Annotated in this window: 55 protein-coding genes (2 of these 55 only partly in view); 29 read left to right on the top strand and 26 right to left on the bottom strand. The window is 49.6% G+C overall.

The annotated features are described in order from the left end of the window. Window positions 1-1,393, bottom strand: the 5' portion of a protein-coding gene (locus A7K98_RS01220) for a TonB-dependent siderophore receptor (protein WP_087486919.1). It extends 932 nt beyond the left edge of the window; the window shows 1,393 of its 2,325 coding nt (coding positions 1-1,393); it begins with the start codon at window positions 1,391-1,393; its stop codon lies beyond the left edge, outside the window. Between the two features lie 264 nt (window positions 1,394-1,657). Between A7K98_RS01220 and fes the strand changes: the two genes are divergently transcribed. From fes to A7K98_RS01205, 3 genes are read left to right on the top strand one after another with little or no spacing between them, the layout of a single operon-like run. Then, window positions 1,658-2,899 (top strand): enterochelin esterase, encoded by a 1,242-nt coding sequence (fes, locus tag A7K98_RS01215; protein ID WP_087486918.1) that lies wholly within the window; start codon window positions 1,658-1,660, stop codon window positions 2,897-2,899. A 1-nt stretch (window position 2,900) separates the two neighbouring features. Continuing rightward, on the top strand, window positions 2,901-3,122 hold the full coding sequence (locus A7K98_RS01210; protein ID WP_087486917.1) for an MbtH family protein: 222 nt from the start codon (window positions 2,901-2,903) through the stop codon (window positions 3,120-3,122). Beyond that, window positions 3,115-7,038, top strand: a complete 3,924-nt coding sequence (locus A7K98_RS01205; RefSeq protein ID WP_087486916.1) for an enterobactin synthase subunit F — start codon at window positions 3,115-3,117, stop codon at window positions 7,036-7,038. Before A7K98_RS01210 ends, A7K98_RS01205 begins: the two co-directional genes overlap by 8 nt. Before the next feature lie 44 nt (window positions 7,039-7,082). On the opposite strand, the gene A7K98_RS01200 is transcribed toward A7K98_RS01205, so the two are convergent. The 4 genes from A7K98_RS01200 to fepB form a co-directional block, all read right to left on the bottom strand. Next, on the bottom strand, window positions 7,083-7,889 hold the full coding sequence (locus tag A7K98_RS01200; protein WP_087486915.1) for an ATP-binding cassette domain-containing protein: 807 nt from the start codon (window positions 7,887-7,889) through the stop codon (window positions 7,083-7,085). Next, a complete protein-coding gene (gene fepG / locus A7K98_RS01195; RefSeq protein WP_087486914.1) occupies window positions 7,886-8,869 on the bottom strand; it encodes an iron-enterobactin ABC transporter permease in 984 nt (327 codons plus the stop codon). Before fepG ends, A7K98_RS01200 begins: the two co-directional genes overlap by 4 nt. Continuing rightward, the gene (fepD, locus tag A7K98_RS01190) at window positions 8,869-9,891 is read right to left on the bottom strand and encodes a Fe(3+)-siderophore ABC transporter permease (protein ID WP_232461621.1); all 1,023 of its coding nucleotides are present in this window, start codon (window positions 9,889-9,891) and stop codon (window positions 8,869-8,871) included. The genes fepG and fepD overlap by 1 nt, the downstream gene beginning before the upstream one ends. Before the next feature lie 72 nt (window positions 9,892-9,963). After that, window positions 9,964-10,890 carry a Fe2+-enterobactin ABC transporter substrate-binding protein gene (gene fepB, locus A7K98_RS01185; protein WP_232461620.1) on the bottom strand — a complete coding sequence of 309 codons (927 nt, stop codon included), beginning with the start codon at window positions 10,888-10,890 and terminating at the stop codon, window positions 9,964-9,966. A 197-nt stretch (window positions 10,891-11,087) separates the two neighbouring features. Between fepB and A7K98_RS01180 the strand changes: the two genes are divergently transcribed. From A7K98_RS01180 to A7K98_RS01160, 5 genes are read left to right on the top strand one after another with little or no spacing between them, the layout of a single operon-like run. Beyond that, window positions 11,088-12,278, top strand: coding sequence for an isochorismate synthase (locus A7K98_RS01180; protein ID WP_087486911.1), 1,191 nt, complete (start codon window positions 11,088-11,090; stop codon window positions 12,276-12,278). Between the two features lie 6 nt (window positions 12,279-12,284). Then, on the top strand, window positions 12,285-13,895 hold the full coding sequence (locus A7K98_RS01175; RefSeq protein WP_087486910.1) for a (2,3-dihydroxybenzoyl)adenylate synthase: 1,611 nt from the start codon (window positions 12,285-12,287) through the stop codon (window positions 13,893-13,895). A gap of 30 nt (window positions 13,896-13,925) precedes the next feature. Continuing rightward, the gene (locus A7K98_RS01170) at window positions 13,926-14,780 is read left to right on the top strand and encodes an isochorismatase family protein (RefSeq protein ID WP_087486909.1); all 855 of its coding nucleotides are present in this window, start codon (window positions 13,926-13,928) and stop codon (window positions 14,778-14,780) included. Next, a complete protein-coding gene (dhbA, locus tag A7K98_RS01165; RefSeq protein ID WP_087486908.1) occupies window positions 14,777-15,535 on the top strand; it encodes a 2,3-dihydro-2,3-dihydroxybenzoate dehydrogenase in 759 nt (252 codons plus the stop codon). The genes A7K98_RS01170 and dhbA overlap by 4 nt, the downstream gene beginning before the upstream one ends. A 4-nt stretch (window positions 15,536-15,539) precedes the next feature. Next, the gene (locus A7K98_RS01160) at window positions 15,540-15,959 is read left to right on the top strand and encodes a hotdog fold thioesterase (RefSeq protein ID WP_087490314.1); all 420 of its coding nucleotides are present in this window, start codon (window positions 15,540-15,542) and stop codon (window positions 15,957-15,959) included. A gap of 69 nt (window positions 15,960-16,028) precedes the next feature. Here the strand turns inward: A7K98_RS01160 and cgtA are convergent, their stop codons facing one another. From cgtA to rplU, 3 genes are all read right to left on the bottom strand, one after another. Then, window positions 16,029-17,207 carry an Obg family GTPase CgtA gene (cgtA, locus tag A7K98_RS01155; RefSeq protein ID WP_087486907.1) on the bottom strand — a complete coding sequence of 393 codons (1,179 nt, stop codon included), beginning with the start codon at window positions 17,205-17,207 and terminating at the stop codon, window positions 16,029-16,031. 269 nt (window positions 17,208-17,476) lie between these two features. Then, window positions 17,477-17,734, bottom strand: coding sequence for a 50S ribosomal protein L27 (rpmA, locus tag A7K98_RS01150; protein ID WP_087486906.1), 258 nt, complete (start codon window positions 17,732-17,734; stop codon window positions 17,477-17,479). Window positions 17,735-17,749: 15 nt separating this feature from the next. Next, window positions 17,750-18,061, bottom strand: coding sequence for a 50S ribosomal protein L21 (rplU, locus tag A7K98_RS01145; protein WP_038016880.1), 312 nt, complete (start codon window positions 18,059-18,061; stop codon window positions 17,750-17,752). Between the two features lie 342 nt (window positions 18,062-18,403). Here rplU and ispB point away from each other — a divergent pair, with 342 nt between their 5' ends. Together ispB and A7K98_RS01130 are read left to right on the top strand one after the other, a co-directional pair. Beyond that, window positions 18,404-19,375 carry an octaprenyl diphosphate synthase gene (gene ispB, locus A7K98_RS01140; RefSeq protein ID WP_087493494.1) on the top strand — a complete coding sequence of 324 codons (972 nt, stop codon included), beginning with the start codon at window positions 18,404-18,406 and terminating at the stop codon, window positions 19,373-19,375. A gap of 314 nt (window positions 19,376-19,689) precedes the next feature. Continuing rightward, a complete protein-coding gene (locus A7K98_RS01130; RefSeq protein ID WP_087486904.1) occupies window positions 19,690-19,986 on the top strand; it encodes a helix-turn-helix domain-containing protein in 297 nt (98 codons plus the stop codon). 75 nt (window positions 19,987-20,061) lie between these two features. Here A7K98_RS01130 and murA read toward each other — a convergent pair whose 3' ends face one another. The 7 genes from murA to mlaF form a co-directional block, all read right to left on the bottom strand. Beyond that, window positions 20,062-21,339, bottom strand: coding sequence for a UDP-N-acetylglucosamine 1-carboxyvinyltransferase (gene murA, locus A7K98_RS01125; protein WP_087486903.1), 1,278 nt, complete (start codon window positions 21,337-21,339; stop codon window positions 20,062-20,064). Window positions 21,340-21,408: 69 nt separating this feature from the next. Further along, the gene (ibaG, locus tag A7K98_RS01120) at window positions 21,409-21,663 is read right to left on the bottom strand and encodes a BolA family iron metabolism protein IbaG (protein WP_038016965.1); all 255 of its coding nucleotides are present in this window, start codon (window positions 21,661-21,663) and stop codon (window positions 21,409-21,411) included. Window positions 21,664-21,792: 129 nt separating this feature from the next. Next, window positions 21,793-22,083, bottom strand: a complete 291-nt coding sequence (gene mlaB / locus A7K98_RS01115; protein ID WP_087486902.1) for a lipid asymmetry maintenance protein MlaB — start codon at window positions 22,081-22,083, stop codon at window positions 21,793-21,795. Beyond that, window positions 22,083-22,730 (bottom strand): phospholipid-binding protein MlaC, encoded by a 648-nt coding sequence (mlaC, locus tag A7K98_RS01110; protein WP_087486901.1) that lies wholly within the window; start codon window positions 22,728-22,730, stop codon window positions 22,083-22,085. Before mlaC ends, mlaB begins: the two co-directional genes overlap by 1 nt. An 11-nt stretch (window positions 22,731-22,741) precedes the next feature. Then, the gene (mlaD, locus tag A7K98_RS01105) at window positions 22,742-23,278 is read right to left on the bottom strand and encodes an outer membrane lipid asymmetry maintenance protein MlaD (RefSeq protein ID WP_087486900.1); all 537 of its coding nucleotides are present in this window, start codon (window positions 23,276-23,278) and stop codon (window positions 22,742-22,744) included. Window positions 23,279-23,282: 4 nt separating this feature from the next. Continuing rightward, the gene (gene mlaE / locus A7K98_RS01100; RefSeq protein WP_087486899.1) at window positions 23,283-24,065 is read right to left on the bottom strand and encodes a lipid asymmetry maintenance ABC transporter permease subunit MlaE; all 783 of its coding nucleotides are present in this window, start codon (window positions 24,063-24,065) and stop codon (window positions 23,283-23,285) included. 4 nt (window positions 24,066-24,069) lie between these two features. Then, a complete protein-coding gene (gene mlaF / locus A7K98_RS01095) occupies window positions 24,070-24,885 on the bottom strand; it encodes a phospholipid ABC transporter ATP-binding protein MlaF (RefSeq protein WP_087486898.1) in 816 nt (271 codons plus the stop codon). 226 nt (window positions 24,886-25,111) lie between these two features. On the opposite strand from mlaF, the gene A7K98_RS01090 reads away from it, so the two are divergent. From A7K98_RS01090 to npr, 11 genes are all read left to right on the top strand, one after another. Then, the gene (locus A7K98_RS01090; protein WP_087486897.1) at window positions 25,112-26,092 is read left to right on the top strand and encodes a calcium/sodium antiporter; all 981 of its coding nucleotides are present in this window, start codon (window positions 25,112-25,114) and stop codon (window positions 26,090-26,092) included. 14 nt (window positions 26,093-26,106) lie between these two features. Beyond that, window positions 26,107-27,093 (top strand): arabinose-5-phosphate isomerase KdsD, encoded by a 987-nt coding sequence (gene kdsD, locus A7K98_RS01085; protein WP_087486896.1) that lies wholly within the window; start codon window positions 26,107-26,109, stop codon window positions 27,091-27,093. 13 nt (window positions 27,094-27,106) lie between these two features. After that, window positions 27,107-27,670, top strand: coding sequence for a 3-deoxy-manno-octulosonate-8-phosphatase KdsC (kdsC, locus tag A7K98_RS01080; RefSeq protein WP_087486895.1), 564 nt, complete (start codon window positions 27,107-27,109; stop codon window positions 27,668-27,670). After that, on the top strand, window positions 27,667-28,239 hold the full coding sequence (gene lptC / locus A7K98_RS01075) for an LPS export ABC transporter periplasmic protein LptC (protein WP_087486894.1): 573 nt from the start codon (window positions 27,667-27,669) through the stop codon (window positions 28,237-28,239). Before kdsC ends, lptC begins: the two co-directional genes overlap by 4 nt. Continuing rightward, the gene (lptA, locus tag A7K98_RS01070; protein ID WP_087486893.1) at window positions 28,214-28,768 is read left to right on the top strand and encodes a lipopolysaccharide ABC transporter substrate-binding protein LptA; all 555 of its coding nucleotides are present in this window, start codon (window positions 28,214-28,216) and stop codon (window positions 28,766-28,768) included. Before lptC ends, lptA begins: the two co-directional genes overlap by 26 nt. 5 nt (window positions 28,769-28,773) lie before the next feature. Continuing rightward, window positions 28,774-29,499, top strand: a complete 726-nt coding sequence (gene lptB / locus A7K98_RS01065) for an LPS export ABC transporter ATP-binding protein (protein WP_087486892.1) — start codon at window positions 28,774-28,776, stop codon at window positions 29,497-29,499. Between the two features lie 51 nt (window positions 29,500-29,550). Then, complete coding sequence (rpoN, locus tag A7K98_RS01060; protein WP_087486891.1) at window positions 29,551-30,984, top strand: RNA polymerase factor sigma-54; 1,434 nt, start codon at window positions 29,551-29,553, stop codon at window positions 30,982-30,984. A 20-nt stretch (window positions 30,985-31,004) separates the two neighbouring features. Continuing rightward, window positions 31,005-31,292 (top strand): ribosome hibernation promoting factor, encoded by a 288-nt coding sequence (gene hpf / locus A7K98_RS01055; RefSeq protein ID WP_087486890.1) that lies wholly within the window; start codon window positions 31,005-31,007, stop codon window positions 31,290-31,292. A gap of 160 nt (window positions 31,293-31,452) precedes the next feature. Next, window positions 31,453-31,947, top strand: coding sequence for a PTS IIA-like nitrogen regulatory protein PtsN (gene ptsN, locus A7K98_RS01050; RefSeq protein ID WP_087493467.1), 495 nt, complete (start codon window positions 31,453-31,455; stop codon window positions 31,945-31,947). Between the two features lie 39 nt (window positions 31,948-31,986). Further along, the gene (gene rapZ / locus A7K98_RS01045) at window positions 31,987-32,841 is read left to right on the top strand and encodes an RNase adapter RapZ (RefSeq protein WP_087493466.1); all 855 of its coding nucleotides are present in this window, start codon (window positions 31,987-31,989) and stop codon (window positions 32,839-32,841) included. Then, window positions 32,838-33,110 (top strand): PTS phosphocarrier protein NPr, encoded by a 273-nt coding sequence (gene npr / locus A7K98_RS01040; RefSeq protein WP_087486888.1) that lies wholly within the window; start codon window positions 32,838-32,840, stop codon window positions 33,108-33,110. The genes rapZ and npr overlap by 4 nt, the downstream gene beginning before the upstream one ends. Window positions 33,111-33,131: 21 nt before the next feature. On the opposite strand, the gene mtgA is transcribed toward npr, so the two are convergent. Both mtgA and arcB read right to left on the bottom strand, forming a co-directional pair. Next, entirely contained in the window at window positions 33,132-33,854 is a 723-nt protein-coding gene (gene mtgA, locus A7K98_RS01035) for a monofunctional biosynthetic peptidoglycan transglycosylase (RefSeq protein WP_087486887.1), read from the bottom strand. A gap of 889 nt (window positions 33,855-34,743) precedes the next feature. Beyond that, on the bottom strand, window positions 34,744-37,086 hold the full coding sequence (gene arcB, locus A7K98_RS01025; RefSeq protein WP_087486885.1) for an aerobic respiration two-component sensor histidine kinase ArcB: 2,343 nt from the start codon (window positions 37,084-37,086) through the stop codon (window positions 34,744-34,746). A 760-nt stretch (window positions 37,087-37,846) separates the two neighbouring features. Here arcB and gltB point away from each other — a divergent pair. Then, entirely contained in the window at window positions 37,847-42,319 is a 4,473-nt protein-coding gene (gene gltB, locus A7K98_RS01020; protein WP_087486884.1) for a glutamate synthase large subunit, read from the top strand. A 9-nt stretch (window positions 42,320-42,328) separates the two neighbouring features. Then, a complete protein-coding gene (locus tag A7K98_RS01015; RefSeq protein WP_087486883.1) occupies window positions 42,329-43,747 on the top strand; it encodes a glutamate synthase small subunit in 1,419 nt (472 codons plus the stop codon). A gap of 528 nt (window positions 43,748-44,275) precedes the next feature. Here A7K98_RS01015 and sspB read toward each other — a convergent pair. The 5 genes from sspB to zapE all read right to left on the bottom strand — a co-directional run bounded on the left by sspB (window position 44,276) and on the right by zapE (window position 47,939). Continuing rightward, on the bottom strand, window positions 44,276-44,770 hold the full coding sequence (gene sspB, locus A7K98_RS01010) for a ClpXP protease specificity-enhancing factor (RefSeq protein WP_087486882.1): 495 nt from the start codon (window positions 44,768-44,770) through the stop codon (window positions 44,276-44,278). A gap of 2 nt (window positions 44,771-44,772) precedes the next feature. After that, window positions 44,773-45,414 (bottom strand): stringent starvation protein SspA, encoded by a 642-nt coding sequence (sspA, locus tag A7K98_RS01005; protein WP_087486881.1) that lies wholly within the window; start codon window positions 45,412-45,414, stop codon window positions 44,773-44,775. A gap of 309 nt (window positions 45,415-45,723) precedes the next feature. Next, window positions 45,724-46,116: a 30S ribosomal protein S9 gene (rpsI, locus tag A7K98_RS01000; RefSeq protein ID WP_038016832.1), complete on the bottom strand. Its 393-nt coding sequence runs from the start codon at window positions 46,114-46,116 to the stop codon at window positions 45,724-45,726. A gap of 15 nt (window positions 46,117-46,131) precedes the next feature. Continuing rightward, window positions 46,132-46,560, bottom strand: coding sequence for a 50S ribosomal protein L13 (rplM, locus tag A7K98_RS00995; RefSeq protein ID WP_038016830.1), 429 nt, complete (start codon window positions 46,558-46,560; stop codon window positions 46,132-46,134). A gap of 245 nt (window positions 46,561-46,805) precedes the next feature. Beyond that, window positions 46,806-47,939, bottom strand: coding sequence for a cell division protein ZapE (zapE, locus tag A7K98_RS00990; protein ID WP_087486880.1), 1,134 nt, complete (start codon window positions 47,937-47,939; stop codon window positions 46,806-46,808). Window positions 47,940-48,151: 212 nt separating this feature from the next. Here zapE and zapG point away from each other — a divergent pair, with 212 nt between their 5' ends. The 5 genes from zapG (at window position 48,152) to A7K98_RS00965 (ending at window position 52,713) form a co-directional block, all read left to right on the top strand. Next, window positions 48,152-48,553, top strand: a complete 402-nt coding sequence (gene zapG / locus A7K98_RS00985; RefSeq protein ID WP_087486879.1) for a Z-ring associated protein ZapG — start codon at window positions 48,152-48,154, stop codon at window positions 48,551-48,553. Between the two features lie 94 nt (window positions 48,554-48,647). After that, complete coding sequence (locus A7K98_RS00980; RefSeq protein WP_087486878.1) at window positions 48,648-50,024, top strand: Do family serine endopeptidase; 1,377 nt, start codon at window positions 48,648-48,650, stop codon at window positions 50,022-50,024. A gap of 92 nt (window positions 50,025-50,116) precedes the next feature. Further along, complete coding sequence (degS, locus tag A7K98_RS00975) at window positions 50,117-51,211, top strand: outer membrane-stress sensor serine endopeptidase DegS (protein ID WP_087486877.1); 1,095 nt, start codon at window positions 50,117-50,119, stop codon at window positions 51,209-51,211. 365 nt (window positions 51,212-51,576) lie between these two features. Next, complete coding sequence (gene argR, locus A7K98_RS00970; protein WP_038016822.1) at window positions 51,577-52,047, top strand: transcriptional regulator ArgR; 471 nt, start codon at window positions 51,577-51,579, stop codon at window positions 52,045-52,047. Window positions 52,048-52,449: 402 nt separating this feature from the next. Continuing rightward, entirely contained in the window at window positions 52,450-52,713 is a 264-nt protein-coding gene (locus A7K98_RS00965) for a YdgH/BhsA/McbA-like domain containing protein (protein ID WP_087486876.1), read from the top strand. 387 nt (window positions 52,714-53,100) lie between these two features. On the opposite strand, the gene aaeB is transcribed toward A7K98_RS00965, so the two are convergent. The 3 genes from aaeB to aaeX are packed head-to-tail and all read right to left on the bottom strand — an operon-like array spanning window position 53,101 to window position 56,212. Further along, window positions 53,101-55,056 (bottom strand): p-hydroxybenzoic acid efflux pump subunit AaeB, encoded by a 1,956-nt coding sequence (aaeB, locus tag A7K98_RS00960; RefSeq protein ID WP_087486875.1) that lies wholly within the window; start codon window positions 55,054-55,056, stop codon window positions 53,101-53,103. 12 nt (window positions 55,057-55,068) lie between these two features. After that, window positions 55,069-56,001 (bottom strand): p-hydroxybenzoic acid efflux pump subunit AaeA, encoded by a 933-nt coding sequence (gene aaeA, locus A7K98_RS00955; RefSeq protein ID WP_087486874.1) that lies wholly within the window; start codon window positions 55,999-56,001, stop codon window positions 55,069-55,071. A 7-nt stretch (window positions 56,002-56,008) separates the two neighbouring features. Then, on the bottom strand, window positions 56,009-56,212 hold the full coding sequence (gene aaeX, locus A7K98_RS00950) for a p-hydroxybenzoic acid efflux pump operon protein AaeX (protein WP_038016811.1): 204 nt from the start codon (window positions 56,210-56,212) through the stop codon (window positions 56,009-56,011). 242 nt (window positions 56,213-56,454) lie between these two features. Between aaeX and aaeR the strand changes: the two genes are divergently transcribed. Next, window positions 56,455-57,375 (top strand): HTH-type transcriptional activator AaeR, encoded by a 921-nt coding sequence (aaeR, locus tag A7K98_RS00945; protein ID WP_087486873.1) that lies wholly within the window; start codon window positions 56,455-56,457, stop codon window positions 57,373-57,375. A gap of 47 nt (window positions 57,376-57,422) precedes the next feature. Here the strand turns inward: aaeR and tldD are convergent, their stop codons facing one another. Beyond that, window positions 57,423-57,671: the end of a metalloprotease TldD gene (gene tldD, locus A7K98_RS00940; RefSeq protein WP_087490312.1), read on the bottom strand. Its footprint extends 1,197 nt past the window's final position; only the last 249 of its 1,446 coding nucleotides appear in the window; the start codon falls outside the window, past its right edge; the stop codon is at window positions 57,423-57,425.

Genomic DNA, 57,671 nt, shown 5'->3' with positions numbered 1-57,671 from the left:
TAATATCCATATTATCTTCAGCAAACAGCGAGAAGATTTGGGCGCTGGAATATGGATCACGTGTTCCGGTGCTGGTTCCGTCAATCGCACCACCGGTATTAGTACCGGTCAGTGACTGGCTGGTCGATACTCCGTCTTTCATCTTCTGCTGATTCCATTCGGTGCCCAACGTCAGGTTCTGGTTCACCAGCAGATTGAACGGAATACTGACTTCACTGTGCAGCAGTACATCACTCAGATCGATATCAGAGAATCCGGCATCAGTATTAAAAATACCCTCTGTCCCACCAGCCAGTCCTTCGGTGATCCTTGAGTTACGGGTTCTTTCATACTGAGCATAGGTATTGGTGCTGATCCCGTTATCCCAGACCCCGGTCCAGGTCAGTGCATAGTTCTGGCGATAAATACGGTTAGTCTCTTTACCGTACATCGATTTTACATAGGCTGAGGTATTGGTGTTCTGGGTATCACCGGAATACAGGTTGCCCTGACGACTGGTGCCTGCTTCAAATTCCAGATGTTGGTTATGAGCAAATTCCCAGTTCAGTTTTCCATGTAAGTCTTTATCAATAACCCCTTCACGCCCAGCCGGGTAACTGCCAGCATATGAACCTGTGCGTTCGGCTGAATGATCTTTGTTAATGTCATAAGCATCGGCCTGGGTTTTAGACAGATTGCCCCAGATACTGAGTGTCAGGCTGTCAGAAACCGGCCCCATCAGGCTGAAGTTAGTACGTTTGGTAGACCCTTCAGATTTATGCTGAGGTGCATTCAGATAGGTATTCCACGATCCGTGCCACTGGTTAGTCGCCTGTTTGGTGATGATATTAACCACCCCACCCATCGCACCATTGCCGTAACGAGCGGCCGCAGGGCCACGGATAACTTCAATACGTTCGATCATTTCCGGCGGAACCCAGTTGGTATCACCGCGGGTATCACGTTCTCCACGCCAGCCAAAACGGACCGAGTTACGGCTGGAAACCGGTTTGCCATCGATCAGAATCAGGGTGTTTTCCGGCCCCATGCCACGAATATCTATCTGCCGGTTATTGCCGCGCTGACCACTGGTGGAGTTTCCGGTCAGGTTCACACCTGGCATGGTACGGATAATTTCAGAGACATCGCGGGCTGGCGGGTGTTTGCGAATTTCGTCTGCAGTAATCGTCGAAACTCCCGGAGCCTGTAAGTTTTGCTGCCTTGCCGTGACCACAATCGTGCCACTGTCAGTATCAGTTTTGCTGACTGCCGTTTTTTTTGTCGCCTGCTGTTGGCTGGCCGGTGTGCCGTCATTAGTCGCGGTATCCGCCGCCAGCACAGGGTATGAAAAGAGTAATGCTGATGCCCCGAGTTCAAGGCAAATCGCAGTTGAAAGCAGAGATAATTTTTTCATTCGAATGATCCTGGTCTTTCACCATGCGCAGACCAGGCTGGCTGGAGAAGATCCGATTATTTAGCCACGTTTTTCATGAAATATTCAGCCACGACTTTGCGGACAGCTGCTTTTGCATTTAAGAAATACCGGCGGACGGCAGAGATGTGGGCAGCTTTTGTAACAGCAAAGACAGACGCCGCAACACCTTATTGCAAACAGAAATAATTATCAATATTATTATTAATTACTCTATTTTTTTAGCGATCTGAATATATCCCGCGAATGGCTATCCCTGACTGGTTTACCGAGCACCCCGGGAGTGAATCCTGGTGGCAACAACAGCAACAGCAAGGGCTTCCACGTATTTCGCCCCCTGCAGAGGGCGAATGTGAAGTCACTTTTCTGTGGCGAGACCCACAGGGTGATGAAGAGACCTCTGATTATCGCCATGTCTGGATTAATATCACCGGCATCACTGACCACCACCAGAAAACCCCCCCGCGCTCGCTGCAACGCGTTGCTGGCACGGATGTCTGGTACTGGCAAACGACTCTGCCTTCCTGCTGGCGTGGCAGCTACTGTCTGATTCCGGATACCACCTCTGAACAGCCTGGCGACACTGCCGATATCTTTCAGCGGCGGGAATGGTGGCGGGAGAAATTCACACTTGCCGGATATGACCCGCTGAATCCGCTTCGCCACTGGTCAGGTGGCCGGGGAATGTCAGTCTCTCCGTTACATATGCCAGATGCTCCGCCTCAGCCCGAATGGCAGCCGCTGGATCATCATCAGGGAGTGCAACTTTCACTGGAACAGTATCTGTGGGACAGCGCTCTGCTCAGAAATCAACGCAACATTCGGATCTATCAGACGGGTGAACCGGGTAATCCTTTGCGGCCGTTAGTATTGCTACTGGACGGACAATTCTGGGCCGGGGCAATGCCGATCGCCTCCCCCCTGCAGTCACTGACCGATCGGCAATTATTGCCACCCGCCATTTACGTGATGGTCGATATCATCGATCGTCAGCACCGTACCCGTGAACTGACCTGTAACCCGGATTTCTGGCAAGCCGTAGAACAGGAACTCCTACCGGAGATCACCAGATGGACCGGCTGGCATCCTGCAGCTGACAGAACCCTGGTTGCCGGCCAAAGTTTTGGGGGATTGTCTGCGGTATACGCCACATTACACAGGCCGGAAACCTTTGGTATGGCCGTCAGTCTTTCAGGATCCTTCTGGTGGCCGGGCCGCGGACAGCCTACCGGATGGCTGACTGAGCAACTGGAACAACATGCGTTCCCCGTCGCACCACGCCGGATTTATCTGGAAGCGGGTAAACGTGAGCAGGTCATTTGCCAGGCTAACAGTACTATGCACGACGTACTGCGCCAGCAGGAAATCCCTGTCACGCTGAAATTTATTGAGGGAGGTCATGATGCGCTGTGCTGGCGTGGCGGGCTGCTCAATGGATTACAGGCCATTCTTAATAATCATTCTGAGCCAGCCGGGGAAGGAATCTGATATGAACACTCTTCATCTTTTTGATCAGCCGGAAGCCTCTGCCAGTGTGCTGAAGAATCATGCGGGGCAATTCAGCCTGTGGCCGGAGTCTGTGGCTGTCCCTGCTGGCTGGCAGCCAGTCTATGGACCCTGCTCACAGGAACAATGCCTGTTATGGCTGGAAACCCACTGGACGGATATCCGTCCTACAGAACACCTGAGTACCGGAAGTCGTTATGTCTGAACAAACACGCTGGCTGCCACTGGTCGCAGCACAACCCGGGATCTGGCTTGCAGATCAGCTATCGCCTTATACCAATGCCTACGCGGTTGCCCATGTGACAGAATTGCGGGGCGCGATCTCGCTGAACCATCTTACGGCTGCGATCAGCCGTGGTCTGGCTGAGGCCGATACTCTGCATATGGTATTTGAAGAAATTGAGGGTGAAGCGATGCAGTGTCCAGGCCAGGTGCCGGTCATTGCCGCGGAGTATCGCGATCTTCGTGCAGACGCACATCCACGTGATAGTGCAGAACAGCTGATGCAACAAGACTTGCACAGTGATCTGCGACTGGCACCGGGTAAGCCAATGTATCGCAATCTGATTCTACAGATCGCAGATAATCACTGGCTTTGGTACCAGCGTTATCATCATATCGCTATCGACGGTTTTAGCTTCACAGCCCTGACTAAACGTATTGCTGATATCTACACAGCCCTGTGCCAGCAGAGTGATGTCGGGCCTTCTCCTTTCACTCCGTTCAGTGAGGTAGTCACTGAATACCTGGATTATCAGCAGTCTGCCGGCTGGCAACGGGATGCAGGTTACTGGCAGGAGAAGGTTAAAACATTACCTGCGCCGGTGAGCCTTTCTGAACAGCCACTGGGTGGGCAGACCCCTTCGACTAAGCTTATCCGCCTGCATCTGAATCTGGCAGCTACCGATCTGCAACCACTTAGTCACCAACTGTCGGCCGAACAACTGACTCTGACCGATGGCGCTATTGCACTGGTTGCGGTCTGGCTGGCACGGTTGACCGGTCAGCAAGCCTTCAGCAGTGGTTTTATCTTTATGCGCAGACTTGGCTCAGCAGCCCTGTGCGCTACTGGTCCGGTCATCAATGTATTACCAATGGCGATTGACTATCAGCCCGATCTGACACTGACTCAACTGGCCGCCCGGCTGGGTAAAGAAGTGAAGAAAAACCGCCGCCACCAGCGTTTTGACTCTGAACAGGTAATGCGGGATGCTGGGCGACACGGCGACAGTGATCCGCTTTATGGTCCGGTTATCAACGTTAAAATGTTTGATTACCAGCTCAGTTTTAACGGACTGCCAGCAGAAACCCGCCATCTCGCTTCCGGCCCGGTCCGTGATATGGAAATTGCTATTTACCCTGGTGAGTCTGGTGATTTAACCATTGAAATACTGGCCAATGCCGGGCGTTATGATGCCAGCCTGCTTCAGGAACATCTGAACCGTCTGCCACTACTTGCAGAACAGTTTGGTCAGTCGGCCAGCCTGAAATGTTCCGAAGCGACCATTCTGAATGCTAAAGAACAACAACAGCTTGCTGATATAGGTCAGGCTGAGCACCCTGTTCCGGCAACCACTTTATCCGCTCTGCTGGAACAACAGGCTCTGTCCACGCCTCAGACGATTGCTCTGGCCGATGTGCACCAGCAAATGACTTATCATGAAATGCACCAGCAGACACTGGCACTGGCGCAGCAACTGCAGCAGGCCGGGGTTAGTCGCGGAGATATTGTGGCTGTCGCTTTGCCGCGCTCAGTATTTTTGTCGCTGGCATTACAGGCCATTGTGCGGCTTGGGGCCATCTGGCTGCCTCTGGATACCGGTTATCCCGACGACCGCCTGCAGATGATGCTGGAAGATGCCGCTCCGAAACTGCTGATTACCGGACCTGAACTGGCCTCCCGTTTCGGTGCTGTCAGCAAAGTTGCTCAGTACCATTATGATACTTTGTTACCAGCGCTTTGCGGGCCATTGTCCGGTCCGGGACCGCTTCCGGGTGACGGCGCTTATCTGATTTATACATCAGGTTCCACCGGCCGGCCTAAAGGGGTACTGGTTGGTCATCAGGCTATCGTCAACCGACTGTTATGGATGCAGAATCACTATCCGCTCAATGATTCTGATGTGGTATTGCAAAAGACCCCGGCCAGTTTTGATGTCTCGGTATGGGAGTTTTTCTGGCCGCTGATCACCGGGGCCCGGCTAATGATGGCCCCCCCGGAAGCACACCGCGATCCGGAGGCATTACTCAGGCTGATCCTCGATTATCATGTCACCACGCTCCACTTTGTGCCTTCGATGTTGTCTGCTTTTATCTCATCGTTACACCTGGAAAGTGCATCGCTGGCTGCCCGCGAGTTGCGTCGGGTATTCTGTAGCGGCGAAGCTCTGCCTGCTGCTCTCGCCCGCCAGTGGCAGCAGTTATGCGGAACTGAACTGCACAATTTATATGGCCCGACCGAGGCTGCCGTCGATGTCAGCTGGTATCCGGCTTTTGGCCCTGAGCTGGCAGCAGTCACCGGCAGCAGCGTGCCAATCGGCTTCCCGGTATGGAACACCGGATTGCATATTCTCGATCAACAATTACAACCCGTACCGCAAGGTATTGCCGGGGAGTTATGGCTGAGTGGTATTCAGCTGGCACAAGGCTATCTGGGTCGTCCTGGCCTGACCGCCTCACGGTTTGTTGCTCTGCCCGGAGCCGAAGGTGAACGGATGTACCGTACCGGCGACGTGGTAAGACGACTGGCCAACGGCGCGATTGAGTATCTGGGCCGGAATGATGATCAGCTGAAAATTCGTGGGCAGCGTATTGAGTTAACTGAAATTGATCATGTTCTGCTTGAACTTCCTGGCATACAGCAGGCGGTGACACTGGCGAGGGTTCTGCAGGAAAACCAGAGTAATGACCAGCGTTGGGAAGATGCCCGCCAGCTAATTTCTTATGTAATAAGCGATCAGCCGGTAGACACAGAGCAACTGCGATCTCAGTTGGCAGCACACTTGCCAGCGCATATGGTGCCTGTCGCGATTATGCAGGTTGATGCTTTCCCCCTGAGCAATAACGGAAAACTGGATCGCAAAGCGTTACCATTGCCGGCCCTGCGTACCGATAAACCACAACGGGAGCCAGCTATCGGGCTGGAAAGTGATCTGGCCGGGGAATTTGCCGCTATTCTTGGTTGCGAGACGCTGTTTGCTACAGATGACTTTTTCGCTCTTGGCGGGCACTCACTACTGGCAATGCGCCTGGCGGCACGGTTACGTAAAAAATTACATCAGCACATCACCGTTGGGCAGATTATGGTCGCGCCGAGCGTCGAAAAGCTGGCTCAGTTACTGACAGCACCACAACAGGATAAGGCTGATGAAGCCGGACATTCTCCGCTTCTGCCATTACGGGAAAGCAATGGTCCGCGGCTATTCTGCTTCCATCCGGCATCCGGATTTGCCTGGCAGTTCAGTGTTCTGCGCCGCTATCTGGCGGCCCACTGGTCGGTCACCGGCATCCAGTCGCCAACCGCAGACGGTATTCTGCAACACAGCCAGCATATCGATGATGTCTGTGATGCGCATTTGCAACTGATTCGCCAGCAGCAACCTCATGGACCGTATTACCTGATCGGCTATTCTTTGGGCGGGACACTCGCTCAGGGCGTGGCAGCCCGGCTGGAAGCTGCCGAGGAACAGGTCGCTTTCCTTGGGTTGCTGGATACCTGGCCACCGGAAACTCAGAACTGGGATGAGCGTCAGGGCAAAAATGTACTGGATCCTGAAGTACTGGCTGAAGTTGACCGCGAGCGTGAGCAATTTATGCAGAGCCAGCGGAAAATGGCCGGTGAAGATATGGCCGGGATGTTTGAGGTGATTAGTGCCAACTATGCCAGCGCGGTCAGATTACTTACCACTGCAGTCAGTGCCAGGTTCGGGGGGAAGGCGACCATGTTCCTGGCCGAAAAAACCCGCCAACAGGGAATTGATGCACAGCAATGCTGGGCACCTTATATCCACCAGCTGGAAGTCGTCCCTGTTAACTGCGCCCATTCAGAAATATTTTCCGAGGCGGTTTTCGCGATGATAGGTCCGGAAATCAACGTTCGGCTGGAAAGTCTGCTGAAATAACCCTGCATTGCCGGAAGCAGCAATGCTTCCGGCTGAGGGCAAGGTTACAGCGTTTGCTGCTCTCTTCCCAATGGCACAATCATCGGCGTTCCTGCCACCGGATCGCTGATGATCACACACTTCAGCCCGTACACCTGCTCAATCAGCTCCGGCGTGACAATATCTGAAGGTTTTCCCCGGGCAATAATCTTTCCGTCACGCATGGCTATCAGATGGGTAGCATACCGGCAGGCATGATTCAGCTCATGCAGTACCACCACCAGGGTTCTGCCATGCTGGCGGTTAAGGGAGCGCATCAGCTCCATTAGCTCTATCTGATGAGTGATATCCAGCCAGGTGGTGGGTTCATCGAGTAACAACAGCGGGGTTTGCTGTGCCAGTACCATTGCGATCCACACCCGCTGGCGCTGACCACCAGACAAGGTGTCCACCGTCTGTTCTGCCAGATGATCAACACTGGTGGCCTGCATTGCCTGTTCTACGGCCTGTGCATCCTCACTACGCCAACGACCAAACAACTGCTGATGCGGATACCTGCCGCGTGAGACTAATTCACGTACCGTGATACCGGCAGGCGAATTGGGAGATTGGGGTAATAGTCCCAGACGCCGCGCAATTTCTTTGGTCGGATAGCTGCTAATCGCCTCACCATCCAACACCACCTGCCCTTCCAGCGGGGTGAGTAAACGACTTAGCGTGCGCAGCAGAGTAGATTTCCCGCAGGCATTCGGGCCAATAATTACTGTCAATTCTCCCTGCGGAATTTCCACAGACAAATCCCGGGCAATGATTTTCTTATCATAACCGAGAGTCAGATGGTTCCCCAGCAAGGGTGATTGTTTGTCGGTCATTTGCGGCGGGCCTCTCTGACCAGTAAGCTCATTAAGTACAACCCGCCCAGACTGACCGTGACGACACCGACCGGCAGCTGATACGGAACAAAAACATGGGTGGCAATGTAGTCTGCCGCCAGTAGCAGGGCAGCACCACTGAATGCACTAACGATTAGTTGATAGCGTCCATGACGACACAGGCGGCTGGCAATTTGTGGTGCGACCAGCGCGACAAACGACACCGGGCCTATCAACGCAGTTGAGACAGCCGTCAGTACCACACCTACCAGCATCAATAACATACGGCTACGCTCTACCGGAATACCTAAGGCAGCGGCCATATCATCGCCCATTTCCAGCAAACGCATACACTTTGCCAGCAACGCAGTGGCAACCGTTGCCAGCAGTAAAATCAGAGCTACCGGTGGCAGGCTGTTCCAGCTGATACCGTTTAGTGAACCGGCACTCCATAATCCGGCGGACAATGCGGTATCCAGTGAAGCCGTTGTGATAAGCCAGCTGTTAAGAGACATCAGCAACGCGCGAATACCAATCCCGACGATGATCAACCTGAAGGTTGCTACCCCATGACGCCAGGAAAAAAGATACACCAGTGCTGCAGTCACCAAACCTCCTGCCAGTGCGGCCAGTGCTAATATCGCAGGCTGACCTGGCAGAAATACCATCGCCAACAATACCGCCGAAAATGCCCCTGTATTAAATCCCAGGACATCTGGACTACCCAATGGGTTTCGCAGTAATGACTGGAAAATGGCACCACTAAGTGCCAGTGCAGCGCCGGTAATCAGTGCGGCCACAACTCTCGGAAGCCGCCAGTCGACAACCACCATAGTAATGCCCCGGGGCGCGTCCCCTTTCAGTACCTGCCACAGTTGGTCGCTGCTGACCGGTAAAGTGCCCCGGGTCAGCGACATAAAACTGAGTATCAGCAGTACCAACAGCAAAGCGGCCAATACTGTCAGGTTACGGGACTTCATCAGACACCTCCCTGAGACTGACGACGTATCAGTAAAATCAGCACCGGCGCACCAATTAACGCGGTGACGATGGAAACCCGCAGTTCTCCCACCGCCAGAAAGCGGCCGGTAATATCAGCGGCCAGAAGCAAACAGGGAGTGAGCAGCAAGGTGACCGGCAATAACCGCCGGTGATCAGCACCGGTCAGGAAACGTCCCAGATGTGGCGCCATCAGGCCGACAAATGCTATTGGCCCGGTCAGAGCTGTTGCGGAACCAGCCAGCAGTGCTACCGCCAGCAGCCCCATAATCTGGGTGCGTAAGACACGGGTACCGAGCGTTACTGCAAGATCCCCCCCCATACTCAGATTATTCAGTGATTTACTCAGCAGCAGCGACAGCAATGCTGCAAGGATAATTGCCGGAGAGATCACCGCCAGCGAAGTAAACTGACGAATATCCAGCGATCCGCTGAGCCAGAACCGCAAATGGTCATAAATTTCAGGGTTCATTAGTGACAGGCCGTTAGTCATGCCCTCCAGCACTGCGGCCAGGGCAACTCCGGCCAAAGTAAGTCGCACCGGGTTTACCCGCCCTCCGGCAGCAGCACCGGTCAGCGCTACGATCAATAAGGCAAGGATCGCCCCGCTGAAAGCAAATCCGAGCCAGGCCAGAGGGGTATCAGCGCCAGTCAGGGCAATGCCCAGAACAATAGCGAAGGATGCACCGGAATTGACCCCGAGAATGCCAGGGTCAGCCAGCGGATTACGGGTGAGCGTCTGCATTAACGCACCGGCCAGCCCGAGAGAGATACCTGCTGCAATCCCAGCCAGTGTTCTGGGCAGCCGGGCAAAGCGGATAATGGTACAGTCCTGAGACAAACAGTGCTCAGGGGAAAACAGTGACTGCCAGGTCTCCGTGACCGGAATCATTTTTGATCCTGCAATCAGGCTCAGTACGGTTAACAGAATAAATAACAGCAACAGCAAGATCAGCAAATACGGTTGACGCATAACCTTCGGAACCTTCAACGAACTGGAAATGCCACCCTTGCAAAGAAATTAAGCGGCCACTGGCCAGAGAAAACGGTACTGTTGTACCGCTTTCTCTCACACTCAATGCGCGAACTGATGCTGCAGGGTAGTCAGCAGATGGCTGGCACTATAATAATCCAGACGGAAATTGTCACTGCCCATTGCGTAGACTTGCTTGTTACGGACAGCATCCGTTTGTGAAAGGAACTGATCATTCAGGACCTGAGGCACAGTAGTGTCAGTACTGGCAAATAGCAGCCAGCTTTTACCTGCCAGCCCGGCAGCCAGATTTTCACCGGACAACTGAATGATATCCTTACGGTGCCCCATGCTGAAATTACCGGTGACAGACGCAGGTGGGGTTGCGAGAGTAAAGCCCAGTTGCTCCAGTAATTTGCCCTGAGCAGACTCACTGGTCCACAGATTCACTTCACGACCACCGCCATTCCAGACCATTGCTGAAACTGGTTGCGGAGGAAGATGCAGTTCTGATTTCAGCGCTTTTTCACGCTGATCAAACTCTGCAACTTTCTGAGCAGCCTGTGCCTCATGGCCTGTCGCCTTGCCCAGTTCAGTGACTAATTGCTGCCAGCTCTTATCATCGTAGTTCACCACCAGCACCGGAGCGATTGCCGATAACTGACTGACCAGTTTAATTGCACTGTCATTTCCGGTGGCGCTGACCAGAATCAAATCCGGAGCTTCACTGGCAATACTTTCAGCATTAGGCTCGCCAATATACAGACGCTTCACCTGCCGTTGTTTCGCAATATCTCCCCACTGGCGGAAGAAGCCCTGGGAATCAGTAAAACGACTGTTCGGCGCGGTCGCACCGCTGCCAATCACAGGAGCATCAATCGCCAGTAATGATCCGGTCAACGTCACACTGGTCGAGACAATGCGCTTAGGCTCATGTTGTAAAGTGATGGTGCCGTTTTCACCTTGAATCTGCCGCGGCCACCCTTCCATGGCACTGATTTGCATACTTAAAGGCAGCAAAAACACCATCAACAACCATTTATAACCTGAGTGTACTGTTTTCATGTTTTTTTCCCGGAATTTCCAGTTGAGACTTTTCGCATAAACTGCGGATTTTTACCTGCAAAGGACGATTTCGTTGACACATTACACGGATCCGGTTAGGTTACACGAAACAATACAAATGATAATCATTATTAGACATTTTATCATTTCAGGATGCAACTATGCTAGAAAAGGAACAGGCTGAAAATCCCTGCTTTAGGGAATTTCCCTCCTTAAAAGGCCGTTTTCTGTTTACGTCAGGCTGGCGAAGCCTGATTACTGATGGCTGTTTTCAACGTCTTACTCTGCCATTGTCCGGTGTAAGCCCTCAGCTTTCTGCCAGCGCGGAAAGTCTTGAAACTGCATTCCGCCATGCTCGTGCCTCCGGTATTTCACGGCCGGTTGTTGTCGGTGCAATTCCGTTTGATACCCGTCAACCGTCAGAATTATTTATTCCGGAAAGCTGCGAGTTTTTCGACCGCCGGCATCTGACTGCTGTCGCAACCGCGCCGCTGGCTTCTCCGGCAGAACAGACATTGCATGTCCGCCAGGTACCGGAAAAAGCCGTATTTACCTCAATGGTTGCCCGTGCAGTAGATGCGATGAAACGTGGTGAACTGGATAAAGTAGTATTATCACGCCTGCTGAACATTCACAGTCCTGAGTCTATGGACCTGCAGACACTAATGTCACAGATTGTGCAGCAAAATCCGGATAACTATCATTTCCACGTTCCGTTATCTTCCGGAGCGACACTGCTGGGTGCAAGCCCGGAATTATTACTGAGAAAACAGGCAGATCATTTTTATTCCTGCCCACTGGCCGGTTCGGCCAGGCGTGACAGTGATCCGCAACTGGATCAACAATCCGGCCAGGCGCTGATGAATTCCACCAAAGACCGCCATGAGCACCGGCTGGTGACTGACGCCATGCGCGATACTCTGCAACCGGTCAGTGAGACTTTATCGGTCCCTGAAGTGCCTGAACTGGTCACGACCGGAACGCTATGGCATCTGGCAACATCTATACAGGGCACCGTTAAGCACGGTCATACAAGTGCTTTGTCACTGGCCGCCTTGTTGCACCCGACACCAGCTCTGAGTGGTTTCCCACACCCGCAGGCACTCTCCTTAATACGCCAGTTGGAACCTTTTGATCGCCACCTGTTTGGCGGCATGGTGGGATGGTGCGATGACCAGGGGAATGGCGAATGGGCCGTCACAATACGTTGTGCCACCGTTGATAAGCAGGATATCACCCTGTTCGCCGGAGCCGGTATTGTCCCGGCATCAGATCCGGAATCCGAATGGCTGGAAACCGGCGTGAAACTTACAACAATGCTGAAAGCTTTCGGGCTTGATCAATCAAGGTAATTTCCCATGACTATCCCTTATACCCGCTGGCCGGATGATCTGGCGAGCCGCTACCGTACCAAAGGGTACTGGCTGGACCTGCCCTTAAGTGATATTGCCGACCGTCAGAAAGACAACGACGCTGTTGCCATTATCGATGACGAGTCACAAGTCAGCTACCGGCAGATGGCTTTAGCCAGTTCCCGTCTGGCCGCCAAACTTCAGCAAGCCGGACTGAAAAAAGGCGATACCGCGCTGGTTCAGCTTGGTAATAACAACGAGTTTTACCTGGTTTTTTTCGCTCTTCTTAAACTGGGTGTCGCCCCGGTAAATGCACTGTTCAGCCATCAGCGTACCGAGCTATTTTCTTATGCGGAGCAGATTAAACCGGCACTACTGATTGCTGATCGCCAGCATAGCCTGTTTGCCGATAACCAGTTTCTTGAACAATTCAGACAGCAGATCCCTTCTCTGACGACAGTACTGATGCATCATGCTGTTGATGGTGACCACAGCCTGGCTGAATGGCTGGCTACACCGGCAGAAGACTTTGTGGCCGACCCCAGCGCTGCAGATGAAGTGGCCTTCTTTCAACTTTCCGGTGGTAGTACTGGCACCCCGAAACTAATCCCACGGACGCATAACGATTACTATTACAGTATTCGTGCCAGTAATAATATTTGCGGTGTTGACGCAGATACCCGTTACCTGTGTGCCCTGCCGGTTGCCCATAACTACCCAATGAGCTCTCCGGGTTGCCTGGGTATTTTCTATGCCGGCGGTCTGGTCGTCATGGCCGCGGACCCCAGTGCGACACAATGTTTCCCACTGATCGCCAGACATCAGATTACCCTGACAGGTCTGGTGCCCCCGGCAGTCAGCCTCTGGCTACAGTTCATCAGTGAACAGGGTAATCACGGTGAACTGAATTCCCTGAAAGTTCTGCAGGTTGGCGGTGCACGTCTGAGCGAAACTCTGGCACGAAGGATAATTTCAGAAATTGGCTGCCAGTTGCAACAGGTGTTCGGAATGGCCGAAGGTCTGGTGAACTACACCCGACTGGATGATCCGCTGGAAATTATTGTCACTACTCAGGGCCGGCCCATCTGTGAAGATGATGAAATCAGAGTTGTGGATGAAGACGGTACGCTGTTGCCAGCAGGCCAGACTGGCCGCCTGATGACGCGTGGCCCTTATACCTTCCGTGGTTATTTTAATAACCCGGCACATAACGCTACCTGCTTTGATAATGAAGGATTTTACAGTTCCGGTGATCTAATCGAGATCACCGCAGAAGGTAATATTAAAGTTCAGGGGCGGGAAAAAGATCAGATCAATCGTGGCGGGGAGAAAATTGCCGCCGAGGAAATTGAAAATCTACTGCAACGCCACCCTGACATTATTGATGCAGCACTGGTGTCGATGAACGATGAACTAATGGGTGAAAAGAGCTGTGCATTCATCGTGGCGACACAACCGATTAAACCAGCACATTTACGTCGCCATCTGCGTGAACAGGGGATCGCTGAATTTAAACTTCCGGATCGCATAATTCAGCAGGACAAACTGCCACTGACTCCGGTGGGCAAAGTCGACAAAAAAGCCCTGCGCCAGTGGCTGACCGAACAACAAAAATAATCCGAATTATCACCGATTGATGGAGTGACCATGAGTATCCCTAAGCTTGAGTCTTACACCCTGCCGGCAGCGGATGAATTGCCGGAGAATAAAGTTCAGTGGGTGTTTGAACCGGCCCGGGCAGCGCTGCTGATCCACGATATGCAGAACTACTTTCTGAATTTCTGGGGGAGTGATAGCCCGCTAATTCACCAGGTTGTAGAGAACATAGCCCGGTTACGTGCCCAGTGTAAGGCGTTGGGGATACCGGTATTTTATACCGCTCAGCCAAATCAGCAGAGTGATGAAGACCGTGCTCTGCTCAATGATATGTGGGGACCGGGGTTAAACCGCCATCCGGACCAACAACAAATTACCGATGCACTGGCCCCTGATGAGCAGGATATTGTCCTGACTAAATGGCGCTACAGTGCTTTTCACCGTTCTGATCTCGAACAACAGCTTCAGAAAATGGGCCGTAACCAGTTACTGATTACCGGGGTATATGCCCATATCGGTTGCCTGACTACAGCTACCGATGCCTTTATGCGCAATATCAAACCTTTTATGGTGGCTGATGCACTGGCAGATTTCAGCCGGGAAGAACATTTGATGGCTCTGACTTATACCGCAGGTCGCAGTGGTAAAGTGGTTACCACCGAAGATTTAATGCTGCTACCTGAAAGCAAAAGTGCCCTGCGAGCTATGGTGCTGCCATTGCTCGAGGATGATGATGAACCGGAAGATGACGAGAATCTGATTGATTACGGTCTGGATTCCGTACGGATGATGGCCCTGGCCGCCCGCTGGCGTATGGCTCATCCTGATATTGATTTTGTTGCCCTGGCAAAAAATGCCTCAATCGATGGCTGGTGGAAACTGTTGTCGGCGGAGGTAAAAGCATGAGCCAGTGGTCAGAGTTTCACGGCAAACAGGTCTGGGTAACCGGCGCCGGTCAGGGAATTGGCTATCAGACTGCGCTGGCATTTCAGAAGGCCGGGGCCGAAGTGACCGGTTTTGATTTAAAATTCGATCAACCGGACTACCCTTTCCGCTGTCAGATTCTCAACGTGGCAGATCCAAAGCAGGTTACTGAGGTCTGTCAGGGGTTACTGGCCAGACAACCCCGTCTGGACGTTCTGATTAATGCCGCCGGGATCCTGCGGATCGGCGCTACGGATGAGCTTTCGTTTGACGACTGGCAACAGTGCCTCAACGTTAATGCCGGTGGCGCTTTCAATCTGTTCCAACAGACATTACCAGTGTTCCGTCGCCAGCAGCGGGGAGCTATCGTTACTGTCGCATCGAATGCCGCCCATGCCCCACGTCTTGGCATGTCTGCTTATGGAGCCTCGAAAGCCGCATTACGCAGTTTATGCCTGACTGTCGGGCTGGAAATGGCCCCGCACGGCGTGCGTTGTAATATTGTCTCGCCGGGATCCACCGATACCGAAATGCAACGCAGTCTGTGGAAGACACCTCAGTCTGAACAGCAGACTATTGACGGTTTTCCGGAACAATTTAAGTTAGGCATTCCACTGAAAAAAATTGCTCAGCCACAGGAAATTGCTAATACCATTTTGTTCCTGGCCTCTGATCAGGCCAGTCATGTGGTATTGCAGGACATTGTTGTTGATGGCGGAGCCACTCTGGGAGCCTGATCGCATGGAAACTGTCTGGAAACGGCCAATTACCCTCGAAGCGTTAAATGCTCTGGGTAAAGAGTGCCTGGTCGGGCATCTGGGTATTGAGTTCACCGCAATTGGCGGGCAGCATCTGGAAGCGACAATGCCAGTGGACGATCGGACACGGCAACCATTCGGATTACTGCACGGCGGAGCTTCTGTGGTGCTGGCTGAATCAATGGGATCTGTTGCCGGTTACCTGGCCTGTGAAGAGGGTAAAAGTGTGGTCGGGATTGAAGTGAATGCCAGCCACCACCGGTCTGTTTCTCAGGGACTGGTTTACGCAACCTGTCAGCCACTGCATATTGGCGGGCAGTTACAGGTCTGGCAGACGGAGATTCGTAACAGTAAGGGCAAACTCTGTTGTACCGCCAGACTAACAGTGTCCGTTCTGGGTTAGCCATATAAAAAGCCGGAGACAAGCTCCGGCTTTTTAACGATCATTTCGCAAATAATGGATCGTGGGGGATCAACGCTGATAGATGATCTCTACACCTTCATCATCATCTTCGTCCCAGTCATCCCAGTCTTCATCATCTTCTTCTTCAACCGCAGCATTGTTTTCCAGAGTTTCGCGGTGATAGTCATCCCACATAAACTCAACTTTCTCCGGTTTCTTCTCTTCTTCTTCCGACTGTTTTGGATTCGCGTTAATAAAGCTCATCACATCCCAGCACAGTGCGTTAACACCGTCGCGGCTGGCAGCAGAGATCAGATAATATTTATCATCCCATCCCAGTGCATCTGCCACTGCTTTAGCGCGGGTTTCCGCTTCTTCTTTGTCCAGCAGGTCAGTTTTATTAAATACCAGCCAGCGGGGTTTCTGGTAAAGCTTGTCGCTGTACTTTTCCAGTTCAGCCAGGATGATCTTTGCATTCTCTACCGGATCTGACTCGTCTATCGGAGCCAGATCGATCAGATGCAACAATACACGGCAACGTTCGAGGTGTTTCAGGAAACGAATCCCCAGGCCTGCACCGTCAGCTGCACCTTCGATAAGTCCGGGAATATCTGCAACCACGAAGCTCTGTTCGTGATCCATACGTACTACCCCGAGACTTGGCACCAGAGTAGTAAACGGATAGTCAGCTACTTTCGGTTTCGCCGCAGAGACAGCGCGGATAAAGGTCGATTTACCGGCATTAGGCAGCCCCAGCATACCGACATCAGCCAGCAGCAACAGCTCCAGTTGCAGGTCACGCTTCTCACCCTCTGTGCCCATCGTTTTCTGGCGCGGAGTACGGTTTACAGAAGATTTAAACCGGGTGTTACCCAGGCCGTGCCAGCCGCCCTTGGCGACCATCAGGCGCTGCTCATGGCGAGTCATATCCCCCATGGTCTCTCCGGTATCCTGATCGATAATCCGGGTGCCCACAGGAACCTTAATCACTACGTCTTTGCCGCGTTTGCCGGTACAGTCACGGCTCTGGCCATTTTGACCACGCTCGGCACGGAAAGCCTTTTCAAAACGGTAATCAATCAGGGTGTTGAGGTTTTCATCCGCTAGCAACCAGACATCGCCACCATCACCGCCATCTCCACCGTCAGGACCACCACGCGGAATATACTTCTCACGGCGGAAGCTCACACAGCCATTGCCGCCATCACCTGCGACAACCAGGATTGTCGCTTCATCAACAAACTTCATTTCTCTTCTCCGTCACTCTTGCGCCCGCAAAGACTCCGGCTTTACAGACGGGCCCGCCAGGGTCGACTCTGCTGACCGGCGGCGGATAATACCGGCATGCTTGCCAGTATCAGTATTCAGTATTTTGTCTGTCCAGTGTACAGCATTCTGCTGAGGTACGCGGGGGTTTACTGAGGATATGGCAGCAGAATGTAAAAAGCCCCGCACAAGCTGCGGGGCTTTAATTCGTTAAGTCGGGCAACGGTTATGCTACCCGGGTCACTCAACCATTACTCAGCAACGATGCTGACGTATTTACGGTTGTTTGGACCTTTAACTTCGAATTTGATCTGACCAGTTGCAGTAGCAAACAGGGTGTGGTCACGACCACAACCTACGTTGGTACCCGCGTGGAATTTGGTTCCGCGCTGACGAACGATGATGCTACCTGCCAGTACAGTTTCTCCGCCAAAGCGTTTTACGCCCAGACGTTTTGCGTTGGAATCGCGACCGTTACGTGTGGAGCCGCCAGCCTTTTTATGAGCCATTTGTCAAATCTCCTGTTAAGCGCTGATGCCAGTGATCTTCACATCAGTAAACCACTGACGGTGACCCTGCTGCTTACGATAGTGTTTACGGCGACGAAACTTAACGATCTTAATTTTCTCACCACGACCATGAGCCACGACTTCAGCTTTGATAACACCACCTGAAACCAGTGGAGCACCAATGGTAACTTCTTCGCCGTTGGCAATCATCAGAACCTGGTCAAACTCAATGGTTTCACCGGTTGCGATATCAAGCTTTTCCAGGCGAACGGTCTGACCTTCGCTAACTCGGTGTTGTTTACCACCACTTTGGAAAACCGCGTACATATAAAACTCCGCTTCTGCGCTAGCCCTTTCTGAGTAAATCAGGCGGCGCTATAAATATTCACAATAGGGCGCGAATTCTACGCAAATATCACGCAGAAGACAAGCCTCCTTTGCAGGGTATTGCAGAAAAAAAACACAGGGCACAGCCGGGTGTTTCCTGTAATCAAATTTCAAGTACAATAGGTCTCATTCATAGGCCGCTGGCGTCTGTTGATACCGCCGGGAGCTGCCGTAACGGCAAACAGGGAAATTTATTCAGATACAGGACGAAACAAACTATCTGAACACTGTTGTTTAAACGGCCCTAATATGGCCAAAACCGAGTCAAAACTGAAAAGACGTATGAACTTAGAACAAATTACAGAAATCACTTCCGCCGATATGTCGGCCGTCAATCAGACCATTCTTGACCAGCTGAACTCCGATGTTGCGCTTATCAGCCAACTGGGTCATTACATTGTCAGCGGCGGAGGCAAACGCATTCGCCCGATGATTGCAGTTCTGGCAGCAAGAGCACTCGGTTACCAGGGCGACCAGCATATCCTCAACGCCGCACTGATCGAATTTATTCATACCGCCACATTGCTGCACGATGATGTGGTTGATGAATCAGATATGCGTCGGGGTAAAGCCACCGCTAATGCTGCCTTTGGTAATGCCGCCAGCGTCCTGGTCGGTGATTTTATTTACACCAGAGCCTTTCAGATGATGACCAGCCTGGGATCGTTAAAGATCCTTGCGCTCATGTCAGAGGCAGTAAACGTGATCTCTGAAGGCGAAGTGCTGCAACTGATGAACTGTAACGATCCGGATATTACTGAAGAAAGTTATATGCGGGTTATCTACAGTAAAACTGCGCGGCTATTTGAAGCGGCTTCTCAGACATCCGCCATTCTGGCCGATGCCAGCGATGAGCAGGAACAGGCGTTGCGGGATTATGGACGTTATATTGGTACCGCTTTCCAGTTGATCGATGATCTGCTGGATTACAGTGCCGATAATATTGCTCTGGGTAAGAACGTCGGTGATGATCTGAGTGAAGGTAAGCCGACGCTACCATTACTACATGCAATGAAACATGGCAATCCTGAACAATCCGCGATGATCCGCCAGGCGATCGAACAAGGTAATGGTCGTCATTTGCTGGAACAGGTTCAGGAAACCATGCAGCAATGCGGTTCTCTGGAATGGACTCGCCAGCGGGCTGAAGATGAAGCAGATAAAGCCATTCTGGCATTACAGGGGCTACCTGATACCCCATGGCGCCAGGCATTAGAGTCTCTGGCACATATGTCTGTTCAGCGCGATCATTAATCTCCCGGCGGATCTGTTGTCAGCAGACAAAGGATCCGCGGCTTTGCTTTAGTGCTATGGGCCGATCGATACAGATCGCCCCGCCTCCACCTCTCCCACTGTTTTTATCTGATCCCTCCAGCAGATTTTCAGATGATTTCAGGCTGGTTTTCTCCGAATTTGCGACAGCGGTAATAAATTCAAGGTTTGCAGATCAATTTTATGAAATTATTGGTCGCTTTTTGATATACCTGTTTCCAGAAACAATGTAATTTTATCGTGTTAAAGGAAACGATGCCCGGAAGACATCGCTGACATCTGAAAAGGAGAATAGGATGAGTATGCTGAAAAAGGACTGGCACACTGCAGATATCATTGCGGCTCTCAGGAAAAAAGGAACTTCTCTGGCAGCAGTATCAAGGAATGCGGGGTTAAGCTCCTCAACTCTGGCGAATGCATTATCCCGCCCCTGGCCAAAGGGCGAGTGGCTGATAGCCAAAGCTATCGACATCCATCCGGCCGAAATCTGGCCCAGCCGCTACTACGATCCCATTACCCATGAATTGCTAGACCGTGAAAAACTCATGCGCCGGCTGCCACGCCATGAACACGCTCAGTCCTCACCGCAGTAGCTGTTTTCGGCCTGAAAAAAACAGGCCCTGGCATCTGCCATGGGCCTGTTGTGCAACGGGATATGTAATTAACAATTAGTCCATCGCGTGTTCGTCTTCGCCCTTCACTCGTTCAATATGAGCTCCCAGGCCACGCAGTTTATCTTCAATACGCTCGTAGCCACGATCGATGTGATAGATACGATCAACAATAGTCTCACCTTCAGCGATACATCCTGCCAGTACCAGACTTGCTGAAGCACGCAGATCTGTCGCCATTACCTGAGCTCCGGACAGTTTGTCTGTGCCATGACAGATTGCCGTATTGCTTTCAATCTCAGCATGCGCCCCCATACGAATCAATTCAGGTACATGCATAAAGCGATTTTCGAAAATGGTCTCAGTGATAACGCCCGTACCTTCAGCCACCAGATTCAACAGTGTAAACTGAGCCTGCATATCTGTCGGGAAGCCCGGATGAGGCGCAGTACGAATATTTACCGCTTTTGGGCGACGTCCATGCATATCCAGACTGATCCAGTCTTCACCGGTCTCAATATCTGCGCCGGCATCACGCAATTTCGCCAGCACGGCATCCATCGTATCCGGGCGGGTTTTACGGCAAACAACTTTACCGCCGGAGATAGCTGCTGCAACCAGGAAAGTCCCGGTTTCGATACGGTCTGGCACCACTTCATAGCTACCACCACCCAGGCGTTCTACCCCTTCAATGGTGATTCTGTCTGTACCTGCACCGGTAATTTTTGCACCAATCGCGTTCAGGAAACCGGCAGTATCAGCAATTTCAGGTTCACGGGCAGCATTCTCAATAACGGTAGTTCCGGTCGCCAGAGTTGCCGCACTCATAATAGTTACGGTCGCGCCAACACTGACTTTATCCATAACAATATGAGCACCTTTCAGGCGACCATCAACAGACGCTTTTACATACCCTTCTTCCAGGCGAATTTCTGCGCCCAGTTGCTCCAGACCGCTGATATGCAAATCGACCGGACGAGCACCAATCGCACAGCCGCCAGGTAAGGAGACTTCCCCCTGACCGAAACGGGCAACCAGTGGTCCCAGTGCCCAGATTGAGGCACGCATGGTTTTGACCAGGTCATACGGAGCACAGAAAATAGTGACATCACTGGCATCCAGGTGAACTGCACCATTACGTTCAGCTTTAACACCCAGTTGGCCAAGCAGTTTCATCGTAGTATCAATGTCGCGTAATTTCGGGACATTTTTGATTTCTACCGGTTCTTCGGCCAGCAAAGCTGCGAACAGAATCGGTAACGCTGCATTTTTTGCTCCGGAAATGGTAACTTCACCACTTAAACGGGTGGGACCCTGCACTCGAAATTTGTCCATTAACACAGCTCTCAATTAGCATTCATAAAAAGTACTGACCTGCCGGCTCGAATTTCCTGAAGAACAGGTTTAAAAGCCACTCAGTTTACGATCCCGTGCCCATTCGGCAGGGGTATAGGTCTTAATCGATACCGCATGAATACGGTTATCTGCAATATATTCCATGAGCGGGGCGTACACTGCCTGCTGCTTCTTTACACGGCTCATAGTTTCAAAAATATCACTCACCGCAATCACCTGGAAATGGCTGCCATCGCCACTCACGTGAACTTCGTCCAGCGACAGTGCCTGCATCAGGACTGCCTGAATCTCGTTATTTTCCATTGCTTTCAGCTTCCGGTAATCATAATCAGCGCCTATCTTAGTAGAAAGCGACATTATCTTAAATACACAAAAGCCCCTGAATAAATCAGGGGCTTTGAATGCGCAAGGCAGGATTTAGCGGCAATCCTTTTAAGAAACAATAATATGTTGCAGATTATACAGCGTAATTAATGACTGTAATTTATCCGAGATGCCACTAAATGCCAGCTGCCCCCCCTGGCGGCGGACAATATCCTGTAGATGCACCAGCAAAGCCAGCCCGGCAGAATCCACACGCTCCAGCCCGGAGAGGTCAATTTCAGAAATTCCCTGCATCACGGTATTCCGTTGTTCCCAAAGCGGCAGCAGAGATTCATGATCAAGCATTCCGGACAGCCGTAATGCTGTTGCCTGTTGCTGCCATTGCAGTTTTCTGCTCATCAGTTTTGCTGACCCAGAGTAATTGGTTGAGCAGCATAAACTTTTAACTGTGCGGTTAAGCCATCAATACCTTTGGTACGCAGCAGATCGCCCCACTCATTCTGTTTGGTAGTGATCATACTGATGCCCTCTGCCACCATATCGTAGGCCTGCCAGCCCCCGGTGCGGGTGTTTTTCCGCCACTGGAAGTCAAGGCGAACCGGAGGACGACCATTCGGGTCAATAATGGTCACACGGATGGCAACGATATTGGCATCGCCCAGTGGCTGTGGAGACTGGATTTGATAAGTCTGGCCATGGTACATCGCCAGCGCCTGGCCATAAGCTTGTGTCAGGTAATCACCAAACGCCTGATAATAAGCATCACGCTGAGCAGGAGTGGCCTGGTTGTAGAAACGTCCCAGCACTAATGCTCCGGCATATTTTACCTGTACATAAGGCATCAGTTCTTCACGGACGATGGTACGCAGGTAATTTGGGTCCTGTTTAATTTTCGACTGCTCATTTTTCAGACGGGTAAAGGTCTTAGCCGCCGCCTGATTCATTAGCGTATAAGGATTCGTCTGATCAACCTGATCTGCGGCATTGGCTGCCGCCAGCGGCAGGATGACCAGCATGGCTGCCATCACGAAACGTTTAAATAACATAGAATATCCTCTTAGTGGGTCGGCGCTGCCGCAGACGAACTGTCAGCACCTGCCGGTGATTGCTTGTCTTTGTCGCTATCGTTATTTTTATAAAGGAACTGACCAATCAGGTCTTCCAGTACTATGGCAGATTTAGTGTCGCGCAGCGTATCGCCATTTTTCAGGATCGTTGAACCTAAATCCGGGTCATTAAATCCAAGATTCAGCGCCAAAAACTGCTCGCCTAACAGGCCCTGAGTACGAATCGCCAGAGAACTGGTATCCGGAATTTTTCCGGCATAAGTATCATCGATTGCCATAGTGACTTTTGGTGAGAGTGTGCTGTCATCAAGAGAGATGTTAGTCACACGCCCAATCACTACACCACCAATCTCAACCGGTGAACTCACCTTCAGGCCGCCAATATTGTCAAAGGTCGCATACAATTTCCATGTTGGTTCTGTGCCAAAGGATTTCAAATCGGCAACACGCAGACAAAGAAAGAGCGCGGCAATCAGCGCCAGTAACAGGAAAATACCTACCCAGATTTCACTTTTTTTACTTTGCATTGCGTTAATTCCCAAACATCAGTGCTGTCAGCACAAAATCTAACCCAAGGATAGCAAGAGACGAATGAACTACCGTTCGTGTCGTCGCGCGACTGATACCTTCAGACGTCGGAATAGCGTCATAACCGTTAAACAGCGCTATCCATGAAACTGCAATCGCAAACACGATGCTTTTCACCACACAGTTAACAATGTCCATCCGGAAATCGACCGCACCCTGCATAGCAGACCAGAAGAATCCGGAGTCAATCCCCTTCCAGCTCACCCCAACCAATGCCCCGCCCGCAATTCCAATGGCGGTAAACATCATGGCCAGTAACGGCATGCTGATCACTCCGGCCCAGAAACGAGGTGCAACAACCCGGCGTAACGGATCGACAGCCATCATTTCCATACTGGAGAGTTGCTCGGTCGCTTTCATCAATCCGACTTCAGCGGTCAATGCTGACCCGGCACGGCCGGCAAACAGCAAAGCAGTCACTACCGGTCCCAGCTCACGTAATAACGATAACGCCACCAGCATTCCCAGACTGGTTTCCGCACCGTAGGTTTTCAGAACCAGATAGCCCTGTAGCCCCAATACCATCCCGATAAACAGCCCTGAGACCAGAATAATCAGCAGGGATAACACCCCTACACTATAGATTTGTTTCACTACCAGTCGGCCGTGTTTTGCAAACTCGGGTTTACCCACCAGCGCATGGAACAGCATTAACCCCGCACGGCCAAATGACCTGCAGCTATTAATTCCCCAACGTCCTAATGACGCTACTGCCTGTAACAACATGGATTTAGTGCCTCCCCGGGCTTAGCAAATCGGTGAGGTAATCACCGGCCGGATACCTGAAGGGTACCGGACCATCTGCATGGCCATCAATAAACTGCCGCACACGCGGATCATCATTCTGGCGTAATTGTGCGGCATCTCCCTGCGCAATAATCTTCTGCCCCGCCACAATATAAGCATAATCAGCAATACTGAGGACTTCCGGAACATCGTGAGAAACCACAATACAGGTCAGGCCTAATGCATGGTTCAGTTCATCAATCAACTTAACCAGCACCCCCATTGTAATCGGATCCTGTCCCACAAAAGGTTCATCAAACATAATAAGTTCCGGCTCAAGTGCAATGGCTCTGGCCAGAGCCACTCGTCTTGCCATACCACCAGACAGTTCAGCGGGTGTCAGTTGCTCAGCACCCCGCAACCCGACAGCCTCCAGTTTCATCATGACTGTACTGTGTAACAACTCCGGCGGCAGGGAAGTATGTTCCCGCAATGGCCAGGCCACATTGTCATAGACACTGAGGTCGGTAAACAGGGCACCTGACTGGAATAACATGCTCATTTTTTTACGAACGTCGTACAGCTTACTACGGGATAAACCAGGAATATTATCATCGTGAAAGAAAATATCGCCTTTATCCGGCTGCAACTGACCACCAATCAAACGCAGTAAGGTGGTTTTACCGATGCCGGAAGGGCCCATGATGGCAGTGATTTTGCCTTCCGGCACCGTTAAAGAAATGTCATCAAAGATTTTGCGGGATCCGCGGGTGAAGCTCACCCCGCGAATCTCCACTAAACCTTTCTGTTGCTGAACCATGTTTACCCCTTACAGGTGTCCGGGCATTTTAGTTAATCTATGATGCCAGCCCGGGAGAAAGCACCTTGCCATTTTTACAGAAAATTACAGGCTGTTTTTGTGTAATTCCGTCATAAAATTTACTTTTGGCCTTTCGACAGTCAAAATCAGCGCTTGTTTACTCTTGATCTCTCTTTTCGCTGTAGTGCAGTGATTGCACATTACAGATTTTGGCAAAGGAATTCCCATGCTCGTCGCGATTGTTCTGCTGGTCCTTGGTTTACTGTTGCTGGCCTATGGCGCAGACCGTCTCGTTTTTAGTGCATCTATTCTTTGCCGTTCACTGGGAATTCCGCCCCTGATTATCGGTATGACCGTAGTAGGAATCGGAACCTCTTTACCAGAAATCATTCTGTCATTGTCCGCCGCAAATCACGGACAACGGGATTTTGCCGTGGGGATTGCGCTGGGGTCAAATATCACCAATATATTATTGATTCTTGGCGGTGCTGCATTACTCAATCCTCTGAAAATCAGTTCAGCGTTGTTGCGCAGGGAATTACCGCTGATGTTGCTGGTCACATTACTCTGTGGGCTGTTGCTGGCTGATAATCTGCTGACCCGTACCGAAGGTATTTGCCTGCTCGCGATGGCCATCCTGTACCTGTGGGGAATTATCCGAATTGCCGGAAAGAGCCATGCCACTACCGGTGATCAACTCTCCCGGGAACAGGTAGCAGAACTGCCGGGCGAAGATGCCGGTAATACTGTGGCTTTTCTCTGGTTGGGAGTAGCACTGGTATTATTACCTGTCGCCACACGGATGATTCTGGATAATGCAGTCGTTGTCGGTGACTATCTGGGCATCAGTGAATTAGTGATGGCATTAATTTTCATTTCTATCGGAACCAGCCTGCCAGAACTGGCAACAGTCATTGCCGGAACTCTGAAAGGTGAAGGTGATATTGCCGTCGGGAATCTGTTGGGTGCTAACATTTATAATACCGCCATTGTTCTGGGGTTACCGGCAATCGTCTGCCCGGGTCGTATTGACAGCAATGCATTTTCCCGTGACTACTGGATAATGCTGGGGGTTAGCACCATTTTTGCGGTGATCTGCCTGAAGAAAAACCGCACTATCGGCAGGCTGACCGGCGCATTATTGTTATGCGGATTTTTTGTCTGGGTCGCCATACTCTGGGGCTATCCGATGATTAATGATCTTTAAAAGGATTCACCAAAATGTCTGATCAATCGTCCATCACGGGTTTTGATTTTAAGGAAGCAGGCAGGAAAGTACTGCGCATTGAACGCGAAGGGCTTGCTCAGCTTGAGCAATATATTAATGAAAATTTTACCCGGGCCTGCGAAATTCTGTTCCGCTGTACGGGGAAAGTTGTCGTCATGGGCATGGGAAAATCCGGCCATATTGCACGGAAAATGGCTGCCACCTTCGCCAGCACCGGGACACCGTCGTTCTTTGTTCACCCGGGAGAAGCCAGCCACGGCGACCTGGGAATGGTCGGACATGACGATGTCGTGATCGCGATTTCAAACAGCGGTGAATCTCACGAAATACTGGCACTTATACCTGTCATTAAGCGCCTGAAGATTACCCTGATTTGCCTGAGCAGCCGACCAGACAGTGCCATGGGGAAAGCCGCTGATCTGCATCTGACGGTTAAAGTTCCTCAGGAAGCCTGTCCACTGGGGCTTGCCCCTACGACCAGCACGACTGCAACGCTGGTGATGGGCGATGCGCTGGCCGTCGCATTGCTGGAAGCCCGTGGTTTTACTGCGGAAGATTTTGCGTTATCTCATCCCGGAGGAGCATTGGGACGGAAATTGCTGTTGCATGTAAGTGATGTAATGCATTCCGGTGATGAGATGCCCTGCGTCTCGCGCCATGCTTCATTGCGTGATGCTCTGCTGGAAATTACCCGCAAAAAACTGGGAATGACAGTCGTTACTGAAGACGATATGACCATCGCAGGTATTTTTACCGATGGTGATTTACGTCGGGTCATCGATATGGATATCAACTTTCAGTCAACCACTATCGATGAGGTGATGACTCCTGGCGGAATACGTGTTTCTCCGAACATTCTGGCTGTCGATGCGCTGAATGTAATGCAGAGTAAAAATATAACCTCACTATTGGTTGCCGATAACAATCGCCTTGTGGGTGTGATACATATGCATGATATGTTGCGTGCCGGTGTTGTCTGATCAGGAAATAAAAATGAACAATAAACTCCCTATTGATACGTGTTACGGGCCTGTCTGCCCCACGGTCATGGCCAGTGCCGAAAAAATAAAATTACTAATTTGCGATGTCGATGGGGTAATGTCTGACGGCCTGATTTATATGGGAAATAATGGTGAGGAGCTGAAAGCTTTCAACGTTCGTGATGGCTACGGAATCCGTTGCCTGTTAACCAACAATGTTGAAGTTGCTATTATCACCGGTCGGAAAGCCAAACTGCTGGAAGATCGTTGTCATACTCTTGGCATAAGCCATCTATACCAGGGACAATCAGATAAGCTTTTGGCCTTTGCAGATCTTCTGGATAAACTGTCACTTCAGGCCGACGAAGTCGCTTACATCGGGGATGATTTGATTGACTGGCCAGTGATGGAAAAAGTGGGCCTCAGCGTGTCAGTGGCTGATGCGCATCCCCTGATAGTACAGCGGGCCGATTATGTCACCCGGATTGACGGTGGCCGCGGCGCGGTACGTGAGATTTGTGATGTTATTTTGATGGCGCAAAATAAATTTGAGGATGCCAAAGGGTTATCGATATGAGTACAAGCAGACGCTGGATTACCCTTCTGCTGGCAGTGATTGCGGTAGTACTGATTGGCTGGAACCTGACAAATCAGGATACTCCACCCGCTTCTGTAGCACAGGATGATCAGAGCCCTACCTATACGACAGCCAGCTCTCACACAGTGGTTTACAATCCTGAAGGCGCGTTAGCCTATCGGCTGGTATCCGATAAGGTATCCTATTTTGATGCCTCACAAATCAGCTGGTTCGATAACCCGGTCATGACTACCTATGACCAGCAAAAGGCACCAGCATGGTCAGTAAAGGCAGATAAAGCCAAATTAACTAAAAACCGGATGCTATATCTTTATGGGCATGTGGAAGTCAATGCGCTGAATCCGGATGCTAAACTTGAACGTATCACCACAGACAATGCACAGGTGAATCTGGTGACCCAGGATGTGACCTCGGATGATCAGGTAACACTCTACGGGCAGGGATTCCGTTCAACCGGAATGAAGTTACGTGGCAATTTACGGGCCAAAACAGCTGAATTAATTGAAAAGGTCAAAACCGATTATGAAATCCAAAGCCAAAATAAATAGCGTCAGGTTGTTGTTGGTCTCCACGCTGCTTGGTTGCAGCCTGCCTGTGCTGGCGGTGACCGGTGATTCTGATAAGCCCGTAAACATCACGTCGCAAAATCAGTCGATGGATATGCAGGGCAATGTAGCTACCTTCACCGGAAATGTCGTCATTACCCAGGGGACCATCAGAATCACTGCAGATAAAGTCGTAGTGACAAGACCCGGAGGCGACAGCCAGAAAACTCTGGTGGACGGCTATGGCAATCCTGCCACTTTCTACCAGATGCAGGATAACGGTAAGCCGGTCAAAGGCCATGCAGCAAAACTGCATTACGATCTGGCAAAAGACCTGGTTGAGCTGACCGGCAACGCATACATTGAGCAGTTGAACAGCAATATCAAAGGTGACCGCATTACCTATCTGGTGAAAGAGCAGAAAATGCAGGCTTATAGTCAGGGTGGCGAACAAAAACGTGTGACCACAACCCTGATGCCTTCTGAGCTTCAGAACAATAATAAACCGGCACACCCTACCAAGAGTCAATAACAGTTATGGCGACGTTAATAGCAGAAAATCTGGCAAAAGCTTACAAAGGCCGCCGGGTCGTTGAAGATGTTAGTCTGGAAGTAAAATCAGGCGAAATTGTCGGATTACTGGGGCCTAACGGGGCCGGTAAAACCACCACGTTTTATATGGTGGTGGGCATTGTGCCAAGGGATGCAGGGAAAATTATTATCGATAATGATGATATCAGCCTGCTGCCACTGCATGCCCGTGCACGATTAGGTATTGGTTATTTACCGCAGGAAGCATCGATCTTCCGTCGTCTCAGTGTTTACGATAATCTGATGGCTGTATTACAGGTTCGTAAAGACCTTAACGCAGAACAGCGTGCTGACCGCGCCAATGAGCTGATGGAAGAGTTCCATATTGAACATTTGCGCGACAGCATGGGCCAGGCACTGTCGGGCGGTGAGCGCCGCAGGGTAGAAATTGCCAGAGCACTGGCAGCCAATCCGAAATTTATTTTGCTGGATGAGCCTTTTGCCGGTGTTGACCCGATATCCGTGATCGACATTAAAAAGATCATTGAGCATCTGCGTGATAGTGGTCTGGGCGTTCTGATTACCGACCATAACGTCCGTGAGACGCTGGCAGTTTGCGAGCGGGCGTACATTGTCAGCCAGGGGAAACTGATTGCCCATGGCACCCCGGAGCATATCCTTGCCGATGAACAAGTGAAACGCGTTTATCTCGGTGAAGAGTTCCGGCTCTGACTCTGTTAATGTGTCCTTAATGAAATTTTCTCAGGAAACTCATTCCTCACTATGAAGCAAAGTTTGCAATTCAGGCTCAGCCAACAACTGGCAATGACCCCCCAGTTGCAGCAGGCGATACGACTGTTGCAACTTTCTACGCATGAATTACAGCAGGAACTGCAGCTGGCACTGGAAAGTAATCCGTTACTGGAACAGACCGAAGTTCTTAACGAAGTGGATTCTGAGGAGTCGGGTGAAACTGCATCTCTGGACACCCGTGAAGCATTAGAGCAGAAAGATATGCCGGAGGAACTTCCTCTGGATGCCACCTGGGATGAAATATATACCGCCGGCACTCCATCCGGTACAGGTACTGATTATCAGGACGATGAACTACCTGTTTATCAGGGAGAAACCACCCAGTCACTGCAGGATTACCTGATGTGGCAGGTTGAACTGACCCCGTTCAGTGATACTGACCGTGCGATTGCCACTTCGATAGTTGATGCTATTGATAATACCGGCTATCTCACTGTTCCCCTGGAAGATATTCTGGAAAGTATCGGTGATGATGAACTGGGTATTGAAGAAGTTGAAGCTGTTCTGAAACGGGTACAGCATTTTGACCCTATTGGTGTGGGTGCCCGCGATTTGAAAGACTGTCTGCTGGTACAGCTTTCTCAGTTCAGCCCGGACACACCGATGCTGGAAGAAGCACGGTTAATTGTCCGGCAACACCTGGATCTGCTGGCTAATCACGATTTCCGTAGCCTGATGCGTGTCACCCGCCTGAAAGATGATGTGCTCAAAGATGCAATGGCTCTGATTCAGTCACTGGACCCTCGTCCCGGACAATCCATCCATACCGGTGAATCTGAATATGTAATCCCGGATGTGTTGGTGCGTAAAACCGGCAACCAGTGGACCGTCGAACTGAATACCGACAGTCTGCCACGACTCCGTATTAATCAGCACTATGCCGCAATGAGTGGCGGAGCGCGCAACGACAGCGACAATCAGTTTATCCGCAGTAATCTACAGGAAGCCCGCTGGCTGATTAAAAGCCTGGAAAGCCGAAATGATACTCTGTTGCGGGTTACCCGCTGTATTGTCGAACAACAGCAGGCCTTTTTTGAACAAGGCGAAGAATACATGCGGCCCATGGTACTGGCCGACATCGCTCAGTCAGTCGATATGCATGAATCCACTATTTCGCGGGTGACAACCCAGAAATATCTGCACAGCCCGCGCGGCATCTTTGAACTAAAATATTTCTTCTCAAGCCATGTCAGCACCGAAGGCGGTGGGGAAGCCTCGTCAACGGCTATCCGGGCACTGGTCAAAAAATTAATCTCATCGGAAAATCCGGGCAAACCCTTGAGTGACAGTAAACTCACCTCTATGTTATCTGAACAGGGGATTATGGTTGCAAGACGTACTGTTGCCAAATATCGCGAGTCTTTATCTATCCCGCCATCAAACCAGCGTAAACAGCTGCTTTGACATCATGAGAAGGAAAGCCTATGCAACTGAACATTACCGGACAACAAATTGAAATTACCGAAGGACTGCGCCAGTTTATTCACACGAAGTTTGCCAGACTGGAGCATTACTTTGAGCATATCAATCAGGTATATATTGTCCTGAAAGTTGAAAAAGTTCAGCAAATTGCAGATGCAACCTTACATGTGAACGGAGGTGAGCTCCATGCAACAGCAACAACCGATGATATGTATTCCGCTATTGACGGACTGACTGACAAACTGGCGCGACAGTTAACCCGTCACAAAGAAAAACTGAAACAGCATTAGTTTCAAACTGGTTTATCCCATTAAACAAACAGCAGGCATTGCCTATCCGTGGCTGCTTTTACCCGCAGATATTGCTGTTGAGCAATTCAAAGAGTAATACTGCAGGGTAAGTGACCGCCATCTTCGGAAAACAGGCAGATGAATCTGCAAGCGAAAGAATATGAATAGTGATCTGACACTTGAACTTAGCCATGTGCTTACTCTGGAATGTACCCGTAACAACGTACATTGTCAGAGTAAAAAGCGGGCGCTGGAGATAATAAGTGAACTGGCAGCGACTCAGCTGAATCTGCCACACCAAACTATTTTTGAGACTATCCTGAACCGTGAGCGGATGGGAAGCACAGGAATAGGCAACGGGATTGCAATCCCTCACGGTAAACTGGAAGAAGATACGCTCAGAACCATCGGAGTGCTGATCCATCTTGAGCACCCGATCCCGTTCGATGCGGTCGATAACCAGCCGGTAGATCTTTTGTTTGCGCTGTTGGTCCCGGCAGATCAGTGCAAAACGCACTTACATACCTTATCTCAGGTAGCAAAACGCCTGGCTGATAAAACCGTGTGCCGTCGTTTACGGGCTGCACAAAGTGATCAGGAACTCTACAGTATTATCATGGAAGAGCAGCAAAGCAGCGACGAAAAACAACAATAAATCAGCCTATAGAGCAGGAATTATTACGGGAGAAGGATCATGGTACTGATGATCGTGAGCGGTCGGTCAGGGTCGGGAAAATCTGTCGCACTACGAGCACTGGAGGATATGGGCTTTTATTGTGTCGATAACTTACCGGTCGATCTGTTACCGGAACTGGCTAACTCACTGGAAAAACGTAATATTTCTGCTGCAGTCAGTATCGATGTACGTAATATGCCTGAATCACCGGAGATTTTTGAGGATGCCTTTAACCGGCTATCAGCTCAGTTCTCCCCTCAGTTATTATTTCTTGATGCCGACAGAAATACACTGATCCGTCGTTACAGTGATACACGCCGCCTGCACCCTCTCTCGAGTAAAAATCTGTCACTGGAGAGCGCTATTGATGAAGAAAGCGACCTGCTTGAACCTCTGCGGTCCAGAGCTGATTTAATCATCGATACGTCTGAGATGTCGGTTCATGAGCTGGCTGAAATGCTAAGGACCCGTCTGCTTGGCAAGCGGGAACGGGAACTCACCATGGTATTTGAATCCTTTGGATTTAAATACGGAATCCCTATCGATGCAGATTATGTGTTTGATGTCCGTTTCCTGCCCAATCCTCACTGGGACCCAAAACTACGTCCGCTGACCGGCCTTGACCGGCCGGTAGCTGCGTTTCTTGATCGCCATACTGAAGTTCATAATTTTATTTATCAGACCCGCAGCTATCTTGAGCTATGGTTACCTATGCTGGAAACAAACAATCGCAGCTATCTGACCGTTGCGATTGGCTGTACCGGCGGTAAACATCGCTCAGTATATATAGCTGAACAGCTGGCGGACTACTTCCGCTCACGGGGAAAAAACGTTCAGTCACGACATCGCACACTGGAAAAGAAAAAATCATGACGATCAAACAATTAGTCAAAATCAGGAATAAGCTGGGAATGCATGCCCGCCCGGCAATGAAATTGTTCGAACTGGTACAAAGCTACGATGCAGAAGTCACTCTGCGCAATGAAGCCGGTACCGAAGCTGACGCCAGTAGTGTTATTGCACTGCTGATGCTGGACTCAGCCCAGGGCGGACAGATTGAAGTTGAAGCTACCGGCCCGCAGGAAAACGAAGCACTCCAGGCGGTCATAGAATTATTCAACGCAGGTTTTGATGAGGACTAAATCCCCGCGGCTTCCCGGCTGTTAATACAGGTGATACCTTTTCAGGAACTCCTGTCCTCCCAGTTGCCCCATCTGTTGTGAAATCCATTGCTGCCGTTCGCGGGTATAAGCCGAAGGCGAAGCGGCATGATAGATTATCGGGTTAGGAAGCACCGCAGCAAGTAGCGCGGCTTGCTCCCGGCTCAACTGGCTGGCTGGCTTATGAAAATAAGCTTTCGAAGCAGCCTGTACTCCGAATATTCCCGGACCAAATTCGGCAATGTTCAGATACACCGTCAGAATTCTTTTTTTACTCCAGACCGTTTCCAGACCAACGGTCAGTACTGCTTCCATTCCCTTGCGGATCCAGCTACGTCCGTCCCAGAGAAACAGATTTTTTGCAGTCTGCTGGGACAACGTTGAAGCCCCTCGCATCTCACCATGCTGACGGCTGTCCAGAACAGACTGCATTGCATCAAAATCAAAACCCCAGTGCTGAGGGAATTTCTGGTCTTCTCCGGCAATAACCGCCAGTGGCATCCAGGGTGAAATATCAGACATACTCACCCACTCAGAATGCGCGCGATATTGAGTATCTCCAGACAGAAGTGCACCTATCTGACGTTCAGCCATTACTGCAGAAAAGGGGACCGGGACGACTGAAAACAACAGTATCAGCCCGACAGCAATTCCTGCCAGTAACAAAAACAGACGGAGTACGCGACGCTTTAACCATGATACTGCCCTGTTATGATTTTTTTTCATTCATCCATCCCTGCGAAATTTTTTCACTTAACATATCATTACCGGAGAGTAGCGTTGGCACAGATTTTTTCATAAATATTTATTAGTCAGCGACGGCTTCCCGGTCAAGTCCTCAACTGTATCATCCCGAAAAGCACCCCCTTGTCACTGGCTAGCCTCAGTAACATCAACTACTTCAGGGCATGTAAGGAATCGGTTCCAGTAAAATGACCAAATTCAAAATACATTAATATATATTAAGTATTGTTTTCTCTGTCCAATTATAACCCTCCAAAAAATTTAACATTAAGTTAAACAAATGATATCGTTTAAATAAACAACTGTTAATATAAACACTTTCTCTGTCAGAGAATCCCGAAATTCTCTATCCCTAAGCGATGACTTTTTTAAGCTACAGAAGGCCGCCCGGGCGGCGTCAGAAACTTGTTAACATCAGTCAATTATTTGTGAGCTTTCAGAGAGCAGTTTTCTTAGCTGTTGTTTTTTTATATAAATCACAGTTCAGAACAACCCCGGGAAGACGAAATGGTAAAAACACTGATAACTGTAAGGTTTTAATCATGTTTTTTATCCCCGGACGAGCTTACCTGCCCGGGGATGAGAGGATGGCATAAACTGATGGTGGTTTTCTGAACATCAACGCAGGAGAGATCCTTGTTAAGATTTTCCCAGCCGGAAACATTTCAACTTCACAAATCTTAATGAATTGTGGCAAAGTGATCGCAATTTTTGTTAAGGTAGTAGCCATAGCTAACCAATACCTTCCGCCGCCCGGGTCCGCCCGGTTAACGATAATTTTTTTCGCTGGCAGAATCACAGTTTCCCTGGTGTTGGCGCAATATTCGCGCACCCCGGTTTATCCGGGGTCATTTTTTACTGCAGTATAAAATTAGTGCTTCCCTTCCCTGGATTTCACCCATTGTCTTAGAATCGCAACTTCGTGACGCCACTCATGACGCAGTTCATCAATCCATTCCTGCACATTATCCCACCATGCCGGAAGTTCTGGCGTCTGAATCTGTTTCGCTACCTGTTGCAGATGTTTTAAACCCACCGAACCTGCCGCACCCTTGATTTTATGCCCTTCTTCAGCAATGCCTTTCTGGTCTCTGGCCATCATGTTGGAATCTAAAACATCCAGATATCCCGGCATCATTTTTTCAAACATCTCAAGGCTTTGGTAAATCAGTTGAGCACCTACCAGTTCCATATACTGTTCCAGCATCGCAATATCCAGGTGCCCTTCGTCTGCGGCTAATGCAACGCTTTCCTCTTGCTCTTCTATAGCCTGATGCTGATTCCAGAACCTGGCAATGACCGCGGTTAGCGCAGGAACAGACAGCGGCTTACTCAGGACGTCATCCATACCTGCTTCAAGATACTCTTTTTTGTCCTTCAGTACGTTCGCGGTAAGAGCAACCAGTGGGGGTAGTTGTTGGCCGGCAAAACGCTGATGTAACTCACGAGCCACATCCAGCCCGGTCATATCCGGTAGTTGAATATCCAGCAGCACCATATCGAACTCCAGCGGATCAAACATCTCCAGGGCCTCAGCCCCGGTCATTGCTACTTCCGTACTGCAGCCGAGTTTTTCCAGCACCGAACGGGCGACCACCACATTCAGTTCAATATCTTCAACCAGTAAAATATGTAATGCCGGCAGCGGTAAAATGTCTTCTTCGTTAATCTCTTCAGAGCTATTTTCCAGCTGAGGTGCATGAATTTGCAGGCTAAAGCATGCTCCTTCACCTGGCGCACTTTGCACCGTAATATTACCGCCCATCACCTGGGCAAGCCGGTGAGAAATTGCCAGGCCAATTCCGGTTCCTGTCGCAGGTTTACCACCATGCTGATCCTTCACCTGATAGTACATCGCAAAGATCTTATCCTGTTCTCCCTGCGGGATACCGATGCCTGAGTCCTTAACGTCAAAACGTAACTGCTGTTGCTGTTCGTCGTAGGCAACCGTGACAACAATTTCGCCTTCACGGGTAAATTTCACCGCATTGCCAATCAGGTTCCATAAAATCTGCCGTAACCGCGTGCCGTCTGCAATAATCGTTTGTGGCAACGGTAGCTGAGTTGCCATGACAAATTTCAACCCTTTAGGCTGAACCAGTAAACCTGAGAGGTTTTCCAGATCAGACAGAAATTCAGTGAAATCTATTGGCTGATTATCGAGCTGAACTTTTCTCCGCTCAATTTTGTCCATCTCAATAACATCGTTGAAGATATTCCCGAGGGTAATCGCCGAAACATGGATGGTTTTCAGGTAATTCAGCTGTTCCTGGCTAAGCCCGGTATCCAGCAGAATCCGGCTCAGACCAACAATGCCATTTAACGGGGTGCGAAGTTCGTGGCTGATGGTAGAAATAAAGGTCGTTTTTTCCCGGCTGGCATTCTCCAGCGCATCCTGGTAACGCTTACGTTCGGTGATGTCACGGCCAAAGCCCATCAGTCCGCTACGTTTCCCTACCCTGTCGTAGTAAGGAACTTTACGAATTTCAAAACAGGCTTTTTTACCATCCGGATACTGCAACCACTGCTCATAGGTGAGAGCAACATTATGCCGGAAGACTTTTTCATCAGTCTCCAGAATTTTCTCCGCCGTATCAGCATCATAAATATCTTTAGGCGACAGTCCCACCAGCTGTTTTTCAATCCGGCCGGTCAGCAGTTCTACAGCCCGGTTACAGCCAGAAAACTTACGGTCTATATTGCGGTAAAACACCAGATCCGGTGATGCATCGAGGAAAGAACGCAAAAACGTTGATTGCTGTTCCAGCTCTATCTGCGTTTTCTCACGGCTCGCCATCTCTTCCCTTAGCTTGTCCATGGCATGTTCACGGGCCTGCTCCGCTTCCTTACGTACGTTTATTTCCTGGTTCAGCTGCTGAATATTTTCTTTCAGTTGCTGATTGAGCTGCAAATCTCGCTTGCGCATCTCCTCCAGCTTATCCACCAGCCGGGCCAGCCTTTGCCGGGAATCTTCGAGCTGATCAACCACCACCGAAAGAAAATAAACTGCCCAGGGAGTGATCAGTAAGCCAAAAAATACCGATCGAACGACATCAATGCTCTCTACCCGTCCCTGCAGGACCAGAGTCACCGCCATCTGGACGATCATAGCCAGCACCACCAGTGCTGAAGCCAGAAGTAAAGAGAAACGGACCAGGCCAAGTTTGACCATAAGATCCACGTAATATTGTGCTAACAGTCTTATTTGTTTCATAACGCGCTCCCTGACAGTAGCCCCCATCATATCCTAAAATGGTGTCACAGAGAGGATAGAGGCGGGAAATTACCGCCTGAGGCCACTGCAAAGATCAGGCAGCAAATTGAGCTTTCGGTACTCAGCCTTTCAGCATGACGATAAGAGCCCTTGCCGGCACACCGAAACCAAATGAGAATGAATATAAATACCATTTTAGTGCATCATTAATCACTGAAAGGTTTAATTAATTTTACTAATATGAGCTGGTATATGATGCAAAAATGACATTATAAGAAAAACAGATATATCAGGCGCCAACACCAGGTATTGCAGCATTTTCTGCTGGAATTACCACCAGCACCAGCATGGTGCAGGTATTGCAGAGCTGCACTATAGTGAGACAGCTCACAATTATCTATGCCTTGATCACTGAAACAAACTCCCCGCCGGCATCATAAATTCATAATAATCATAACGATAGATAAAAATCATCGATAAAATCTTAAAAGACACCACTATTTGACCTGACTTCACTTTCCCGATAAGTTGGAAATCCACTGGAAGCTTTCTGTGCGGATTCACTTTCCGCCATATTTATGCAGTAGCAGAGGTTCCCTGTAACAAGTTCCCGGCACTTGTCACATCGACTAAACCAGTCCTGGCTGTAGGGCGATAAAGGAATGACCGCGCAAGCTTGTGCTTTCATTCCGTCGCCTTCACTGAGCATGTCTGACTGCCGGAATATTAAGGGTCTATAGAGCCCGGGGAGGTTCACTAAATGTTGTATGATAAATCCCTTGAAAAGGATAACTGTGGTTTTGGTCTGATCGCCCATATAGAAGGTGAGCCGAGCCATAAAGTAGTACGTACTGCCATCCATGGCCTGGCCAGAATGCAACATCGCGGTGCAATTCTTGCTGATGGCAAAACCGGAGATGGTTGCGGGCTGCTGTTACAGAAACCTGACCGTTTCTTCCGCGTTGTCGCTGAAGAAAAAGGCTGGAGACTGGCCAAAAATTATGCCGTCGGTATGATTTTTATGAGCACAGATGAAGCAAAAGCCAGCGCTGCACGTCAGATTGTCGAAGAAGAAATTGTTCGCGAGACACTGTCAGTGGTCGGCTGGCGTGAAGTCCCGACCAATCAGGACGTTCTGGGCGAAATTGCACTCTCCTCTCTGCCTGATATCCAGCAGATCTTTATTAATGCCCCGGCTGGCTGGCGCCCGCGTGATATGGAACGCCGTCTGTATATGGCACGCCGCCGGATAGAAAAACGCGTAGAAGCACTGAATGACAGTGATTTCTATGTGTGTAGTTTCTCTAACCAGGTAAATATCTACAAAGGGTTGTGCATGCCTGCCGACCTGCCGCGCTTTTATCTGGATCTGGCTGATTTACGCCTGGAATCATCTATTTGCCTGTTCCACCAGCGTTTTTCTACCAATACTGTGCCACGCTGGCCGTTGGCTCAGCCATTCCGTTATATGGCACATAATGGCGAGATTAATACCATTGCCGGTAACCGTCAGTGGGCACGTGCTCGTGCATACAAATTCAATACGCCACTGATCCCTGATCTGCAAAATGCCGCGCCATTTGTTAATGAAACAGGCTCAGATTCCAGTTCAATGGATAATATGCTGGAACTGTTCTTAAGTGGCGGTATGGATCTGATCCGTGCTATGCGCTTGCTGGTACCACCGGCCTGGCAGAATAACCCGGATATGGATCCGGAATTACGTTCCTTCTTCGACTTTAACTCGATGCATATGGAACCGTGGGATGGCCCGGCAGGGATTGTTATGTCGGATGGCCGCTATGCTGCCTGTAACCTGGACCGTAATGGCTTACGTCCGGCTCGTTATGTCATCACCAAAGATAAACTGATTACCTGTGCTTCAGAAGTCGGTATCTGGGATTATCAGCCTGATGAAGTTGTAGAGAAAGGTCGCGTAGGCCCGGGCGAACTGATGGTGATTGACACCCGTGAAGGGCGCATCCTCCATTCAGCAGAAACCGATAACGATCTGAAAAGCCGCCACCCTTATAAAGAGTGGATGGAGAAGAACGTTAAGCGCCTGGTACCGTTTGAAGAATTACCGGATGAGCAGGTCGGCAGCCGTCAGCTATCTGATGTGATGCTGGCTACTTATCATAAGCAGTTTGGTTACAGCAGCGAAGAGCTGGATACCGTACTGCGGGTACTGGGTGAAAACGGTCAGGAAGCCGTCGGTTCTATGGGTGACGATACCCCGTTTGCCGTGCTTTCCAGCCGCCCGCGTATCATTTATGACTATTTCCGCCAGCAATTCGCTCAGGTGACTAACCCGCCAATCGATCCGCTGCGTGAAAACCATGTTATGTCACTGGCGACAAGTATCGGCCAGGAAATGAATGTTTTCTGCGAAGCTGAGGGGCAGGCGCATCGGGTGAGCTTTAAATCACCTATCCTCCTCTATTCAGACTTCACCCAGCTGACCACGCTGGAAGGCAAATACTATCGTGCCGATACTCTGGATTGTACTTTCGAGCCAGACAACGAGACTCTGGAACACGCTATTCATCGCCTGAATGATGAGGCCGAAGAGCTGGTACGCCAGGGGACTGTACTGCTGGTGCTTTCTGATCGTCAGATTAGCCCGGGGCGTTTACCAGTACCAGCTCCGATGATTGTCGGTGCAGTACAGGCACGCCTGGTTGAGAAAAACCTGCGCTGTGATGCCAACATCATTGTGGAAACTGCCTCGGCCCGCGATCCGCACCACTTTGCGGTCTTGTTTGGCTTTGGTGCTACAGCTGTTTATCCATGGCTGGCTTACGAGTCTCTGGCTCAGATGTGCGACAGCCGGGTGATCGAAAAAGATTACCGTAATGTGATGCTGAACTACCGTAATGGCATCAACAAAGGTCTGTATAAGATCATGTCCAAAATGGGCATATCGACCATTGCTTCTTACCGTTGTTCCAAACTGTTTGAAGCTGTTGGCCTGCACCAGGATGTCACTCGCCTGTGCTTCCAGAATGTAACCAGCCGTATCGCCGGTGCCAGCTTTGTTGATTTCCAGCAGGATTTGGTTAACCTGGCTAAGCGTGCCTGGCTGCAACGTAAAACTCTGGAACAGGGTGGCTTACTGAAGTATGTCCACGGTGGTGAATACCATGCGTATAACCCGGATGTCGTCGGTACCCTGCAACAGGCAGTCCAGAGCGGCGAATACAGCGACTATCAGAAATATGCTGAACTGGTCAATCATCGTCCGGCAGCTACCTTCCGTGATCTGCTGCAACTCCAGCCAGGCGAAGACACTGTCAGCATTAATGTGGATGATGTTGAGCCTGCCAGCGAACTGTACAAACGTTTCGATACTGCAGCGATGTCGATCGGTGCTCTGAGCCCGGAAGCCCATGAATCACTGGCTGAAGCCATGAACAGCATCGGCGGATTCTCTAACTCCGGTGAAGGCGGCGAAGATCCTGCACGTTATGGCACCAATAAAGTGTCACGCATCAAACAGGTAGCTTCAGGTCGTTTCGGTGTGACTCCGGCTTATCTGGTAAATGCTGATGTTATCCAGATTAAAGTCGCCCAGGGAGCAAAACCTGGCGAAGGCGGTCAGCTGCCTGGTGATAAAGTGACACCTTATATCGCACGCCTGCGTTATTCAGTTCCTGGTGTCACCCTGATATCGCCACCACCACACCATGATATCTATTCGATTGAAGATTTAGCACAGCTGATTTTCGATCTGAAACAAGTTAACCCGAAAGCAATGATTTCGGTCAAACTGGTATCAGAGCCGGGTGTCGGCACCATTGCTACAGGGGTAGCAAAAGCCTATGCCGATTTGATTACCGTCGCCGGTTACGATGGTGGTACAGGGGCCAGTCCACTGACCTCAGTTAAATATGCCGGATGCCCATGGGAACTGGGATTAGTTGAAACCCAGCAAGCCCTGGTGGCGAATGGCTTACGTCATAAAATCCGTCTGCAGATAGATGGTGGTCTGAAAACCGGACTGGATATTATTAAAGCCGCTATCCTTGGCGCTGAAAGCTTTGGTTTCGGTACCGGCCCGATGGTTGCTTTAGGCTGTAAATACCTGCGTATTTGCCACCTGAACAACTGTGCGACCGGTGTAGCTACCCAGGATGACAAGCTGCGTAAAAATCATTACCACGGTCTGCCGTTCAAAGTGACCAATTACTTTGAATTTATCGCCCGTGAAACCCGCGAGATTATGGCATCTCTGGGTGTGACCCGGCTGACGGATCTGATTGGTCGTACTGATCTTCTGAAAGAGCTGGATGGTTTTACCGCTAAACAACAGAAGCTGGATCTTTCATCGCTGCTGAAAACGGCACAGCCAATGCCTGGCAAAGCCCTTCACTGCACAGAAAGCAACCCACCTTTTGATAAAGGTCTGTTGAATAAAGCATTGCTGGATCAGGCATTACCGTTTGTCGAATTAAGACAAAGTAAGACGTTCTACTTTGACATTCGTAATACTGACCGCTCTGTCGGAGCAACCTTATCCGGGGCAATTGCCAGCGTTCATGGTGATCAGGGTCTGGCGGCCGATCCTATCCGCGTACATTTTTCCGGTACCGCAGGACAGAGCTTCGGCGTGTGGAATGCCGGCGGCCTGGAAATGATCCTGACTGGCGACGCGAACGACTATGTTGGTAAAGGTATGGCTGGCGGTCTGCTGGCAATCCGGCCACCTATGGGTTCTGCGTTCCGCAGTTATGATGCGACTATTGCCGGTAATACCTGTCTGTACGGTGCCACCGGTGGGAAACTGTTTGCTGCAGGCCGTGCCGGTGAACGCTTTGCTGTCCGTAACTCAGGAGCCATTACGGTTGTTGAGGGGATCGGTGACAACGGATGTGAATATATGACCGGCGGTATCGTCTGTGTGTTAGGCCGTACCGGGGTTAACTTCGGCGCAGGGATGACCGGTGGATTTGCTTATGTTCTGGATGAAGATGGTGAATTCCGTAAACGTGTGAATCCGGAATTGGTTGAAGTGCTGGATGTTGAACAGCTGCCAATTCATGAAGAGCATTTGCGCGGGCTGATTACTGAGCATGTTCAGTATACCCAGTCAGGCCGTGGCGAAGAAATTCTGGCTAACTGGCCGGAATGGGCTTCTAAATTCACCCTGGTAAAACCAAAATCCAGTGATGTAAAAGCATTGTTGGGTCACCGTAGCCGTTCCGCAGCTGAGCTGCGGGTTCAGGCGCAGTAAGAGGTCACGATGAGTCAGAACGTTTATCAATTTATCGACTTGCAGCGCGTTGATCCGCCCAAAAAACCGCTGAAAATCCGGAAAATTGAATTTGTAGAAATCTATGAGCCTTTCTCGGAAGGCCAGGTAAAAGCGCAGGCTGATCGCTGCCTGGCCTGCGGGAACCCGTACTGTGAGTGGAAGTGCCCGGTTCATAACTACATTCCGAACTGGCTAAAACTAGCCAATGAAGGCCGGATTATGGAAGCTGCAGATCTTTCTCACCAGACCAACAGTCTGCCGGAAGTCTGTGGCCGCGTTTGCCCACAGGACCGTCTTTGTGAAGGGTCCTGTACACTGAATAGTGAATTCGGTGCGGTCACCATCGGTAACATTGAACGTTATATCAATGATAAAGCGATGGAGATGGGCTGGAAGCCGGATATGTCTCACGTTACTCCTACCGGTAAACGTGTCGCTATCATCGGCGCGGGCCCGGCAGGACTGGCTTGTGCAGATGTCCTGACCCGTAACGGGGTAAAAGCCGTAGTTTATGACAGGCATCCGGAAATCGGTGGCTTGCTGACTTTTGGTATTCCTTCTTTTAAATTAGAAAAAGAAGTGATGATTAAACGTCGCGAGTTATTCACCGAAATGGGTATCGAGTTCAAACTCAACACTGAAATCGGCAAAGATGTTCAGCTCAATGACCTGATGGATGAGTATGACTCCGTGTTTCTCGGCGTCGGTACTTACCAGTCAATGCGTGGCGGGCTGGAAAATGAATCGGCACCAGGCGTTTATGATGCCCTGCCTTTCCTGATTGCGAACACCCGTCATACTATGGGCTTCGAGCCACTGGATGATCAGCCTTACATCACTATGCATGGAAAACGTGTGGTAGTGCTGGGCGGTGGTGACACCGCGATGGACTGCGTTCGTACTTCTATTCGTCAGGGCGCCAGCCATGTTATCTGTGCTTACCGCCGCGACGAAGAAAACATGCCAGGCTCGAAACGCGAAGTGAAAAACGCCCGTGAAGAAGGAGTTGAATTCCAGTTCAACCTGCAGCCTCTGGGTGTTGAAATCAACAGCAGCGGCCGGGTCAGTGGTGTGAAAATGGCCCGTACCGAAATGGGACCACCAGATGCAGCAGGCCGTCGTCGTGCAGAAATCGTTGCCGGTTCTGAGCATGTGATCCCGGCAGATGCTGTCGTTATGGCATTTGGGTTCCGCCCGCATAAGATGGAATGGCTGTCAGAGTTTGGTGTAGAACTGGATTCACAGGGCCGCATTATTGCCCCTGAGAAAAGCGACAGTGCCTTCCAGACCAGCAATCCTAAAATCTTTGCCGGTGGTGACGCTGTTCGTGGTTCTGATCTGGTAGTTACTGCTATTGCGGAAGGTCGTAAAGCAGCTGAAGGTATTATGGATTTCCTGGAAGTATAATCCTTAACCGATAACTCCCATCAAAAGGCACATTTATGTGCCTTTTTTTTGTCCAAAACTATGCCGTTGATTCCGGCATCCTTCCGCAAGGATTTAGTTGTCGGGGAGTCCGGAATACCTCAATTTAAAGTATCAAAGGGTGAGCCGCTTTGCTTCAGATAAGAAGCATTAATGGAGTTGTCAGGAAACGCTGATTGCTATCGCCAGGGCCAGTGGTATTGGCCGGGAACGGTCAAATCTGTAGTCCGACAGGAACATCGGTCATGATTGCAGAGAACACCACAGGCAGAGAAACAATCACCGACGCGTTGTAGTAACGGGGCGGAACAGGCTTCATCCGCAGGTCTGACAGAGCTATCCGGGAAAGCTCGCTAATGCGTTACTGTTTGGGGCGGGATCAGTTGCCAGTTTTGTTAATGATGCCTCGCTGCTGGTCAACGACGGGTATAAGTCACTGCAACTGCTGTGAAGAGTGCTATAAAAGAAAACCGGCCACTTATCGTGGCCGGTCCAGGAAGAGGTCTGTGATTATTTAACAATGCGTAAAGCAGGACGGCCACCACCTCTGGGAGGAGGATCGTTGTCGTCATCACTTCCTGAAGTCTCTGCATCGTCCGGCAAATCACCATCGATAACAGACATCATTGTCTCTGACGGAGCTTGCTGTGTCTCATTATCACCCGCCAGTTGTTCATATGCCGGTTCAGGTTCAAACATAGTCCCTGCACCATTTTCCCGGGCATAAATAGCCATGACGGCAACCATAGGCACCACAACCTGACGTGGAACACCACCGAAGCGGGCATTAAAATGCACTTCTTCATTGGTCAGTTCAAGGTTACCCACTGCCCGCGGAGCAATGTTCAATACAATCTGACCGTCCCGGGCATATTCCAACGGAACCATCACCCCGGGCAGATTGATATCGACAACCAGATGTGGTGTCAGATCGTTATCCAGCAACCAGTCATAGAAAGCACGTAGCAGGTATGGACGACGTGCTGTCATTTCAGACATTTCCATAATTAACCCCGAAATTGCAGGCGCATTTCACGTTCAGTTTCGGTCAGCGAAGCCAGGAAAGAATCACGTTCGAACACACGGGTCATATAACCTTTAAGTTCTTTTGAACCCGCACCACTCAGATCTACGCCCATTGACGGCAAACGCCATAACAGCGGTGCCAGATAGCAATCTACGAGGCTAAATTCTTCACTCATGAAGAACGGAGTACGGGAAAATAAAGGAGCAATTGCCAGCAGCTGTTCGCGCAGTTGTTTACGGGCATCGTCAGCTTCCTGAGCGGTTCCTTTTTCGATCAGGAACATCAGGCTGTACCAGTCTTGTTCGATACGGTGCATCATCAAACGACTTTCACCGCGGGCGACAGGATAAACCGGCATTAATGGAGGATGAGGAAAACGTTCATCCAGATATTCCATGATAATGCGTGATTCATACAACGTCAGCTCACGGTCAACCAGAGTAGGGACCGTACAATACGGATTAAGATCTATCAGATCCTGCGGAAGGTTATCCATATCGACCTGTTCAATCTCCACACTAACGCCCTTTTCAGCCAGTACAATGCGCACCTGATGGCTGAAAATATCAGTGAGTCCGGAAAACAGTGTCATTACCGAACGTTTGTTGGCAGCGACAGCCATGAAAACCTCCACTTTGCTCAAAAAGATACTGAGAATAGCCGGCGATAGCCTGCTAACCAGTAAACATAGCGCTTGCAACCTATGCAGATGCGTTCTTTTCAACCATTCCCTGAATTCTGCGCATCGCTTAACTGCTGCCAAGCATAAATTAAGCCGGTAGTTTATCAGATCTTCGTCTGTTTGTGGGGGGTGATTAAAGATTTGCCAATAAAATGCCTGAAATGGCGCAAGTGCAGAGAATAAATCAACAAAAAACCCGCCGAAGCGGGTTTTTGATGCCAACTGATATGCTGCGAAAGCAGCAAACAATTAACGTTTGGAGAACTGTGGACGACGACGTGCTTTACGCAGACCGACTTTCTTACGTTCAACTTTACGTGCATCACGGGTAACAAAGCCCGCTTTGCGCAGTTCTGAACGCAGAGATTCGTCATATTCCATCAGAGCGCGTGTGATACCGTGACGGATCGCACCAGCCTGACCAGAGATACCACCACCTTTAACAGTGATGTACAGATCAAATTTTCCAACCATATCGATCAGTTCCAGTGGCTGACGCACGACCATACGTGCAGTCTCACGACCGAAATACTGCTCTAAAGAGCGCTGATTGATAACGATGTTACCGCTTCCCGGCTTGATAAAGACGCGAGCGGAGGAGCTTTTGCGGCGACCTGTGCCGTAGTTTTGAGTTTCAGCCATTGCCTGTAATCCCGATTAAATGTCAAGAACTTGCGGTTGCTGTGCCGCATGGTTGTGCTCGTTACCTGCGTAAACTTTCAGTTTACGGTACATAGCACGACCCAGCGGGCCTTTTGGCAGCATGCCTTTAACCGCGATTTCAATCACACGCTCAGGACGGCGAGCGATCATCTCTTCGAAGGTCGCTTGCTTGATACCACCGATGTGGCCGGTGTGATGGTAATAAATTTTATCGCTACGCTTGTTGCCGGTAACAGCAACTTTATCAGCGTTCAGAACGATAATGTAATCACCGGTATCAACGTGCGGAGTGTATTCCGCTTTATGCTTACCACGCAGACGACGAGCCAGTTCAGTCGCTAAACGACCTAAAGTTTTGCCTGTCGCATCAACAACATACCAGTCACGCTGGACGGTTTCTGGTTTAGCTGTAAAAGTTTTCATTGAAAAGCTTACCCAAATATAAGTTACACGTTGGTGAAATCCCAAACGCTTAAGTAAACGATTGAGGCTCACACGACCATTTTGCCAGCAAGCCTACCCCTTCGGATAGAATTACCGGATCACAAAGGTTTTTGGGAAAAAAAACCATTTGCCGTAACGTGGGGTCGCAAGATTATAGAGAAGTCGCGATTAAAAATCGACTCTTTTTGCGATAAAATTGCAGCCCCGCGCCCGGACATTCGCATTCAGGGCAAATGAGGGCGGCGCAGAAACTCTTCACTCTGCATCTCCTGCAGACGTGAAAGGCAGCGCTGGTATTCAAATTTCAGCTGATTGCCGACATAAATATCTTCCAGTGCTGCTTCTGCGCAGACGATCAGTTTAACATGTCGTTCGTAAAACTCATCGACTAATGCCAGAAATCGTCTTGCCTGGTCTTCCGTCGTCGTTGTGAGTACCGGCACATTAAACAAAAACACACTATGATAGCGTCTCGACAACTCTATATAGTCTAGCTGGCTACGCCCTTCGCCACAAAGAGTGACAAAATCCAGCGCCACTACACCACCATGCTCCTTGAGAGTTGCCATCTGACGGTGATTCACTTCCAGAACAGGTGATGCTGCCTGTGAGTAATCACAGCCGGCAAGCGCGCCAAACATCGACGCCATCTCTTCAACCGCCTGTGGCGTGACCGGTGTTTTCCATAGATGCGCTGAAGTTAATGTCCTCAGACGATAATCAATCCCTGCATCCACATTCATCACATCACAGTGACGATTAATCTGTTCGATTGCCGGTAAAAAACGAGCCCTTTGCAAACCATTACGATACAGATCATCGGGGGGAATATTTGATGTTGCTACCAGTGTAATTCCACGTTCAAACAAGGCTTCCATCAGGGTTCCAAGTAACATGGCATCGGTAATATCAGAGACAAAGAACTCATCAAAACACAATAAATCGGTTTCTGATTTGAAGCGGTCTGCAATTATCAGTAACGGGTCGCTGTGCCCCTGCAACTCGGTGAGTTGTTCATGTACCCGCAGCATAAAACGATGGAAATGTAAGCGAAGTTTTCTCTCACCAGGAATAGACTGAAAAAACAGATCCATGATCCAGGTTTTCCCACGGCCCACCCCTCCCCACATATACAGCCCCCGAACCGGGGTTATCTCATCCTGTTTACTCTTGCCCAGTAATCCGGAAAGGCGGCCAAACATCCCTTTTTTTGGGGGTGTCTGTGCATCACTTTGTGAGGTAAAAGACTGATAAATCGAATCCAGTCGGGTAATTGCCGCCTTCTGTACGTCATCAGGCTGAAAAGCGCCACGGTTAAGCTCTTGCTGATACAGGACCAGGGGTGATGTCATTTGCATTTTTCTCAGCTATCCGGAAAAGTCCGTTTGTTGTCGTTTGACGAAAAAAAAACCGTTATACAGTACGACAGCCTGACGCAGGATTCCACTTCCGGGAGATTAACGGGTATAGTGACTAGTATTGAAGTAGGTTATCTTCTTGTTGTTAACTGATTATCATGCAGTAGAAAATCGTTGTGCCCTGAAGAACAACGGAAATTAGGGGAGTCATTATGACCTGGGAATATGGGCTAATCGGATTAGTAATTGGGCTTGTCATTGGCGCTGTTGCTATGCGCTTTGGAAATAAAAAATTACGTGAGCAACGTAACGTTCAGTATGAGTTGGAAAAATCCAAAGCTGAACTGGAAGAGTACCGTAAAGAACTGACCGGCCATTTTGCACGCAGTGCCGAATTGCTGGATAACATGGCACACGATTACCGCCAGCTTTATCAGCACATGGCGAAAGGCTCAAACGATCTGTTACCTAATTTACCCGGTGATCAGAATCCATTTGCCTGGCAGGATACTGAAGCTGAAGCGGATAATGATCAGGCTCCTGTACAAATCCCACGGGATTACTCTGAAGGCGCTTCAGGGTTGCTGAGAAGCGGCCCGGTGAACCACAAATAATCGTCCGGGCGCATTTATGCGCCCGGGTTGTTTCCGCTTTCGCCATTGCGTACTCCGGCAATGTCTTACCCTTAACCGTGAGAACATCTGCAAAATGAAAAAACTATCACCGTTACTGCTTGCTATGGCGTTGAGTGCCGGGCTGAATTTCTCTTTTTCACTGCCTGCGCACGCCAGCCTCCCATTTAAGGTTGAGGGTCAACAGCTCCCTTCACTGGCTCCAATGCTGGCACAGGTTTTGCCGGCAGTAGTCAGCGTTAAAGTGAGTGGTATTCAGCCAGCATCTAATGATCAGAATATCCCTGAGCCATTGAAAAAATTCTTTGGACAGCAGCCACAGCAAAATCCTCAGGGCCAGCCATTTGAAGGACTGGGTTCAGGTGTGGTCATTGATGCCCAGAAAGGTTATATCCTGACCAACTACCATGTTATCAATGGCGCCACTAAAATCACGGTAGAACTAAGTGATGGCAGTGATTACACCGCCAAACTGATCGGCAGTGACAGCCAGTCAGATATTGCATTACTGCAGATCAGTAATCCCAAAAATCTGACCCAGATTAAAATCGGTAACTCGGACCAACTACAAGTAGGTGACTTTGCGGTTGCTATTGGTAACCCGTTTGGACTGGGGCAAACCGCGACTTCCGGTATTATCTCGGCCCTTGGCCGTAGCGGTCTGAATATCGAAGGTCTGGAGAACTTTATCCAGACTGATGCTGCCATTAACCGTGGTAATTCAGGTGGAGCCCTGGTTAACCTGCGCGGTGAGTTAATTGGTATTAACACCGCAATTCTGGCATCCGGCGGTGGAAATATCGGTATCGGGTTTGCTATCCCCGGTAATATGGCCATCAATATTGCCGATCAGTTGATCAAATACGGTAAGGTGAAACACGGCCAGTTGGGAATCAAAGGGACTGATCTCACCTCGGATATGGCCAAGGCCTTCAACGTGAATGTCAGCCATGGTGCGTTTGTTGCTCAGGTATTACCAGGTTCCGCGGCAGATAAAGCAGGCATTAAAGCTGGCGATATTATTACCACCCTGAATGATAAGGCGATTTCCGGATTTGCCGAATTGCGGGTCAAAGTAGGAACCACAGCCCCGGGTGAAAAAGTTCGGCTGGGATTATTGCGTGATGGCAAAACCGTCAATGTCGTGGTCACTCTGGATCAAAGTGATTCCACGTCTGGTGCATCGGCCACGTTACCGCAACCTGCATTCCAGGGCGCTGAATTTGGTGACGGAGAAACTGCTGATAAGCAGAAAGGCGTGAAAGTAACGTCGGTCGCCAAACAAAGTGCTGCCGAACAGGTTGGCCTGCATACCGGTGATATCATTGTCAGTATTAACCGTCAGCGGGTACAAAGCCTTGATGAACTGAAAAAAGTGCTCGATACCAAACCGGATGTTATTGCCCTGAACGTCATTCGTGGTAAAGACAGTATCTACCTGTTAATGCGTTAAAAAGCACTGATAACGGCTGCCACAAGCGAATACCCGTGTCGGCCGTTATCATGTTATTCTAAGCCACCCTTTCCCATGGCAAAGCAACCGGCATGCTACTCAAATTATTACGTTCGGTGATTATCGGCCTTATCGTGGCAGTAGTGATACTGCTGGTGATGCCTGGATTCCACTATGGAAGCCGTCTGCTGGCACTGGCTAACCATTCAGATGATAGTGCCGAAGAACCGGTTGTCAGTTTTAGTCAGGGTGTACGACGGGCCGCACCTGCGGTCGTTAACGTCTACAACCGCAATACTCAAACCAATAACAGCCGCGGGATTACCACTCTGGGTTCCGGGGTGATCATGAATAACAAAGGCTACATTCTGACCAACAAGCATGTCATCAATAATGCGGATCAAATAATTGTTGCCTTACAGGACGGACGTTTCTTCGAAGCAACACTGGTAGGTTCAGATACCATGACCGACCTCGCGGTTTTGAAAATTTCAGCCACCAATTTACCGGTCATTCCTATCAACCCGAAACGAATCCCTCATATTGGTGATGTGGTGATGGCTATTGGCAACCCGTATAACCTGGGACAAACCGTAACTCAGGGCATTATCAGTGCTACCGGACGCGTAGGATTGAGTTCATCCGGACGACAGAACTTTCTGCAAACCGATGCTTCAATCAATCAGGGAAATTCCGGCGGAGCGCTGATCAACTCACAAGGTGAGCTGATGGGGATAAACACTCTGACGTTTGATAAAAGCAGCGACGGAGAGACTCCGGAAGGTATTGGTTTTGCGATCCCGACGGCTTTGGCGACTCAGATCATGGATAAGCTTATCCGCTACGGCCGGGTGATCCGTGGATTTATCGGGATAACCACACGGGAAATTCCGGCCCTCAATGGCCACGGTAACAGCCTTGATAAAATACAGGGAATTGTAGTCAGTAAAGTTGCCCCCGGGGGCCCGGCAGAACAGGCAGGCATACAAGCTAATGACCTGTTATTAAGCGTAAATGGTAAACCTGCAGTCTCTGCACAGGAAACAATGGACCAGGTGGCTGAAATTCGCCCGGGTACAGTAATTCAGGTTGAATTGCTGCGTAATGATAAAAAGATGACTATTCCTGTCACCATCCGCGAATTTCCTCAGGACAACGGTGCAGCTAACTCCTCTACCTCACCTTAATGAATAATAATGGCCTGCCGCTGGTAAGCGGCGGGTCATATCTGTCCCGCCTGCCTGCGCCTGATTTTTTATCCATTTTTCCTGCAGGATTACTCTGCGCTATTACCGGTTTTCTACCGAACACTCAGCCCTTAAGACAACCAATATCAGAGCTAAACAAACTATAATTTGATACGTTGCAATATAAAAAACCATTAAATAGTAGTTATCTGGCTATTTGGACTATTTGAAATTTATTTGCTAGAATCCGCGGCTGGCGCTTTCCTGTCATTTTACATCGACTCACTGATTGCATAAAAATTCATTCAGGTGCATAATCATGTAAATATCCCTGTGGGATCTCTTTTTATTACTCATGGTAGCCTATGCGAACCTCCTCTAAACAAGAAGATTTAATCAGAGCTTTTAAAGCACTGCTAAAAGAAGAAAAGTTTAGTTCTCAGGGCGAAATTGTAGTTGCTCTTCAGGACGACGGCTTTAACAACATAAACCAGTCTAAAGTCTCACGGATGCTGACAAAGTTCGGTGCGGTACGTACACGAAATGCAAAAATGGAAATGGTTTACTGTTTGCCGGCAGAACTGGGCGTTCCAACGACCAGTAGTCCACTGAAAAACCTGGTATTAGATATTGATTATAACGATGCTCTGGTCGTTATTCATACCAGCCCGGGCGCCGCTCAGTTAATTGCCAGGCTGCTCGACTCACTGGGAAAAGCAGAGGGTATTCTTGGAACAATTGCCGGTGATGACACTATCTTTGTTACCCCCTCACGCAACTTTACCGTGAAAAAACTTTACGATGCCATTCTGACCCTGTTTGAACAGGAGCTCTAAGTCAGGCATTCCGGCATCTCTACGATGCCGGTAATCAACACCGCTTACCCTTTTCCCACACATCTTCTTTGGCAGTACTTTCCTGTGTTCCTGTGTTCCTGTGTTCCTGTGTTCCTGTGTTCCTGTGTTCCTGCAGGCAGCCGAACCAATATGACAAAGGTATTACCCGCCCGCAAAAAGGCACTTTATGTTAAGTTATCATAAGCTTATGTTATTACTGATAAAAAGATAGGTAAGGTTAAAAGACCGTCAATTTTTAGTTTAAATTGTTATAAAAAATACCAGGTAATCGCTTTCATTTGCAAAAACATTATTAGCAAATCATTAATTTCTTACGTTATCAGATCTATAATGCGCTTCGTGATCTGAGTCACAAAATTAAAAATTAACGAGGAATGCATTGTGAATATAAAAGCCGGCCTGGCGATGGTGAGCGTTTTATCTGCTCTTTCATTTAGTACTTTTGCTGCGCAGTCTGTCAGCAGCGAACAGGCTCAGGGCATGCAGTCTCTTGGCGTTATTACCGTCAGCGGAATCGATGCCTCCCCTTCGGATATTAATGAACAATTAAATAATAAAGCAGAGCTATTGGGCGCAAAAGCCTATCATGTCACCGAAGCGTATATTAATGGCAACTATCATGAAACTGCCATAATTTATAAATAATAAAGTGCTAAATAATAGTTCTTATAAAAATAATTCGGCTTGATATTTTCTGTTCAAAAGAAACATTGCCTGCAATATTTGTCATAAGAAAAGATAAGAGTTAGTCATTAAAAAATAATAAAATCTATGGTTAACATGCCGGAGTAATATATTCGGTTGTAATACACAGAAGTTTAAAGAATTATAATAAATGTAAGTTGCCGGCCACTAACCGAAATTTACACAATAATACTAAAGTAACGTCAGCTTCGCCCCCTTATCGGGGGCTTTTTTATTTCTGATCATCCGGGGAATAGTACGAACCAAAGATGCCCTGACTGCGTAACTCACTAAGCCATCGTGATATTTTTCCGGAACAGCAGCCTTGCAACTAAGGCGGGCACAGCATCAGATATTAATCATAGTGTTCTGATAGCGCGACAAAATATCGGCCAGCCGATGCACAGGTTCCGTTACCGACACCGGGGCTGAGTATTGTTCAAGCTTTTGCTGATAAATCTCAAACTCCTGCAGCAACCGGTGATAATAGTAGCGTTTCTTCTCCTCACTATGAGATGAAATGATTCTGTCTCCGGTATAGCGCAAGCGGCGATGGAATTCAGACAAATCAGCAATCTGTGGAATATCAGCCTTACGTAAACGTTGGTGACTGATAATTAAAGTCAACGCCAGGCGGTATTTATCAATATCGCCGGGAAACAGATTTAATAACAGAAATAGTTGCTGATATAGAGAAGGGAGATGATTTTCCCTACGCCTTTCCGGGTTTGTCGTTAATGCAGAGACTGCAGCATACATAAACCGGTTAAGAATTTTGCGTCCGGTACGGGCTTTGGATTTATCACGGATCAGCAATATCACCATCATAGATACAAAACATCCAATAACCTGACCCAGTGCACTGTCAATAAACGTATTAATGGAAAAACTCATCGGGTTACTGAGCACTAAAATATTGAGCGTACCAATAAATGCTCCCAGAGTACCCAGTTGGCGCCGCTGGATAAAAATTCCGCAGACAAAAGCCAAAGTGCCCATAATCAGACACAGCAAAAACAGGCTTTGCTGGCTGCCCGGCATTAGGAATACGTAGTAAATCGCTCCCAAAGGCACTGCCACAGACATACCATACAGGAAATCTTTTGCCATCATCAGAGGGTTAGGCAGACGCATCGCCAGTGAAGTCACAACAGCCAACATCACCATACAGGCACTGCCGGCGCTCCAGCCAGTATATAACCAAAACAACGATCCCAACGCCGTCGCAGCAAAAGTACGGATTCCGTTAATCATTGCTGGATGGGTTTCTGCGGAACGGACATGAACTTCGCCTTCACTTTGCAGAATAGTTTCTTCGGTTTTATTAATTCGTGCGTTGCTTTGAATACCTTTCATCAACAGCAAATACTCAGAAGCAGCACCCACCCAACTACTAAGGGTTACCGGAATATCGGAGGTTTCATTCAGTGTCAGTAAACGTCGCAAATCTTTAAGTTGTTTGCGGAATTCTACAATATTGCTGACATCCTGATCGATGAGCTGATGAAAAGCCTCCGGTACATAGTGTTCCCGCGTATTTTGGATAAGGAACGTTTCTGCCGCCTGGGTAATCATGGTGAGTGATAATGTGTGTAACATTTTCATGCGCCGGCTGGCATTACGCCAGTGGCTGGATTCCATCCGCAACTGACTGCGCATACCGCTAAAAGCACTGGTCCGGCGTACCAGCGCATTCCACGCTTTATCCAGTTCTTCTTTGCTTTTGTGCCTGACACACAACTGTAGCAGTTGATAATGGGCTAACAATAAAGATTCGACTTCCTGATCGACCACTTTTTTGATCGAGCGGGGAGAGAAAATCATATCGGCAACGATAGCGCAGACAATACCGATGATAATTTCACAGCAGCGTTCTACCGCAAAGCGAGGTACCAGTTGCAGAGTACCGCTGGCATCTACCGTTACGATGATAATCAGTGCCGTATAACCTGCCAGGCCCAGGGCATAAGAGTTTTCCACCCGGATCATCGATGACCACCAGACACAGAATCCTGACCATAAGCAGCACAGCAACAGCATGACAACCGGGGCCCGTGCTGTGAAGATCATGATAGTCAGTGCAGCCAGGCAACCAATAAAGGTCCCGATGATACGCAGTATTCCACGATGTCGCAGAGCACCGGAATAAGGGTCACCACCGGCAGCAAATGCCTGACCACCGGCAACAATGCCGGCAGTCATTACCGCCCAGCGCGGGGTTTCTAAATTACAATAGAAACCCACGATAAGCGCCAGCAGGATAGCAAAGGTTAATTTAACCGGAAAACGAAAATACTGAACCATCGCTCCCCCCGATTAACCAAATTCTCTTAATCTATTTAGCAGACCTGAGATAAACGTAGGTTTTTCATGAGGGCGATCTTTTTCACCAGTCACAACCACAGTGGCAGTGGTGCCTGAAGGGAAGCGGTTACCCGGTTGTTGATCTAGATGAATGCGCACCGGCACACGTTGCGCCAGCCTGACCCATTCAAGATCGGAGTCAACCGTTGCCATTCCTTTAGAGTCAACCGTACTGCTACTGTTGGTTACCCCGGCGGCGATACTATCCACAGTGCCACGCAGGGTGACATTGCTGCCCAGTGGAGTGATTTCAGCCCGGTAACCCGGTTTAACACCATCCAGTTTGGTCTCTTCCATATAGGCAATAACATAGAAAGACTGAGCTTTAACCAGAGCCACCGCCACTGAACCACGGGTAATAAACTCTCCCCCGAAGACAGTCAGGTTTGTCACCCAACCATCTGAAGGCGCCTGGACATCGGTACGGGTCAGATCAATCTGAGCTAAATCACGTGCCGCGACAGCCTGCGCCAGCTGATGCTCGCTGGTTTGTAAATCATTATTAGCCTGATCGACGGTTTCTTTCGACAATGCCAGAGTACCTATCTTATTACGACGTGCGGCTTCACGACGTTTTTCCGCCACGACTGCCTGATAGTATTCAACATTTGCCTGAGCTTCATCCAGCGCCTCCTGGAAACGCGGACGGTCGACAATAAACAGTGTCTCGCCTTTCTTAACGAACTGGTTATCGTGAACTTTGACTTCACTAACCAGTCCCGTGACATCAGGAGAGATTGCAACCACATCTGCAGCAAATTTGGCATCCCTGGTCCAGGGTGACTCGGTGTAGTAGACCCAGGCCCTGAATACGATGATGATGGCAATGACCACCAGAATCAGGGTTATCGCATAGCGTGCGATTTTTCTTATAAGCGTTTTCACTGAAACCTCAGACCATTAAGCTGGAGACAAAATAAAAGACACAGCAATACAGCGCTGTGTTAAAAAGAGAAGGATGCCAGACAAGATCATAGATCCCGCTGGGGGTCAGGATCCTCTTCACCAGCCAGAACAGCAGCAGTGAAAGGATCAGTTCTACGAAAATGGGCGGAAAAGATAGCCCAAAGACGACTAAAACCGGATGCACACTCATTTTAAACCCTTTGGAATTAAGACATTACACCCGGGCAACCAGGAATGGTGGTTATCAGCACCAGGGCAAACACTCTCTGATGGCCGGCTAACCACAAGCATATGTCAAAACACATGAATTTGTATAACTTAAGACGGTACGGTAAGTACGTAAATTATTGACCGGATCTCATTATAGTAACGTGTCTGATAGTTAGTTTTCTACATTCTGTGACATAAATCACTTTTAATTCAGAGTTAACAATGGAACGTTTAAAAGGTATGTCAGTTTTTGCGAAAGTGGTTGATCTAGGCTCTTTCACCGCTGCCGCACGCCAGTTGCACCTGAGTGTCTCATCCGTCAGCCAGACTATCGCGAAACTTGAAGATGAACTGCAGGTCAAACTGCTCAATCGCAGCACCCGTAGTATCGGATTAACTGAAGCTGGCAGGATTTATTACCAGGGATGCAAGAAAATGCTGAGTGAGGCAGCACAGGTGCATGAACAGCTGTATGCCTTCAATAACACGCCAATAGGTACCCTGCGAATTGGCAGCACCACCACAATGGCAAGAATTGTATTATCGCCAATGACAGCAAAATTGCTGAACGACTATCCGGGACTAAGCGTTAACCTGATTACCGGCAATCCTTCTCCGGACCTGATCGCCCACGGGCTGGATTTAGTTATCAGAGCAGGGAATCTTGAGAGTTCTGCACTATTTTCACGGCGGCTGGGCAGTATGCCTATGGTACTTTGCGCCTCCACCCGTTTTCCCGAACTGCGAAACCTGCCAGCACGGCCTGAAGAGTTAGAAAGCTTTGTCTGGCTGGAATACAGCGTTTATCCCTACAACGAATTTGAGCTGACAGGCCCGGATGGCCAGACTTTTAATCTGTCACCAAAAGGACGTTTTGCAACCAATGATCCGCTCAGCCTGATTGGCTGGTTAAAGGCAGGCTCTGGTATTGCCTATATGCCGCTGATGTGGGTACTCGATGACGTGAAACAAGGTGAAATAGAGATCCTCTATCCCCAGTATCAGTCGAAGCCCCGGCCGGTATATGCGCTTTATACCGAAAAAGATAAACTGCCATTAAAAGTGCAGGTTTGTATCGACTATCTCACCGAATACTTCCGGGAGATGGCATTGAAATATCAGGAATACAGCAGCAGAAGCTAAAACGCACAGCCTTTTCAGGCTGTGCGTTAATCGGGCAGCGCCGTAAATCAGGCAGTACCACCCACCGTCAGTTTATCCAGTTTTAAGGTTGGTTGCCCGACACCCACTGGCACGCTCTGCCCATCCTTACCGCAGACACCCACGCCTTTATCCAACGCAAGATCGTTACCAACCATAGAGATCTGCTGCATTGCTTCGATTCCGGAACCAATAAGCGTAGCTCCTTTGACCGGCGTGGTGATTTTGCCTTTTTCAATCAGATAGGCTTCAGAGGTTGAGAATACAAATTTCCCTGA

Origin of the sequence: Tatumella citrea (genome assembly GCF_002163585.1) — a bacterium.
In the GTDB taxonomy this organism is placed as follows: domain Bacteria; phylum Pseudomonadota; class Gammaproteobacteria; order Enterobacterales; family Enterobacteriaceae; genus Tatumella; species Tatumella citrea.
This window is presented reverse-complemented; position numbering and strand designations above follow the sequence as displayed.

Coding starts and splice junctions, on each gene's coding strand:
- fes (WP_087486918.1), top strand. CDS start 1,658: ATGGCTATCCCTGACTGGTTTACCGAGCACCCCGGGAGTGAATCCTGG.
- A7K98_RS01210 (WP_087486917.1), top strand. CDS start 2,901: ATGAACACTCTTCATCTTTTTGATCAGCCGGAAGCCTCTGCCAGTGTG.
- A7K98_RS01205 (WP_087486916.1), top strand. CDS start 3,115: ATGTCTGAACAAACACGCTGGCTGCCACTGGTCGCAGCACAACCCGGG.
- A7K98_RS01200 (WP_087486915.1), bottom strand. CDS start 7,889: ATGACCGACAAACAATCACCCTTGCTGGGGAACCATCTGACTCTCGGT.
- fepG (WP_087486914.1), bottom strand. CDS start 8,869: ATGAAGTCCCGTAACCTGACAGTATTGGCCGCTTTGCTGTTGGTACTG.
- fepB (WP_232461620.1), bottom strand. CDS start 10,890: ATGGTGTTTTTGCTGCCTTTAAGTATGCAAATCAGTGCCATGGAAGGG.
- A7K98_RS01180 (WP_087486911.1), top strand. CDS start 11,088: ATGCTAGAAAAGGAACAGGCTGAAAATCCCTGCTTTAGGGAATTTCCC.
- A7K98_RS01175 (WP_087486910.1), top strand. CDS start 12,285: ATGACTATCCCTTATACCCGCTGGCCGGATGATCTGGCGAGCCGCTAC.
- A7K98_RS01170 (WP_087486909.1), top strand. CDS start 13,926: ATGAGTATCCCTAAGCTTGAGTCTTACACCCTGCCGGCAGCGGATGAA.
- dhbA (WP_087486908.1), top strand. CDS start 14,777: ATGAGCCAGTGGTCAGAGTTTCACGGCAAACAGGTCTGGGTAACCGGC.
- A7K98_RS01160 (WP_087490314.1), top strand. CDS start 15,540: ATGGAAACTGTCTGGAAACGGCCAATTACCCTCGAAGCGTTAAATGCT.
- cgtA (WP_087486907.1), bottom strand. CDS start 17,207: ATGAAGTTTGTTGATGAAGCGACAATCCTGGTTGTCGCAGGTGATGGC.
- rpmA (WP_087486906.1), bottom strand. CDS start 17,734: ATGGCTCATAAAAAGGCTGGCGGCTCCACACGTAACGGTCGCGATTCC.
- rplU (WP_038016880.1), bottom strand. CDS start 18,061: ATGTACGCGGTTTTCCAAAGTGGTGGTAAACAACACCGAGTTAGCGAA.
- ispB (WP_087493494.1), top strand. CDS start 18,404: ATGAACTTAGAACAAATTACAGAAATCACTTCCGCCGATATGTCGGCC.
- A7K98_RS01130 (WP_087486904.1), top strand. CDS start 19,690: ATGAGTATGCTGAAAAAGGACTGGCACACTGCAGATATCATTGCGGCT.
- murA (WP_087486903.1), bottom strand. CDS start 21,339: ATGGACAAATTTCGAGTGCAGGGTCCCACCCGTTTAAGTGGTGAAGTT.
- ibaG (WP_038016965.1), bottom strand. CDS start 21,663: ATGGAAAATAACGAGATTCAGGCAGTCCTGATGCAGGCACTGTCGCTG.
- mlaB (WP_087486902.1), bottom strand. CDS start 22,083: ATGAGCAGAAAACTGCAATGGCAGCAACAGGCAACAGCATTACGGCTG.
- mlaC (WP_087486901.1), bottom strand. CDS start 22,730: ATGTTATTTAAACGTTTCGTGATGGCAGCCATGCTGGTCATCCTGCCG.
- mlaD (WP_087486900.1), bottom strand. CDS start 23,278: ATGCAAAGTAAAAAAAGTGAAATCTGGGTAGGTATTTTCCTGTTACTG.
- mlaE (WP_087486899.1), bottom strand. CDS start 24,065: ATGTTGTTACAGGCAGTAGCGTCATTAGGACGTTGGGGAATTAATAGC.
- mlaF (WP_087486898.1), bottom strand. CDS start 24,885: ATGGTTCAGCAACAGAAAGGTTTAGTGGAGATTCGCGGGGTGAGCTTC.
- A7K98_RS01090 (WP_087486897.1), top strand. CDS start 25,112: ATGCTCGTCGCGATTGTTCTGCTGGTCCTTGGTTTACTGTTGCTGGCC.
- kdsD (WP_087486896.1), top strand. CDS start 26,107: ATGTCTGATCAATCGTCCATCACGGGTTTTGATTTTAAGGAAGCAGGC.
- kdsC (WP_087486895.1), top strand. CDS start 27,107: ATGAACAATAAACTCCCTATTGATACGTGTTACGGGCCTGTCTGCCCC.
- lptC (WP_087486894.1), top strand. CDS start 27,667: ATGAGTACAAGCAGACGCTGGATTACCCTTCTGCTGGCAGTGATTGCG.
- lptA (WP_087486893.1), top strand. CDS start 28,214: ATGAAATCCAAAGCCAAAATAAATAGCGTCAGGTTGTTGTTGGTCTCC.
- lptB (WP_087486892.1), top strand. CDS start 28,774: ATGGCGACGTTAATAGCAGAAAATCTGGCAAAAGCTTACAAAGGCCGC.
- rpoN (WP_087486891.1), top strand. CDS start 29,551: ATGAAGCAAAGTTTGCAATTCAGGCTCAGCCAACAACTGGCAATGACC.
- hpf (WP_087486890.1), top strand. CDS start 31,005: ATGCAACTGAACATTACCGGACAACAAATTGAAATTACCGAAGGACTG.
- ptsN (WP_087493467.1), top strand. CDS start 31,453: ATGAATAGTGATCTGACACTTGAACTTAGCCATGTGCTTACTCTGGAA.
- rapZ (WP_087493466.1), top strand. CDS start 31,987: ATGGTACTGATGATCGTGAGCGGTCGGTCAGGGTCGGGAAAATCTGTC.
- npr (WP_087486888.1), top strand. CDS start 32,838: ATGACGATCAAACAATTAGTCAAAATCAGGAATAAGCTGGGAATGCAT.
- mtgA (WP_087486887.1), bottom strand. CDS start 33,854: ATGAAAAAAAATCATAACAGGGCAGTATCATGGTTAAAGCGTCGCGTA.
- arcB (WP_087486885.1), bottom strand. CDS start 37,086: ATGAAACAAATAAGACTGTTAGCACAATATTACGTGGATCTTATGGTC.
- gltB (WP_087486884.1), top strand. CDS start 37,847: ATGTTGTATGATAAATCCCTTGAAAAGGATAACTGTGGTTTTGGTCTG.
- A7K98_RS01015 (WP_087486883.1), top strand. CDS start 42,329: ATGAGTCAGAACGTTTATCAATTTATCGACTTGCAGCGCGTTGATCCG.
- sspB (WP_087486882.1), bottom strand. CDS start 44,770: ATGGAAATGTCTGAAATGACAGCACGTCGTCCATACCTGCTACGTGCT.
- sspA (WP_087486881.1), bottom strand. CDS start 45,414: ATGGCTGTCGCTGCCAACAAACGTTCGGTAATGACACTGTTTTCCGGA.
- rpsI (WP_038016832.1), bottom strand. CDS start 46,116: ATGGCTGAAACTCAAAACTACGGCACAGGTCGCCGCAAAAGCTCCTCC.
- rplM (WP_038016830.1), bottom strand. CDS start 46,560: ATGAAAACTTTTACAGCTAAACCAGAAACCGTCCAGCGTGACTGGTAT.
- zapE (WP_087486880.1), bottom strand. CDS start 47,939: ATGCAAATGACATCACCCCTGGTCCTGTATCAGCAAGAGCTTAACCGT.
- zapG (WP_087486879.1), top strand. CDS start 48,152: ATGACCTGGGAATATGGGCTAATCGGATTAGTAATTGGGCTTGTCATT.
- A7K98_RS00980 (WP_087486878.1), top strand. CDS start 48,648: ATGAAAAAACTATCACCGTTACTGCTTGCTATGGCGTTGAGTGCCGGG.
- degS (WP_087486877.1), top strand. CDS start 50,117: ATGCTACTCAAATTATTACGTTCGGTGATTATCGGCCTTATCGTGGCA.
- argR (WP_038016822.1), top strand. CDS start 51,577: ATGCGAACCTCCTCTAAACAAGAAGATTTAATCAGAGCTTTTAAAGCA.
- aaeB (WP_087486875.1), bottom strand. CDS start 55,056: ATGGTTCAGTATTTTCGTTTTCCGGTTAAATTAACCTTTGCTATCCTG.
- aaeX (WP_038016811.1), bottom strand. CDS start 56,212: ATGAGTGTGCATCCGGTTTTAGTCGTCTTTGGGCTATCTTTTCCGCCC.
- aaeR (WP_087486873.1), top strand. CDS start 56,455: ATGGAACGTTTAAAAGGTATGTCAGTTTTTGCGAAAGTGGTTGATCTA.